This window comes from Rossellomorea marisflavi, assembly GCF_001274775.1.
Classification (GTDB): domain Bacteria; phylum Bacillota; class Bacilli; order Bacillales; family Bacillaceae_B; genus Rossellomorea; species Rossellomorea marisflavi.
In genome coordinates this window covers 803,444-860,706 of record NZ_LGUE01000001.1, presented here as the reverse complement: position 1 = coordinate 860,706, position 57,263 = coordinate 803,444, and the positions used below count along the sequence as shown (strand labels likewise).

The window sequence follows — 57,263 nt, the reverse complement described above, 5'->3', positions numbered from 1 at the left end:
ACGGGTTGTAGTTTGATCATGGCTGCCTCCGGAATCTTGGTTGTTTTATCAAGTTTCCCCAGCAGGAAAGAAACGATTCCTTTAAACCATAAAAACGCGAGTGATAAGATTCTGACTTGTCTTTTCATATCGAAGTGCTTACAGGCGCATGAACAACAAAAAGGACCAGCTCTAAGGCTGATCCTTGGTCATTATTGTGCTTTCACTTCGTCAGAACTTTTCCCATTAAGGAAGTCCTGAAGCGCTTTTGAATTCGTTTCGAAATTGACCTCCATCACATTCCCGACTCCGCTATAATCCGCGAACGTATAAGTGCCTTCGAGAGGAAGCGTGAGTTTGTCGATTTCCTTGTCGCTGCCCATCACCACATCTTTGACAATCGAAATCTGATCCATTTTGGACATATTCGTCTGGATATATGGCTGTACAGAACCCGCAAGTTTAGGAAGCTTGGTCACTCCCCCTATGGAAAGGACTTCATCCTTCAGTGCTGAAATGACTTCCTGCTGACGCTCCACCCGTCCGAAATCCGATTTGGCATCATAGCGGAACCTGGCATAGCCCAACAGCTCCTTGCCATTCAATTTCTGGACGCCAGGTTCAAGTGACACACCGATGTTTTTGGACATGGCATGCTCGACATTCATCTCGATCCCATCCGGTGCAAGGATATCAACCGATTTCTCAAATCCTTTGAAATCTGCAACCATATAATATTGAACGTCGATTCCGAAGTTTTCTTTGATGGTCTGTCGGAGAAGTTCCGGTCCTCCAAGATAGAACGCCGTATTCAGCTTGTACCCCTTATACCCAGGTATCTGTACGTACATATCCCTCATCAGGGACACGATTTTTGTTTCATTGGTTTTCGGATCGACTTGAGCGATCATCATGGAATCAGTGCGGGACTTTTCTTCACCCCTGCTGTCAACGCCGAGCAATAGGATATTGATCCGGCCATTCTCGTCTTTTACGCCATTGAACTCGTAATTCTCGTCTATTTGATCTCCGCCGGCCGCTTTATACCCACTGTAGAACTGTACAGCTGAGTATCCAACGACGGCTAGGATGATGATCAGTAAAAATAATATGATCTTTCTTCCGCGTTTTTTCTTCTTCGTTTTGCGATTGATTCGCGAATCCATTTCCTCACCTACTTTTGTGACTTTCAATTACAGATGCTGGATGTCTGAATGATAATATAGGAGATTCAAATCTACAATCCTTAGTTAATGGATACTCTAGCAGATTTCCCCACCAAAATGTTCAGTCGAACTCCTATTCTATCATAAAGAATTGGAAAAGTAAGTATGATATTAGTACTTTTTCTTCAGGAATTCATACCCTTCCAGCTTTCATTCTCTGTTTTGAAAGCCCGCACGTTGGTTGTGTACAACTTGTGACAGAGGGCAGAAGGCTCATGATTTTCTTTTGAAGAAACCATACACAAAATGAGCGATGGTCAGATTGAGGATGGCGGATAGACAAAACATCGCAAAAGAAGGGCGGCTTTCGATGGATTGCATGATCAACGGACAGAGTAAGCCGTAAACGCACAAGAAAACTACTGCCGCCCCTTCCGCTCTCCATTTGCTGAAGATACCCCCAAACAGCCATACGGCTCCCAATAAAAAGGCGATATGTGTGAACGATGAAGGCACAGGACCATTCATAGCCAGGAGACTCATACCTGCGACGATTGCGACCAGGACCCCTCTGTATGTACCAAGGAAGGAAGCGGCAAGGAGTGGCGGCAGACTGATGAGGGTCAAATGAATATTGATAAGGTGGATATCCATTAGTCCTGCAGGAATTGCCAGCAGCATAAAGAAAATAAAGATGGCATGCTTATTCATACGTAGTCCCTCCAGTCAAATAGCGTGTCGACCACAGCAAATTCCATTCACTTCTCTTCCCCTCTTTTTTGGTTTTTATAGTTTTGGACTGCCTGCCTGGTCACCTCATGGACCCCCCGGCCAATGAGTTTCCCGATTTTCGTTACAGGGCCTGCGAACGGATCCTTCTCCCCGTTTTGAGTAGAAGCGATGAGGATGCTGTCCGTCGGTGTCCCCGTTGCGCTTCCACCTGTACGCGGATCCGTTATCCCTTCATCAAGGAGCGCTTTGACTTTTGCTTCCGTGGATGTTACCAACGCTTCAATAAATGCTTCATCCGTCAGATTCCCTTCAATGAAAACCCACAGGTTGATGGTACCTGGAGCCTGGTCGGACGGGTGGAGATAGCTTGTCGAAACATCAATGGCGTTACCCGTACCTGCCGTGACGACGACGAACACCGCCTTATCCCCATCTTCGTATCGTCCATGGGCTGCCAGTGACAGGTCCAATGCCGTCATCATGCCGACGGTTCGTGACGGTTCGAGATCATGTTCTTGAATGAACCTGCGCATGTCCCCTGCATAATCCACATGGTCATAGGTCGGTGAGACCCTCCGATTGACAAAATCGGCATACCAACCGATGCCTGCCCCGCTCACTCCTGAAGACATGCATTTCAAGTGGGCCGGGGCTGCATAATGAATCACATTTTCTCCTATGGAGAGATGATGCGCATCCATCTTGGCATGGGCAGTTGCTTCTGCCTCGGGGATGATCATCATTTGAGGTTTGGCCACACTCGGGTGGGCTTGCTTTTGCACCTTTGTGTGGTATACGGATTCGATGTTTTCTTCTTTGAGCACTTCTTCAGGAAGATGGATGGTTTTCGTTTTACCGTCTTCAAGCAATAAAAGCCGGTCGCAGTATAGACTGGCCAGATTAAGATCGTGGAAGATGGAGATCACCGTCAGACCATCTTCAAGGGTTTGCTTTTTAATGAGGTCGAGCAGGGATTTCTGATAGGATAGATCAAGATGATTGGTGGGCTCATCCAGGAGCAATAATTTTGGCTCCTGGGCAAGGGCTTGTGCAAGGAAGACCCGCTGCCTTTCCCCTCCAGAGAGCTCATGAAGGTATTTGTCCTTGAACACCCCAACCCCTGTCTGATCCATGACGCGTTCCACCACTTCTTCGTCATATTCGGAAACCGTCTTGAGGAAGCCTTTTTGATGGGCATACCGGCCAAGCATGACGGTTTCCTTCACCTGGTAAGAAAAAGTGTCTCCCGAAAGCTGGGGAAGGACGGCTACTATGCGGGCAAGCTCCTTGGCGTTGTATGCATCTATGGATTTTCCGGCAATCTCGATTTTCCCGTCCAGCAACGGAAGAAGACCCGTCATGGCTTTCAATAGCGTCGTCTTACCGCTGCCATTGGGGCCGAGTATACCAAAGAATTCCGATTCCCCGATGGAGAAGCTGATATCGTCGACGACCTTTCTTCCTTCATATCCGACCGATACGCGGTCTGCCTCCATCATATGGACGCCCTCCTTTTCTTCAGAAGAATATAAGCAAATATCGGGGCCCCCACCAGAGAAGTGATGACTCCGATCGGCAGCTCAGTCGGGGCGATGATGGTCCTCGATACAAGATCAGCCAGCACGAGGAAACCTCCACCCGTAAGGACGGATAATGGCAGGAGATGAACATGATCATGACCGACGATCCTGCGAAGGAAATGAGGCACCACCAACCCGACAAACCCGATCGTACCGGAAACGGCTACAGCCGCCCCTGTTAGTATGCTTCCGGAGATGAGGATCAAGAGCTTCCTTTTTTGGACCGATATCCCGATGTAGCGTGCCTGATCCTCCCCGAAACTCATCCCGTTCAACTCTTTGGCATTGAGCAGCAGCAAAAGGACGCCGACCACGAAGAATGGCAGAACGATCCCCACATACTCCCAGCCTCTCATGGACACGCTTCCGAGCAGCCATCCGATGATTTGTCTCAATTCCTCCCCTGTGAGAGCAATCATAAGGGAGATGAAAGACCCCAGGAACGAACTGAAGATGATGCCGGTGAGGATGATGGTCTCCACCTTCATCGTCCTTTCGACCTTTTGAGCAAACCACAGGACGATAAAAATGGTCGCGATGGAAAACAGGATGCTTAGAAATGGAAGGGTGAATGGGCCGATGAACGGGATTGTCAAATGGAAGAATAGCGTGACCACTGCCCCCACTGATGCACCGGAAGAAACGCCCAGCGTGTATGGATCGGCCAGGGGATTCCGCAAGAGACCTTGAAAAGAAGCTCCCGCAATAGCAAGGGAGCTTCCTACAATCATGGCCAACAGGACTCTTGGAAGCCTGATGGAATATACGATATTAATGAACATCTGATCTACCTCTGGAGGAACATCTCTGCCAGTCATTTTCGCCCCGATGATCTGGATGATATCCAAGAACGGGACGCGGATAGTACCGACCGAGATGGCGACCAATACAGAAATGATAAGGAATGCAAATGACGCAGCGTAACTGATCCAAATTTTATTCGTTGAATAGCTCCGGATAGACCGCTTTGGCAATTTCCTCTACTCCTTCTACGATCCTTGGACCTGAACGGGTCACAAGATCGGTGTTCACATCATGCACTTCTTTATCCTTGACGGCTTGTACGTCCTTCCATGCGCTGCGGTCTAGGACTTGTTGGACGGCTTGCTCACCGTAAGTCGTGATGATGACGTCAGGATTTTTTGCGAGTACGTCTTCTTCACTCACTTTGATCCAGCCTTCTTGATCTCCCATTACATTATCGGCATTGATGGTCGCAAGCATTTCATCCACGAAGGTATTCTTCCCGGTGGAATAGATTTCAGGCTCTCCGGACACTTCCACATATACGCTTTTTTTCTCTTTTACAGAAGCGGTTTTTTCTTTAATGGAGTCGATCCCGTCTTTCATGTCTGAAACGACCTTTTCCGCCTCTACATTCTTTCCGACAAGCTTCCCGATATTCTCGATTGTTGTATAAACTTTATCAAAGCTCGACGCATCACGCACAACATATACAGGAATACCAGAATCCCTGATTTGATCAAGACCGGCTTTGGCTGATACAGCCGTGGATTCATGGGCAAGGACCAGGTCCGGTTTCATCCCTACGATCTTCTCGACGTTGAATTCCATTCCGCCGATCTTCTCGATATCTGCCGCTTCCTCAGGATAGTTATCAAAATCGGTCACTCCGACGACGCTGTCCCCAAGTCCCAATTCAAAAAGGATTTCCGTATTACTTGGGATCAGGGTGACAATCTTTTCAGGTGCTTTCTCAAGGGTGATATCATCCCCGAGTGCATCCTCTACCGTGACGGGTTTGGATGCTGATTCACTGCTTTTTTCAGAGGGTTTTTCCTCTGCTTTGTTATCTGTCGTTCCACATGCTGTCAATAATCCAAGCGCTAGGAACAGGGCTAATACGATCTTGATTGAATGTTTCAATCGTTTCTCCTCCTTATTCGTTCCAGGCGAAAGAAAAACATCCCTGCAACAGGGATGTTAGTGTAAAATGCATCAAGCACCGTACACCCTTCTATCCGCGTAGACGGTGTGATCAGAACATGGGCAGGTCTCCTGGCTCATGAATATGCGCTCCCTCGCCTTCCCATTTCTCAGAAACAGTGGCGTTGAAGGAGCAAACCCATTTACAGTGGCGGGACCGCGCCGGAGTTGAACCGGCTTCCCTATTATGAGGCGTCGAGCGCCTCACCCATGATCGTTATGTAAGATTATCCACTCAGAATTATACACAAGTTTACAAGGATAGTGAATCTTTTTTCACATCCAGCATGTCGAATGCCGTCTTCGAAGGGCTTTGAGAATCCATTCATGATATAATGGACCATATTGAGAGATTCATCGGCCCAGCGCGTCAACATGATAAGGAGTTTTTTTATGTCAATTCGATATGCATTGCTCGGTTTATTGGCCAAGCAACCTCAGACGGGCTATGACCTGTTCCATACATTCAAAACACAGCAAATCTACTATTGGAGCTCTACCCACTCCCAGGTTTACAAGGAACTCGGGAAGATGGAAGAAGAACATCTGACCACTCATGATATCGTCTATCAGGAAGGCAGCCCCAATAAGAAGGTATACACGATCACCCCTGATGGAGAACGCCACCTGATCGAATGGATGATCCATACCAAGAGCAAACCAGCCAAGATCAAGGATGAGTTCCTGATCAAGACTTCTGCCTTTCACGTTATTTCAAAAGAAGAAGCCATCTCTCTCCTTCATCGGATGAAGGCGCACAACGAAATGGTGGTCACCGGGACCGGGCAGTGGAAGGAACAGACGTTTCAAGGCAAAAAGCCCGGGTATGAGCAGGTTGGAGAATATTTGACTGCGGAGTATGGAATCAGGTACGCGCAAATGTATGTCGATTGGTGTGACTGGGCGATAAAGGAGATTCAATCTCTTCCTGAAAATACGGAATCTTGACAACTACTATGAATTGGAGGACGAATTGATGGGTGCACATACACATTTGGCAACATTCGCAGGCGGATGCTTCTGGTGCATGGTGAAGCCTTTTGATGAGCTGCCGGGTATACACGGAATCGTTTCCGGCTACACGGGAGGGCACATCAAGGACCCGGCTTATAAAGAAGTGAAAGAAGGAAACAGCGGTCACTATGAAGCGGTTCAGATCACATATGATCCCGAGCTCTTCCCTTACGAACGGCTGCTGGAGTTATATTGGCCACAAATCGATCCAACGGATGATGGCGGCCAATTCCAGGACCGTGGTGATCAATACCGCACGGCCATCTTTTATCATGATGAAGATCAGCGGATTGCAGCAGAAGCCACAAAAAAAGAGATCGAAGAAAGCGGCCGGTTTAAACAACCCATCGTGACGGCGATTCTCCCTGCTTCCACTTTTTATCCTGCTGAAGACTATCACCAGGACTTCTATAAAACAAATCCGGATGAATACAAGAAAGACCGTTCCAAGTCCGGGAGGGACGAATTCATCGAGGAAAACTGGAAAGAATGATCACAAAAAGGCCGCGTGGGTGTAAACATCCACGCGGCCTTTTATTATCCAGTGGCTCTTCCATCTTTCGCTTGTTCCTCGAGGATCAGCTCTGCCGTCAGTTGTCCTGACAAAGAAACCATCGGGACCCCTCCACCTGGATGGGTCGATCCCCCCACAAAATATACATTGGACAAGATCCGGCTTTTATTCGGAACCTTGAAGCCTCCATTCAATTTCCGATCCGTCACCGTTCCATAGATCGAACCGCCATTCGACCCATAAAGCTTCTGAATATCATTCGGTGTAAAGGTGTATTCAAACTCGATGTGTTCCCTGAGCCCTTCCACACCCATGCGCTCCAGCTTGTTCAGGATCACTTCCCTGTATGCTTCTTCATGCCGGCTCCAGTCTTCTCCTTTTTTCAATGGAGGCACATGTGTGAGGATGAATAGATTCTCTTTTCCCGCAGGTGCCTGAGAAGGATCCGTTTTTGATGAGATCCCGATATAGACCGTGGGATCATCCGCCATTTTCTTTTCTTCGAAGATCTGATGAAATTCTTTCTTCGGGTCTTCACTGAAGAAGAAGTTATGATGAGAGAGATGGTCATACGTCTTGTCTACGCCAAGGAGCATCACCAGGCCAGATACGGATGGTGCATACTTGCTCAGCTGCTCCACTTCCGTTTTCGCTTCAGGCAGCTCACCGAGAAGTGACTGATAGGCTGGGATCGCCTCGAGATTGGAGATGACGAGTTCTGCAGGAACCACCTCACCAAGCTTCGTTCGTACACCCTCTGCGCGGCTACCCGTCGTCACGATATCCTCCACCTCACAACGAAGCCTCACGTCGACACCAAGCTCACCGAGGAGTTTCTCCATCGCTTCTGCGATTTTATACATCCCGCCTTTGACGTAATGCACACCGATCCCCAATTGAACGTGAGTCAATTGGGACATGATCGCAGGGGATTGATACGGAGATGACCCTACATACATGATCAAGAAATTGAACAGCTGCCTCAGATGTTTATCCTTGATGAACTTGCGGGTGGCGGCATCCATCGACTTCATGGGATCCATCTGGAGAAGTTCCTTCACCCCGTGCATCATCCGCAGATCCTGAAGACCGCTGATGCTTTTTTTGTAGAAGCTTTTCATCGTCAACTCATACATCTTACTGCCATAGGAGAGGTATTGAAACAGCTGCTCGGCATCTTCAGGGGACTGCTTTTTGATCTCAGCAAGCAGGGTGGGCAGATCCGCTGACAAATCGATGACCTTCCCATCTTCAAAAAATGTCCTCCAGCCCGGATCGACCCTGACGATTTCAATATAATCATGCACATCACGATCCGCATGGGCAAACACCTTTTCCAAGACCCACGGCATGGTGAGGATCGATGGACCCGTGTCAAAGGTGAATCCTTTCCCATTCCGCTGGTTGAGTTTCCCACCAAGCCTCTCCCCTTTCTCCAAGATGGTCACCGCATGTCCTTCCGCCGCCAATCTGATGGCCGCAGACATCCCTGCAATACCTCCACCGACAATGACTACTTTCCTCTTCATACTTCTTCCTCCTTCAATATCAGGTTTATCCGCTACCCATTCTAGCCAGTTTTCACAGAATCTAATCGACTAAAGGTATGGAGACGAGCGTTCATGACTAAAATGGCAGTAAAAATGACTGATAGAGGTGTATGAAATGATACTTTGGATCACTGCCATTCTTCTGACGTTCGTCTTATTCCCAAAGGTTCACCGATTGAAGAAGGAAATTCATGTCCAAAAAGCATTTCTTGTAAAAAAATGTTCTGTCATCATACCTGCACGGAATGAGGAACACACCATAAGCAGGCTTCTTGAAAGCCTCTCGACACAACTGGCCACCCCCTTTGAAGTGATCGTCGTAAATGATGGATCAACGGACAGGACGAAAGAGGTGGCAAGTTCTTATGGGGTACAGATCGTAGATGCCCCCCCTCCACCTGAAGGGTGGGCAGGTAAAACGTGGGCGTGTTGGAACGGGGCAAAGGTCGCGCGTGGAGATACCCTGATATTCTTGGATAGCGATACATGGCTCGGGAGTTCGGGACTTCTCAAACTTTGTGAGGCATATGAAGAACAACATTCCTCCGGCATCCTCACGATCCAGCCTTATCACGTAATGAAGCACAGTCATGAACCGTTCTCCCTTTTCTTCCAGCTCATCATCATGGCCTCTGTTCATTTCCTGGGCAGGGCTCGTGGCGGCTACGGTCAGTGCATGATCTGTTCAAGGGAAAGCTATGAACGACTAGGTGGTCATGAAGACATGAGACAGGAGGTGGTCGAGCATTACTCGTTCGCCAAGAAGGCTTCAGGAAGCGGAGAGAGGGTGCGTGCGCTGAGTGGTAAAGGAGCGGTCAACATGAGGATGTATGAAGGCGGGATCAAGGAGCTGATTGCAGGTTGGTCCAAAAGCTTCGCTTCCGGAGCGAAATCGGGACAACCACTTGCGACGATAGTCACATGCGTGTGGATCGGCACCATGGTGTCCCTGCTTGCCCAAGGTTTCGACCGGGTGATGGAAGCCCCTTATGTTTATATAGGAGGATATGGAATCCTCGCTTTGCAGCTATATTTGATTGCCAGGATGATCGGAAACTTTTCATTATTGGATACTCTTCTATTTCCGGTGCATCTACTATTCTTCCTCCTTGTGTTCACCCACTCATTCCTGCAGACGTTTCTGAAGAGGAAGGTTAAATGGAAAGGACGGTATATTGTCCTTGATAAAGGGAAGGACGAAAAAATGAAATGATCCTTTACTATATCTTGGCGTGGGTGGGCATCCACCTCTTGTCGGCTTATGGCTGTTCACGCCTGAAGGAGAGGACCCTCCTTCGCCTTACACTTATATTCAAACCGAGGGATTTCGAAGGAGCCGGGTGGTTCAAGGTCTTGGCGGTGCGGAGGTGGAAAAGCTGGTTCCCTGATGCAGGGGGATGGTTCCGTAACGGGATCTCAAAGAAAGAAATCGGCCTCAACTGTCATGGCGGCAGGACTCGCTTCCTCGCCGAATTGAACCGGGCAGAGCTGTGCCATTGGCTCCAGCTTATCCCCTCCCCATTTTTCATCCTGTTCGGCGGAGGGGGGGTCGGCTGGTGGATGGGGGCATACGGGATCGCATTCAACCTGCCTCTGATCCTGATTCAACGGTATAATCGAAAGAGGCTATTGGGGATCATGCGGGGTGATGAACCGATCATGCATAGTTCCCTTGGAGTTGTGCACCTTAAGCATAAGGACCGGGGAAGTCCTCCACCATGAAACGCCATCAATCGCTCGACCTCCCCGGTTCTTTCTCCCTCTCCATGAAGTGAAATACCTCCGTCGCCGGAAATCTTCCGACGATTTTTTTTATGCGGAGCGTTTCTCCCTTCAGCCACTTTGAAAAATCGATGGCCACACCCCGGGATCCGCTCCCCAAGCCCACTACGGCCGATAGGTTTCTGCAGTCGAATGCTACCGTATGGATTGTCCCGTTCCACTGCTCATAGTCTTTTTTAAAGATCCTGCTCTCTTCATGATGAAAGCTTTCGAATCCCCCTATTAGAGTAATGGGACCTTCCATCATGTCATTCAAATGCCCCAACCGCTCTTTGGACTCAGAGATGTGAAAACGGTTCTCCGCCAGAAGATCAGGGGATTGAAAATGATTGGCACAGACAAGACTGAAATCGGATTGATAGGATTGCACACCTCTCGGGCTTGCTTCCACAACTGCCGATTTCCCCCTTCGATCATGGATGGAATAATTGAAGCTTTGACGGTGGGGAAGTTCCCTGAGGAGTGAGACCGCTTCTTCCGTTGTGGCGCATGTATCAAGGACCATTCTCGCTAATGTCGTACATATGAGGCCTTTCCCTGGATTCACGCGATTGACGAAATGAAAGCCCAGGGCGAGACCTTCTTCATTCAGGCCGTCGATACGGCCGATCCCCCTGCCCGAAAATCCGATGCTCGAATAGGCTCCTTCTGTTTGAGTCAAGAGCAACCTCCCTTCATAGGTTTTCGGATGAAAATCATAGTTGCGGACATAGATCCCGTCTTTTGCCAGTGCCGAACATCCGGATACGGGCCAGTCTGCCTGATATCCTGAATACTCATGGACCGTTTCTTCCAATGACCAACCGATTCCTTCGGCAAACCCGTTGATTTCCTCCCACAAAGAAGGATCATACTGCATGTAGAGATTCCTCACCTCAGACAGTTCTGTCGCATAGGAATTCCGGGACTTCTTCCTTCTCTCCAGATGGAAAGCGTAAAGGGGGGATTCTTTCAATTGATTCCCAAGGTCCACTCCCACTGCATAGGGCGTCCCTCTTGAACCAATGACACTTGCTTTGACCAATTGCATACAGGTCGCCTTCCTTTCATATGGGCTTCACCAGTCTCAGGAAATGCAGGATCCATTCGTTGAACCCCCTACGGACGTCAATGTAAAAAAAGGAGCGGGGAATTTGCCGCTCCTTTTCCGTCAATCTTTTTTCAAATAGGTCCAGCCATCTTCCTGATAGATCTTGCCTTCTTTCATCATCATGCCCAGTGCCCGCTTAAATGATGCCTTACTCATATTGAAACGATCCTTGATCTCATCAGGAAGGCTTTTATCCCAATAAGGCATGGAGCCGTTACGTTCAAGGAGGTATTCGAAGATGATCTCGGCATCATCAGACATCTTATCCTGCTTTAATGGAAGGAAAGATACATTGAGGGAACCATCTTCTTTCACATCGATGACCCTCCCTTCGACCATTTGACCGAGGCGCGGTTCTTCGCGACGCTCATTTTCATGGACGAAGCAGCGATAGCCCTGCTCCGACAAGAAGAATGTGCCCACTCGTAAGAGGCGGTAAACCCTTCCCTGGATGCTGGCCTTGTTCATTTCGGAAGACGCTCTTCTAGCCACCTGTTCAATGATGTTCTCCGTTGCCAGACGGCCATATAGCCTGTCCTGCTTATCGCGGTTCAGGGTCATGAACAGCTGATCTCCCGGTTCCGGCCACAGTGAAAAGAATTTCGGTAGATCGTCACCTGAAACCAGGATATCCTTTGGAAGACCGATATTGACGAATACACCGAGATCCTCATGCTTATCCACTACTTCTGCCCAACCGTAATATCCCACCTGGATTTTAGGAATACGCATCGTCGCAGCCAGTCTTACTTCTTTATCATGATAAAGGAACACAGTTACCGCATCCCCTTCTTGAAGTTCTTCGGTCATTTCAGAGTGGTGAAGCAGCACTCGATTTTCACCATCGGTTAAAAAGAATCCGTATGGCATTTCCTGGTCGGCTGTCAGCTCCGCTACCACGCCCGGTTTTAATGAAGACATTGTATTTCCTCCTGCCGTTAACAAGTATTAAATAATCGTATTCCCTAAATATAGCCTGTTTCCTATCTTATGTATAGGGCGAGCGACCATTTAGGAATAAAGAATCAATTTAGAAAAGAGTGAAAAAAAGAACATTTAACACATATATTGACCCATTTCGAATGATTTTGATATGATTCATCTATTCTGATTATAATAAAATACATGAACCCTTGTATAAGTTCAAGAATATGGCTTGAACGTTTCTACCAGCTACCCTAAATGGCTTGTCTACAAGAAGATGAATGTTTTCATATACATTCCTTTTGTAGAGTAAACTCTGGTCTGGGGCCGGGGTTTTTTTATTGTTCTCATCCTAGGAGGGTTATTATGAAAGCATTCTTCAAATTTGAAGAACGTGGTACAAACTACCGTAAAGAAACATTGGCAGGCATTACAACCTTCCTATCCATGGCATATATTCTGGTTGTCAATCCGATTATATTAAGCCAGACAGGCATGGACAAAGGTGCCCTTTTCACCGCTACTGCGCTCTCTGCCATCGTGGGTTCGCTCCTGATCGGACTGTTGGCTAACTTCCCTGTTGGGATTGCACCAAGTATGGGGCTCAACTCCTTCTTCACGTTTTCTGTCTGTATCGGAATGGGTGTCCCTTGGGAAACAGCACTGACCGGTGTCTTCATTGCCGGCATCATCTTCATGATCCTGAGCTTGATGAAAATACGCGAAAAAATCATCAACGTCATCCCATCCGATCTGAAATTCGCTATTGCCGGGGGTATCGGATTCTTCGTTGCCTTCATCGGTTTTAAAAATGCCGGGCTGATCCAGGCGAATGCAGATACCATTGTGTCTATAGGAAACCTCGGGGCACCGGGAGCACTGCTCGCTGTCTTTGGCTTTATCGTCACTTTGATGCTCCTTGTGAAAGGCATCAAGGGAGGGATTTTCTACGGGATGGTGATCACGACCATCCTCGGCATGATTGTCGGACAAATCGACGTGCCTCATTCCGTCGTTGGAGCGGTACCGAGTCTTTCACCTACCTTCGGCGTCGTGTTCAGTCACCTCGGCGATATCTTCTCACTGAAGATCTTCGCCGTCATCTTCACCTTCCTATTCGTGGCGTTCTTCGACACAGCCGGTGCTTTGATTGCCGTCGCAAGTCAAGCAGGTTTGATGAAGGACAACCAGATACCGAATGCCGGACGCGCCCTGCTGGCTGATTCCGCCTCTGGTGTTGCCGGATCCATCTTCGGGACTTCCACAACGGCATCTTTTGTAGAATCATCTGCAGGAGTTGCTGTAGGAGGGAGAACGGGCTTCACTTCCGTGATCATTGCTCTTGGATTTGCAGTTGCCCTGTTCTTCTCGCCGATCCTCTCGGTGATCACACCAGAAGTGACTGCGCCCGCCCTCATCATTGTCGGTGCCTTGATGGCAACGGAAGTCCGACACATCAACTGGGGCAAGCTCGAAATCTTCATCCCGTCCTTCCTAACCATTATCATGATGCCACTCACTTCAAGCGTCGCGACAGGTATTGCTGCAGGATTCGTCCTGTATCCCTTCGCCATGATCGCATCGAAAAAGGCCAGGGAAGTTCATCCGATCATGTATGTACTGGCGGCACTGTTCATCTTATTCTTCGCCGTCTCATGAATAAAGAAAGAGGACCGGAATCTCATCCGGTCCTCTTTCTTTTATTAGTTGCGATTCGGGAATACGCTTCGGATCATGCCACTGATTTCTTCTCCGAGGCCTTCGATCGGCTGACCGTTCTTCACCTTGCCGGAATAATCCTTCATGCGGTCAACGAATGCAGGGTTGGTTGAAATGTAGACGTTATGGATGCTTCCATTTGTTTCCTTCACTTGCTTCGTGATCTTGTCTTCAAGGTCCTTGCTCAATTTTCCATTATCAAGGACTGCCGCTACATAGGCATTATGGTCGGTCGCCATGACATAGGAGCTCTTTACGTTATCAAGGTTGGCAACTTTATTGGCCGCCTCCTCAGAGATGGAGTAGTTCCCATCATTCATCATTCCATCATTCATTTGATTGTTGTTATAGTCACGTTCGGCCTGGTTGTCATAGTTCACGTTTTGAAGGTTGTCATTCATACCTTCTTTATCTGTGCCGTTTTTTGAAGCACATCCAGCTGCTGCTGCGGAGATCATCAAGATCGATGCTCCCGTAAGGATCAATTTTTTCATTTTTCTTTCCTCCTAGTTCGTATTCCTCCTTACTATCCCCGATCGTGAACATCCTATTCATACAAAAAGCGATCCTGGGTTTATGGCCCAGGATCGCTTTCATTTCATCCATTTGATCGTTTATACTGATACCTTTTCCATTGAAATCGAATGAAGCAACCGATGCAGAAGCCCAGCAATGCCACGGCAGCCGATACGAATACCAGAGCGGTGAACACGACCGAAGCGACCGACCACCCTGCAAGGGAGGATGTGTAGCCCGCAGCCAGACAAATCACTGCAATCGTACTGTTGAACCTTTGTTGGTCTGCGTCCTCCTGAATATAGCTGGAGGCATCTTTTCTTAAAAACGCCCTGCCCGCTTTTACGATCGGATTGAACCCTAAAAAGGCACCACAGGCATTGGCTGCCAATGGGACCAGAAGGAAATGCTCCACCTGAAAGAACCAGAAGCTGAGAACAAAAAGGATGATGCTCCACTGATTCAACTGGACAAGAGGTTTGGGAATCGTTTTCGGTTTCATATACAAATCCGACCTTTCCGATTTGTTTTGTTACTTATCATACATCGTGGCTAAAGAAATAGCAAAACTTTTATTCCATCTCTCAACTCACTCATCCCTTGGCAAATCACTTGGGAGTAAAACTGCATGAATGGCCAAAAGAGCCGACTTCCCTATCTTTTTGAGTCTTATGCATGGTATAATCTTTTAGATTGAGTATTAGGAGGGTTTCATACATGATCCAAGTATCAGATGTAAGTTTGCGTTTCGGCGACCGAAAATTATTCGAGGACGTCAATATAAAATTCACACCGGGGAACTGTTACGGCTTGATCGGTGCAAACGGTGCCGGCAAGTCCACATTCTTAAAAATATTATCAGGAGAGATCGAATCCCAAACCGGCCATGTTTCCATGGGGTCAGGTGAGCGACTCGCTGTCTTGAAACAGAATCACTTTGAATATGAAGAACATGAAGTCCTGAAAGTAGTCATCATGGGACATAGCCGCCTTTATGAAGTAATGCAGGAAAAAGACGCCATTTATATGAAAGAGGACTTCTCTGATGAAGATGGCATGAAAGCAGCGGAACTTGAAGGTGAGTTTGCAGAATTGAATGGGTGGGAAGCCGAGTCAGAAGCCGCGATCCTCCTAAAGGGTCTTGGAATCGGTGAAAACCTCCATACAAAGCTGATGTCGGAGCTTACCGGTGGAGAAAAAGTAAAAGTACTCCTTGCACAGGCACTATTCGGCAAACCCGATGTCCTGCTTCTTGATGAGCCGACGAATAACCTTGACCTTCAAGCAATCCAGTGGCTCGAAGACTTCTTGATCAATTTCGAGAACACCGTCATCGTCGTATCCCATGACCGTCACTTCCTGAATAAAGTATGTACGCATATTGCGGACCTTGATTTCAGCAAGATCCAGATTTATGTGGGGAACTATGACTTCTGGTATGAGTCCAGCCAGCTCGCTCTAAAGATGGCACAGGATCAAAATAAGAAAAAAGAAGAGAAAATCAAAGAGCTCCAGGCTTTCGTTGCGCGTTTCAGTGCCAACGCATCCAAGTCGAAACAGGCGACTTCCCGTAAAAAATCCCTTGAGAAAATCAGCCTTGATGATATCAAGCCAAGCTCAAGGCGCTACCCTTACGTTCACTTCCAAACCGGACGTGAAATCGGAAATGACGTCCTTCGCGTAGAAGGCCTCAGCAAAACGATTGATGGCGTGAAGGTACTGAACAATGTCAGCTTCATCATGAACAAGGAAGATAAGATTGCCCTTGTCGGTAAGAATGAAATTGCCAAAACAACCCTTTTCAAAATCCTCGCTGGAGAGATGGAGCCGGATAGCGGTTCTTTCAAATGGGGTGTCACAACGAGTCAGGCATACTTCCCGAACGATAACTCGAAGTACTTCCAAGGTAGCGAACAGACCCTTGTCGACTGGCTTCGTCAATATTCACCAGATGATGAGAGCGAAACGTTCCTGCGCGGATTCCTTGGCCGCATGCTCTTCTCCGGAGAAGAAGTATTGAAAAAACCGAGCGTGCTTTCCGGAGGGGAAAAAGTACGCTGTATGCTGTCGAAGATGATGCTCAGCTCATCGAACGTGCTTATGCTCGATGAACCGACGAATCACTTGGACCTTGAATCCATCACTGCCCTCAATAATGGGTTGATCAATTTCAAAGGCGCCATGATTTTCGCTTCCCATGACCATCAGTTCGTCCAAACGATCGCAAACCGCATCATTGAACTTACCGATGAGGGACTAATCGACAAAGAATCTTCTTATGATGAATTCCTTGAAATGAGAGCGGCACAAAAAGCCTGATAAAATAAAAGCCTCGCCGGAAGCATCAAGTTTCCGGCGAGGCTTTTTTCATGTCTTTTTTGCAAGGAATGCTTTGATCTGGAAATAACTGATTTCATCAGGTAGGAGCTCTTTGATAGGCTTGAGTTTATCCGAGCCTGCCTCTTTCACTGCCCCCCTGATCAACCCTTCCTCCTCTTCTGAAAACAAGCGCGTCCAATCCTTTCCTACCCCTTCTTCGTAGGCACGGGCGATATGATTCTCAATCGTCGTCGAACTCATACCTCTACGTGATGCAATCTGCTTTGGGTCGTATCCTTCCATGAACAGCTGATAGCTCACGATATGTGAAGGCCCCTCTTCTTCCATCCATTCTCCGGGCTCTTCCTCCATGACTGCCCTCTCCTCAAAGTCTGCAATTCCTTTCAGGAACGCATCTCCATATTTAACGAGCTTATTCTGTCCCACTCCGCTCACATCGAGGAATTCATCCCTTGATTTAGGGCGCTTATCGCTCATGTCATGAAGCGTCTTGTCCGAGAAGATGACAAATGGCGGAACCCCAGCTCCTTCTGCCAATTCTTTCCGGATTTGACGTAGTGATTCGAAGAGGGGATCTTCCTTCTGGATGACCCTGACCGTGGTCTTTTGAATCTTCCTTGAAATCGACCGCTGCCCCAACAGGACCTCTTTTCCCTTTGAAGACACTTTAAGGATGGGGTAGCTCCCCCCTTCTACCGCAATCACCCCTTCGGCGATCAGATACTCAATGAAAAGGGAGACATCTTTTTGCGATTGGTCTTTCATGAGTCCGTATGTGGAAAGCTGATCAAAACGCCAATCTTTGATTTTTTTATTCTTTGATCCGGTCAGGACCCCGGCAATCAGGGAGGTACCGAATCGCTCATTCATCCTGAGCATACAGGACAGGACCATCTGAGCTCTGACCGTCACATCTTCCTGTTCACGATCATCAAGGCAGTTGCTGCATTTCCCGCATCTTGCATCACCCTCCTCTCCGAAGTAGGTGAGGATATACTGTTGGAGGCATGATTCAGTGTGGGCAAAATCAATCATCTCCCTGAGCTTTTGCATTTCGTTCATCTGCATGTCGGGTGAAATATTCTGCTCGATGATGTATCGCTGAGTCTGAATATCCTGAGGAGCGAATAGGAGTATGCATTCACTATCGACTCCATCACGACCTGCCCGTCCGGCTTCCTGATAATAGCCTTCCATATTCTTCGGCAGTTGATAGTGGATCACATACCGCACATTCGATTTATTGATGCCCATTCCGAAGGCATTCGTGGCCACCATGATGGAAATCGAGTCGTTCAGGAATGCATCCTGCTGCTCTTCACGGAGACTATCGGACAAACCACCGTGGTATTTGCCGACCGCGATCCCCTTCCGCTCGAGAAGCTGATGCAAAGCTTCGACTTCCTTTCTTGTGGCACAGTAAATGATCCCTGAGTGATCCCTGTTCTTTTTAACATAGTTTTCAACCCATTTTTTTCGATTTTCCCCTTTGACGACTTGGAAGAACAGGTTATCCCGTTCAAATCCCGTCAATACCATATTCTCATCACGAATGTGAAGGTGATGTAGGATATCCTGCTGAACTTGTGGGGTTGCCGTTGCCGTCAAAGCGAGGATAACAGGATTTGTCGGGAGTTGGGTCACAGCCGAGGAGATGTTCATGTAGCTCGGCCTGAAATCGTGTCCCCATTGGGAGAGGCAGTGGGCTTCATCCACCGCTACCAGGGGGATGGGCAAGGTTTGGAGGAATCGAAGGAAACTCCTTGATTCCAATCGCTCTGGTGCGATATAAAGGAGCTTATATTCACCTGCTGACAAGCCAGCCATCGTTTCATCCGTTTCTCTTGCTGTAAGTGTACTGTTTATGTAAGTAGCTGGTATCCCTTGTTGGATAAGGGCATCTACCTGATCCTTCATCAAGGATATCAGCGGTGAAATGACGACGGTCACTCCATCCAGGAGCAGAGACGGGACCTGGTAACAAAGGGACTTCCCTCCTCCAGTCGGCATGATTCCGACGGTGTCTTTTCCGGCTAAAACGTGTCGGACAATTTCATCCTGTCCGGTTCTGAATGAATCATAGCCGAAATACTCTTTTAAAACATTCGTTGCTTGCTGCAAACCTTCGACCTCCTGTCATGATTGTGTTCCCCTAATTGTAAAACAGATTTTCCTATCTGCCAATAAACAGTCCACAGTAAAAATGAACAAGGCGGTCACGGATTTCCGTGATACCGCCTCTCATTCAAAACCACTTGATTTCTTTGGAATCCTTTTTATCTTCGTTCGGTGCCGTCCCTTTCCAGAATTGCTCCCATACGGTACGACGCGTTTCTTCAGGCTTTTTTGTCTCATTCTCTTTTTTCACAGCCACCGTGCTCCCTCCTTGAAGTCAGAATACAATACAGTGTATTCACCTACCCGGAAAAGCGTTTAGCATTTGGGCGGGCAAAAGAAAAAAGAACCGACATTTGTCGGTTCCGATCAGGAAGTCTTCAAGGTAGGGTGGGGATTATCCACAACCTGCAGAACCTTGGTTGACTGTACCATGTCTTCTTTACATAATGGACACTTAGGTGTGTCTTCGCTTTTGAAATTATCTCTCATCCAGCCTTTACAATCTTCAGCGGAACAAGCCCAAATTTTTGTTTCTTCCGTTTTAATTTCTTCCTCAACTTGATTTCTACGACCAAAAGCCATTGAATGTCCTCCTTTAAGATAAGTAGGATTTTCCCGCTAAGCTTTCTAACATGGAAAAAATAAAACTGCTGTAGATGGTAAGGGTTGATGAATATATGCTCTAGGTTCACTTCTATTGTACCATACTTTTACTTTTAAATATAGTGAACACTGCTTCTCCCCCCTAGTATGGATGAAACCCAAGGAAAATATGCAAGATCTCCTCCCTCATTTTATGATGCTATCCAGGGTAATATGCCGATCTCCGGGCAGGATAAAGGGTAAATGAGTGTTGTCAGGGTGATGTGAATCATGTTCAGGAGTAAACAACAGAAACCTTTCGGCAGCGTCCTTTCAGACGCTTTGAATGGGCGAATACAAACCAGCAGCGATCTCGTGTTAAGGCATGTGGTGAAAAGCTCTCAAGCTTTCACCATCGCGTATTTGGAAGACCTTATCGATTCAGAGGCTCTGCATAGTCACATACTGAGGCCGCTTGAAGACTGGCCTGACCCTTTGTCAGACGAAGAAGTCCGTAACGTGATTTCCATCGGTGGGCTTTCAACCACAGAGTCCATCGATGACGCAGTCAGTCACCTTCTCAACGGTGCGGCCATCGTCTTCCAAGAAGAATCAAAATATGCAACGATAGCAGATATCAGTGATCCGGGTACAAGGAGCCTGGAGAAGGCTGAAACCGAATCACTCGTTTTCGGTCCGAAGATTTCATTTACCGAGTCGATATCGCAAAACCTCAATCTGGTCCGGGCCAATGTAAATGACCCCAACTTATGCGTGGAAACCTTCGAAGTCGGCGACCGGCTGAAACGCAAGGTGCAGATGGTCTATATCAGGGACCTTGCCGATGAAGAGAATGTAAATACCTTCCGTCAGCGCATCCGGGACATTGAAGTGGACAGCATTTTGGACTCAACGGTCCTGACCCAGATGATCGAGGATAATTCTTATACGTTTTTCCCACAGTTCCTTACAACGGAACTCCCTGACCGGGTGAGTGTTTCACTTCTGCATGGTAAGGTAGGTGTCCTGGTGGACAGGAGTCCGACGGTCATCATCGGCCCATCCACTTTCCTGAGTTTTTTTGAATCCACTGAAGATATCTATCTACGTTGGAACATGGGGACATTCCTCCGCATTGTCCGTTTCATAGCCATCTTTTTCTCGATCCTGCTTACCCCTGCGTACGTGGCCGTCATTACGTATCATTACGAGGTGATTCCATCCGCACTGCTTGTCTCGCTCGGCCAATCGCGCTCGAACGTCCCCTTCCCTCCCGTCTTTGAAGCGCTGCTATTGGAATTCATCATTGAGTTACTAAGGGAGGCAGGAGCAAGGTTGCCGACCAAAGTGGGTCAGACGATGGGTATCGTCGGAGGGATCGTGATCGGGCAGGCTTCTGTTGAAGCGGGATTTACAAGCAATATCCTGATTATCATCATCGCCATCAGCGCCTTGGGCTCTTTTACCGCTCCAAGCTATGCCATCGGGACGGCTGTCAGGGTGATCCGGTTTCCACTGATCGTCATGGCTGGTCTATACGGAGGGCTGGGGATGATGTTTTGTTTCTGCTTCCTACTCATCCACCTATTAAGGCTTACCACACTGGGACGGCCTTATTTATCACCAGCTTATCCGTTCAGGTACCAGGATCTGAAATACAGTCTCTTCCGTCTCCCCTATCAGTTCCTATCCAAACGACCGGTCACCAATCACCCTAGTGATACAGGACGGATCCCGGAAGAGAAAATCAAACATAAAAAATGAATGCACAACATGAGAGTGGGAAAGGAAGGTCATCATGACAGTCAATCTGAATCCCAAGCCGAAATCGATGATCAATGCCTTTTTGGTCATGTTCATCATCCATACAGCCCAGACCGGCGTAGGTATTGCCGGCCTCCCCCGTGTCGTCTTCATGGAGGCAAGCAGGGATGCTTGGATTTGTGTTTTCCTATCGGGTCTTACTATCAGCCTGGTGCTTTTCGTCATGGTCGCCATCATGAAGTCGTATGACTCGGCTGATCTTTATGGGATCCATAAGGATGTCTATGGAAAATGGCTGAGTGTCTTTTTCAATTGCATTTATATCGTCTACCTTCTCTGTGTGACCTTCATCATCATGATGAATTACATTGAAATGGTCCAAGCCTGGATTTTCCCAAAGATCCAGCCTTGGCTCGTAATGGGCCTCCTCCTTATTCTATTGGCCTATGGTGTGAGCGGAGGCTTCAGGGTTGTAGCGGGGATCTGCTTCCTCGGCTTCATATTTGCCTTTTGGCTCGTGTTCATGATCTACACCCCCGTCAAATTCATGAGCTTTGACCATTTGCTCCCGGTCATGACGGCTTCAACGGATGAACTGATGAAAGGGATTTATAAAAGCAGCTTTTCCATGGTAGGTTTCGAGCTCCTTTTTGTCTATTATCCTTATATCAAAGAGAAGCAGAAAGTCTTGAAATATGCCTTGATCGGTTCAGGTTATACCACGATCCTATTCACGGTACTGACCGTCGTTTCGATCGGTTTCTTCTCTCATGAGACACTGATGAAAACGATTTGGCCCGTCCTTTCCATGTTCAAAATCCTCAGGATCCCGAACTTGGAGCGCTTTGAATTCATCGCCGTGTCCTTTTGGATGCTCATCATCCTTCCAAATATATGCGTTTACTTTTGGAGTGCGGTAAGGGGTATGAAACGGACTTTCAACCTCTCACATAAGAAGACGATCCTGATCTTTTCACTTATGATTTGGGGTGTTTCCATCTTCCTGGAGAGTAGGACCCTCATTAACACGATTACCGACCGGATCGCTACGGGAAGTTTCATTCTTTCATTTGTCTATCCTTTCATCCTTTTGATCCTGGTAAAGTTCAGGACTAAACTGATCAAGAGGAGGAATGACTCTTGAAAATTCTTTGTATTCTTTTCTCAAGCATGCTCTTGCTTACAGGATGCTTAGAAACCAAATATCTTGAAAAATTGGGGCTCATCACGGCTGTCGGTTATGATAAAGCAGATGATGATAAAATCAAAGGCACCACCGTTCTTTATCAATTCAACCCATCAATGGATGAAGTAGAGAAAACATTGACCACGACCGCACGGACATCCAAGGGAGTCAGGCTCTCTCAAAACCTGGATACCGATCATAAACTCGTATCCGGACAGCTCAGGGTCGCGGTCTACGGAAGGGATATCGCGGAAGAAGGAATCGCTCACCTTGTGGATACACTCGAAAGGGATTCCTCCATTGGCAATATGGTGTACCTGGCTGTGGCGGAATCGACTGCTGAAGAAATTTTAACGTTCCCCTTGAAAGAAGAACCTTCCAATACAGGGACGTATCTTTATAATCTCATCCAGCAGAATGTAGAAGGGGATGCGATCATCGCTCCGACTCTGCAGGAATTCGTTACAGACTACGGAAGCGTAGGTAAGGATGCAATCCTGCCTATGCTGTCGATCACGAATGGAGACCTGGGAGTGGAGGGATTTGCTCTATTCGATCAAGATCGCTATGTCCAAAGCGTCGGGAAGGAGAAATTTTTCTATATACGCTCTCTTATTGAGAATAATGAAGTCGGCAGTGTGGAATTGGGTGTGCCATTAGAAGCCTTCAAGGATCATCTATCCAAATGGGACCGAGAAGATCAATCGGAGGAGAATCTGTTCATCACCCTTGACAGCATACGGTCTTCCTTCAAGATCCGGTTGCCCGACCGGGATGAGCCGGATTTCCACATAACCCTCAAGGTCAAATCACGCTTACTGGAAATGTCGGAGGAGCTTCAACTTGGCAACCCGAAAATCATCAAACTGCTTGAAAGGAGTATTAACAAAAAGATGGAAGAGTCCATAGAAGAGATCCTTTCTTTTCTGCAGGAAAATCATACGGATCCCGTCGGTTTCGGGATGAAATATATGAGCGTTAGGGGACATCAGGATCTGACCCGTAAACAATGGACAGACATTTACAAAAAAGCAACCTTCCATGTGAACGTCGAAAATGAAATCGTCCGTACCGGCGTGATCAATTAAAAGGGCCGACACTGGTCGGCCCCTACTGATTGGTTATATAGTCACGGAGATCCTCGGTCAGTTCATTGGATGGCAGATGTTCCGCCGGCTTCCCGTCTTTGAACAGGATCAGACCGATGAATAGCTGAAGATCATCATCACAGGCCTCGCAGAATTCAATTTCTTCCGGATTCCAAAAGGCAATTGAATGAATATGTTTGGCTTTCATATTCGGATATAGGGATCGGTGATGGTGGATCTGTTCCTTATATTTTTCAATGGCCTCGACGTCATTGTCGAAGGTCCATTCTTCCACGATATCACGTTCCCAATTTTCAAAGAACCACCATGGTTCAGCATCGCTTTTCGTTTTGACCACTTTCCAATTCGATTCCATATTCCCACTCCTTCTCCCCAAATTGTACAAAAAAACAAGGAAAATGCAAACATTTCAATTCTATCCCCTGGCCGGAGACAAGTTCTCGTCCTGCGATGCATAGTTATAGGACAAGAACACTACAGGGGTGAACGCATGAAATTTTATTCCATTTCCAAAAGAAGATTCCTGATCACAGGGTTGCTGATGGTGGTGATATTGACTGCAGCCAGTCTATGGTATTTATCGAATCGGAATGACTATCCGACCGTTTCCCTCCCAGGTGGCAAAGCCCAAGTGTTTCAACTGGTAACTGGGGAATTCTCCTCAGAACTCCCCGGTGGGAAGAAGATCGAAGCTTACCGATGGGACCCCGGGACCATCGTCGTTGAAAGCGGAAAAGAAGTTGAACTACGGATCCTAGGAGTGAACGGGCATGAGCATCCCTTTCATATTGAGGGAACGAATGTGACCGGAGTGGTTAAAAAAGGGGAAGAAACAGTGGTGCACTATACCTTTGCCGATCCAGGGACCTATAAACTCGTATGCGACCTGCATGAGACAATGGAGCAGAACGGTCCCATGATTGCTTACATTGTCGTTCAATGAGGAGGATTCCCCCGTGGGTGCCTCACTCCGGTGTTTCCGTACAGAGGTTGGTGAATGCGTGGAGGCGGTCCTTTGAAGGATAATGGCTGACAAGATCCAATAGATAATCATGGATTTTTCCCTGCAGAAGAAGTATACTCTAACTTGTATGACCTCTTAATAAAGGAGCCAACCTCCATTGTCTATTCTTTTTATGCAGGAGTTCATTGATTTTTATCTGAGCCCGATCCACTTCAGCATCCTGCTGTTATTCATCCTGATCCTGTTCCTGAATCAATTCCCTTCTCCGTTCAAGCTTTATTCCCACTCACCCTATAAACGGATCGATGGGGTACAAAGGGTCGCGGAAGTACAGACAGACCAGAATGATACGGTCGGCACCAGATTGATCAAAATGATGAAATTCCTCTTTTATCATGCAGAAAGTGATGAACCGTCCTCCATGGATTGTCTATCCATTTAACAATCCAATTACTCAAGGAGGAACACATCATTGAAGAAATTAACGATATCATTACTTGTACTCATAACCGCCATCACACTCGGGGGATGTCAGAGCGCTACGACTGACGGGGCATTCTTCCATGATTATTTCGTCAATCCCTTTGCCTACCTGATTCACGAGATCGGCACATTCCTAGGTGGAAACTTTGGACTGGCTCTCATCGTAATCACGATTCTTATTCGTTTGATCTTGCTTCCATTCATGCTGCGCACCTATAAAAATCAGCAGGAAATGAAAGTGAAGATGGACGTGATGAAGCCTGAAATGACGGCTATCCAGAAAAAGATCAAAGAAACGAAGAATAAGGAAGAGCAGCAGAAACTGCAGCAGGAAATGATGCAGTTATACCAAAAGCATGGCGTCAATCCACTGAACATGGGCTGCCTCCCTTTAATCATCCAGACACCGATTCTTATCGGTCTGTATTATGCCATACGCTCTTCTACAGAAATTGCCGATCACTCATTTCTATGGTTCAATCTCGGAGAACCGAATATCGCCATGGCCGTCATCGCCGGAATTGTCTACCTTGTTCAGTCGAGGGTGACCCTGATCGGCATGACTCCTGAGCAGCAGAAGCAGATGAAGATCCTTGGTCTTCTCTCACCTGTCATGATCTTCATATTCTCATTGAATGCGCCATCGGCCCTTCCCCTCTACTGGGCAGCAGGTGGAGCCTTCCTGATCGTCCAGACGCTTATCGGGAAAAAGCTTTACGCACCAAAGGCCGTTGAGAAAGAATCAGAACCTGCAAAGTAATAAATTTTTGTCATAGTAAAACCCGAAACCCTTTTCCTTATATCTGGAAAAGGGTTTCGGGTTTTTATTTTGTTTCATGAGCCTTTAAAATGTTTCTAGCGGTTGATTGGAGTGCAAGACGAAGAATCCTGCGGCAAGAGTAGCTGAATTGATACCCAGCAGGCTTGCCGAGGAGGCTCACAGGCTACCCGCGGAAAGCGAAGTCTTACATGGTAATCATAAACGGTATAAAGAACCTGCTCTGAAAGTGTCCGTCACGAAATGGTATCTTATTATTTTTTCTAACCCTCGTTTTTTCTTAAGGAGGGGCTATTGAGCATTTCTTCTCCTCATAAAGGTAGTACCTGCAATGACCATGATGATGAGATAAAGATAAAATGGCAGCATGATATATCCTTTTTCAGGGGAGCCATTGTGAACGGTTCCCGGTCCATTTGTTGCAAGGGCATGATCCTGTTGCAGATCTGAGGAGGCGTCGATCCGTTCCAATTTCGTGGACGTGATCTCGTCCCCGTCTCTGTTAAACAGTGTCAGAAGCCCGTCCGCGCTCATTTTCTCGCTGATACGGCCATTGATTGGCTGGGTATAATGAAAGTCACTTGTAAGTCTGAAACGCTTCCCATCGAATGTGAACACCGTATCCTTCGGGATGTACTCCGAAGTGAATCTGTCCAGTCCGTAATCGAGAAGTTTCTTCGTATCATCGTATATGGCCGGTTTAGATTGAGCCTTCATCGTCACGACGACAAGAGAAACGTCATCTTTTTCAGCCGTTGTTACGAGGGTATGCCTGGATTCATCAACAAATCCGTTCTTTCCACCGGTCACCTCAGGGTAAGGAAGCTCTCCCTTCACCATTTTGTGGGCATTGTACAAGGTGGTATCCCAGCTTTCTGAAGACCAATCCATAGATTGGATGCCGAAAAGACTTCTGAATGTATCATTCTGCATGGCATAGCGTGTGATTTCTGCCATATCTTTGGCTGTCGTATAGTGATTTTTGTCGAATAATCCATGGGCGTTTGTAAAGTGGGTGTGCTCCACTCCTGCCTTTTCCTTCAAGAACGTATTCAGTTTGTCGACAAATTCATCCTCCGATCCTGCGACATGCTCCGCAATGGCCACTGCGGCGTCATTCCCGGAATTGATGAGAAGTCCTTCGAGCAGCTGTTCCATGCTCATCTTTTCCCCTTCTTCCAAGTACACGGTCGATCCATCAGTGCTGGCTGCCTTTCGGCTGATCGTCACCTCTTCATCGAGGGCACTGTGCTCGATTGCATAGATGGCTGTGGCGATTTTGGTGATGCTAGCCGGGTACATTTTCTTCTCGGCATCTTTGGAATAAAGGAGGCTGTCTGTATTCGTATCCAAAACTACAGCGGTCTCGCTGTAGACATTTGTTGGTTTTTTTGCGGGTGCCTCTTCGGCAGTCGCTGTCGTTGCAGAACATAAGCCGAATAATAAAGCGGCTGCTGCGATTCGTTTCATCATGTCCACTCACCTGTCATTTCAATGTTTACACCTCAATCATTCTATCAAAAAATTGAAGTGCTTAAACACTATTCCCAGTGATTTGTTAAGAAATTGAAAGAATATTGTCAGATAATGACATATTTTGCGGTCGCAAGGGTTACGGATTTCCAATTTCACTGCGATTGTTCTACAATAGAGACAGCAGATGAAACCTTTTTTATCACCGGAACGTATAGACAGTCAGCATATTTTTTAAGGGGTAGATGAGATGAATACATTTCTACAAGTCTTGACGAGATCAGGAATCGGGTGGGGTGCGGGAGCAGCCGGATTCTTCACCTATCTACTGGCATTCGACCTGGGATTTTTCATATCCGTCCCGGCAGCCGTCGGTACCAGCTTTCTCGCCTTCTATTCCACGAAGCAGATCCAGAAGCAAGTGTGGCTTAAGAAGAACGGTATCACCCGCAGGGAATATCTCTTCATCACCAGGAACCTAAAAGAAGCTAAACTTAAAATAAACAGATTGCAAAGGCAGCAGCTCAAGGTTAGATCACTTGGGGCCTTCAGGCAGATCCTTGAGTTGAATCGATTGAGCAAGAGGATCTACCAGCTTGCCAAACGGGAGCCCCGGCGGTTCTTCAAGGCAGAGTCGTTCTTCTACTACCACCTTGATTCCGTTGTTGAAATCACTGAAAAGTATACGTTTCTTGCGTCCCAACCAGGGAAAGACAAGGAAGCATTCAGATCCCTTCAACAGACGAAGACGACACTTGATGAACTCTCCCTTTCACTCGAGCAGGATCTGCGCAAGGTACTGGCCGATGACATGGACACCCTTCACTTTGAGTTGGATTTTGCCAAAAAAAGATTGGAAGAACAAAAAACGATAAAATGATGACGACTGGAGGAATCCCCCATGGAACAACGCAAAGAATACTCGGAACTTGATCAGCTATTATCAAACCCCTTCGATGAGGGTCTCTCCCCGCAGCCTCAGAAGGCAAACGGCCTCATGGAGCGCCTGCCAGAAGAGCAGCAGCAAAAGGCGAAGCAGCTCGCAGAACAGATCGATTACAAAGATTATGAAGCCATCCTGAAGTACGGGACGGCCGCCCAATCCCAGCTCTCAAATTTTTCGAACTCGATGCTTGATCACGTTCAAAAACGGGATATCGGACCGATCGGGGACGTGCTCGGGGACCTCATGAAGAAACTGGAGCTCATGAACCCCGATGAATTGAATTCAAAGCAAAAAGGGGTCTTCAAACGGTTGTTCCGTAAAGTCTCATCATCCATCCAGGAAGTCCTTTCCAAGTATCAGAAGATCGGATCTCAAATCGACAGGATCTCGGTCAGACTCGAGCATTCTAAAAAGACCCTGATGGACGACAATCGCCTCCTTGAGACGCTGTATGAAAAAAATAAAGACTACTTCCACGCCCTCAATATGTATATTGCAGCGGCCGAATATAAACGGGATGAGATTCAAGGGACCCTCCTTCCGACACTCAGGAAAAAGGCAGAAGAAAGCGGCGACGAGCTCTTATACCAGGAAGTCAATGACACCACCCAGTTTCTTGACCGATTGGAAAAGCGGATCCACGACCTTAAGCTGAGCCGGCAGATGACGATTCAATCCGCTCCTCAGATCCGCCTTATCCAGAACACCAATCAGGCACTTGCTGAGAAAATCCAGGCATCGGTCCTCACGGCCATCCCGCTATGGAAGAATCAGATTGCCATCGCCCTTACCCTGCTGAATCAGCAAAAAGCCGTCACAGCTCAGAAACAGGTATCGCAGACAACCAATGATCTCCTTCTGAAGAACTCAGAGATGTTGAAAGTCAACAGCATCGAAACAGCAAAAGAAAATGAGCGAGGCATCATCGATATCGAGACGTTGAAGAAAACGCAGGAAAATCTTATCACAACAATCGAAGAGACCTTGGCCATACAGGCAGAGGGGCGACAAAAGCGCCAGCAGGCCGAGCAGGAAATGGTTACGATGGAGCAGGAACTGAAGCAAAAACTCATCGAAATCAGAAAATAATCAAGCAAAAAAACCGAGCGATCATAGGATCGCTCGGTTTTTTCATATGGAATATATCTGTTTACGGTGCGTCCGACCTCTAAAAATCGTCACCTTAACCCAGACACACGGTTAAATGCTGCTGATCAACAGTTTCCTCAGAAGTGGGAAAAGCACATCAGGAAGCTCTGATACATCCGACACCAGGATACTGTAGTTCCCATATATGTTCTGAATCGTTTTCCGTTGACCTTCGTCAATCTCTCCGTTGGCGAGGAAAACATTGATGACTTCGATTCCTTTTTTGCGGGCATCAAGAACGGCCTCATGGGTATCGACGATGCCATTTTGCTCGTAATCCATGGCAGCCGGCTCTCCGTCTGAGAAGACCAAAAGGAACTTTTGCTTCTCTCCTCTTTGCAGGATCCGATCTGTCATCAATCTGATGGCGAATCCGTCCCTATTGTCCTCTTCAGGATGAAGCTGCATGATTTCTGGACCACTGGACGGCTTCAGGGATGACTGGAATTCAAGGACCGGTTTAAGATAGTTGGGCTGAGAATGGGAAGTAGCGGTATTGGTATCTTCCCAGAACCCTACCACTTCGTGAGGCACCCTGACCCCTTTCAACGATTCGTGGAATAATGTGATTCCAAGCTTTGTCTCCTCCATTTTATCAAACATGGATCCAGAACAATCCACCAGAAGGGAGAACACGGCGTCCAGCTCGGTGGAAGGATCATGTTTTTTGTAGAACAATCTGGGCACATCATCTGTAAGGAGCCTCAGGAGTTTTTTATTCAACCTGCCGAAGTGGAGATCCGTTCTCGGCTGGATCCTTTTATGCTCCAGAGTCTTTTCGATCATCTTCTGGAGCTTTTTCTTATAGGTGAATACCGCTGCCTTATTCACACCATACGCTGCCTTGTCTTCTGAAGATGGTACATCTGGAGCAAGAAAGACCGCTTCTGCATAACGATTTTCCTTTCCATACGGGTGATCTCCCATGCCACGCTCTTCATGCTCTTGATCGACCGCTTTAGGAGTCTCGTAGATCTCACGGTCGGTTTGTTTGGATGTACCCTGTACCATGGCCATGGCCTGGTCCCCGTCTTCTCCTTCCCGTACACCTTCTCCCATGAGATCGGAGGAACTTCCCTGATCCAAATCGAATTGCAGGAATGATTCCCCTTTCTCTTCGGATTCCCGATGCCAGGTGCGGAACTCCTCATCCATGATCTCCTCTTCCCCTGTACTCTCCTCCTCAAGAACATCATCGTTCGCAAGGGGATCCTGGCGTTTCAGATCATCAAACGTTTGGTCCGCCTCATCATCATATACATCTTCCGGGAGATGGAAGTATTCATTCAGCATATCCTTCTTCAATACGTCTTCACATACCTCGACCATTTCCATACACACCTTCACAACGTCGGAGGTGGATTTTGTTTCGTATAGAAGGGATAGCTGCCGCTCTAGGAAGGGCATCATGAGATCGATCTCCTCCGAAATGGCCGCCGCTTCCTCCAAGGGTGATTGTGCATGAAGGAGCAAAAACAGCTGGTTGAACAACGCATCTGTAAATACGCTTTTCGTCAAATTCACTTTTAGCTGCGCATCAAAAAATTGCCGATAGATCCTTCTCCTCACACTGAATGATGCCTTCGTACCAGGACGCTCCGATTTGCAGATTTCCTCGAGCCTTACTTCTTCCCCAATTACAAAGAGCTGTTTGGCGAAACGCTTCACAGGTGACCGGTCGATTGCTCGTAGATAGCGTTCCACCGTTTTCCTTTCTGTGTGTTCAAGATTCCCGATCGTGCGAAGATACACATCGCTTTTCAACCCATAGGTCTCGTCCCTTTTATCCCGGTGATCCCAAAAATGACTGACATAGACGACTTCATTTTTCGGATCCAGATAGGAAAATGGACCATATTTCAAGGACATTTCACCATTCTTTGAGAGGGTTTTCGCCAGGTCGGCCATCTCCATGAAGAGAAAGGAATCGATGCGCTCATCATTGAATTGTATAAATCGATGCATGATTAACCCCTCATTCGAATAGTGTATCGGCAATGTTTTCAATTGCCGCTTTTTCCCTTTCATCTTCCAATTTATCTATGATCCCCCGTCGGATGGCACGCTTTGCCGGCAGGTGCACTGCGAGGTCACACGCATCAAGGAGGGCACGGATGGAAGCCGCTTCTTCTGAGACCTGTCCGTTCCTCACTTGCACCATCAAGTCTGAAGCGAGCTGGACGAACCGGTCCACCACTTTAGGATCTGTAAGGGAACTTTGAGCGGCTATGACCGCTTTTAATGTATCTCCTTCAATATATGGCACGTCAACCACCACAAACCGGTTTTTCAAGGCTTCATTCATCGGGACGGTCCCGACATACCCTTCATTGATGGCAGCAATGACGCCGAAACTTGGTTCTGCCTTGATGACTTCACCTGTGAAAGGATTTGTTATGCTTCTCCTGTAATCAAGGACTCCGTTCAGGATTGGAAGTGTTTCGGGCTTAGCCATATTGATCTCATCGATATAGAGGAGGTGTCCTTTTTTCATCGCCTGGATGACTGGGCCTTCAATGAATTCGATTACGCTCTTGCCGTCCTTCTCTGCAATCGTCTTATAGCCAAGGAGAGCCTCTGCATCGAGGTCAACGGAACAGTTGATGCTGTGCATCGGTTGGGAGAGCATGGACGATAGCGTATCGGAGAGCTTTGTCTTCCCCGATCCGGTCGGCCCCTTCAATAGAAGATTCTTACCCAGGGTCAGTGAGATCAGGCAGTCCTCGATAATAAAATCCTCACTTGAGGTATAACCCCCTTCCCTGACCAATGACTGGTCCTTTTCATGATGGAAGGCTTCCTTCCGTTCTTCGATCAAGCGGGAAATTTCATCTGGTAGTTGTGTTACGTTCACAGTTGTCATCCTTTCTGATTATCCATGAAACTATTGTATCGAAATGAAACAAGCACTGCAAAAGGAAGATGCTTTAAAGTGGCAAATCATACCTGGTGAAGGTGCGTTGAATGGTCATGCCCGCTTTTTTATAAAGCAGGGCCGCATGGGTCGGGCTATCACTGTCGACCAACAAGGCCGCATGAGTCATGCCCGCACGGTGTAACCCGTCAAAAGACTGCCGCAACAGCTGGAGTCCCAGTCCCATTCTTCGGTATTCCCTTTTCATGCCCAAATGGGTTATTTCCCCTACCTTCGTTTCACCATCGGCACGTGAAAGGACAAATCCGATCACTTTTTCCTTATCGATCATGAGAAGCCACCGATCGGTTGAGTCCCCTGGGATGAAAAACCGCTGATTGAATTCTTCCCAAGTGGTAGGATGATAATCATAATGATCCGCAAATATCTCTTCATAGGCTTCATAGAGTGCACAATCGTCGGTTTCGAGAATAAATGGACGGACGAGGTATGGACTGACCGGTACAGCTGTTTCAGTAAGTTCAGTGCTCATCTGATGCCAGTGTCTTTGAATGGAGAATCCCGCTTTTTCAAAAGCAATCCGTTCTTCAGGGGTATTGGCAGAAATGACGATGCTTTTCTCCCTGATACCCTCAGCTTTCCAGCGCTTTCCCGATTCGATCAGAGATTTGACCAGCTCTTCTATATAGCCTTCTGTACCCTCATCTTTCACGGTCAACACCAACGATGGGAGACGATGATCCCGATGGGTGAGAAACGATACCCCCCTTAGCACACCACGAACCCATAAACCGACTTTATCCTCTCTTTCCGTTTTGACTACTAAGTCCCTGATCATCTTCAAACTTGTTTGCACAGTTCCATATACGGTTTGTTCATATTCATGGAACAAACTGATCACCTCAGAAAGATCATCTGCCTTTATTGACCGTTTGACTCTGCTCATCCCTTCACCTCCACATAAAAAAACTGATGCTTTCATAAATTGAAAAGCATCAGCTTTGATCCTTACAGTACTTCAAAGTACTCTTTATAAAATCCACCCATTTTTCCACTTTCGTCGATGACGAAGTAGTAATCTTCGGATTCATTTTTCAAATCGTATACTTTCCCTGGAATCAATACGTTTTCCACTGTATATTTCGCTGCATCTGTATGTACGCATTTCACTTTTCTTCCTGTTTCATTTTCGGTCCATGTATGATGGATCATTGCTGAATCCCCTTCCTGAGCTTGACTATGTTACTAGTATAGTCTTATCTTCATGTGAGTTCAATACTCCATGATGAAACCTTGCCGTCCGCTTAACACATCCTGATAAAACGATGCCGCTGATGCGAACAAACCATTTTCTTTGATTGGATATGGATAGACGGAAACCCCCAATGGAAAATGCTGTGGATGAGGATCATAATGCTCCAGCAACACGAAATTTATATATCTCAGGCAGGATCCCGGTCCACCGCATGAACCTGATTAAGCATGACACGAATCCGTTTTTCATCCATTCCGAGTCCCAAGAGCTGATCTTGCAGTTTACGATGATATCCCTCACTCACATAAGGGTGGCTCCCTCTCAGTATTTCAAGGGCGTAGTGTTCCGGCGGCAGGGTTTCAGGTGATTTCCGTTTTACGATGAATGTCAAGACGTCCTTATACACCCTTCCGTCGATCGTCACATCAAGGAAAGCAGGTCGATACCATCCGGGGAGCACACCTTCCCTTTCGAAAAGATAATCGACTGCTTCTTGATTGACCCGATAGACCACGCCTTCCATGACCTCTCCAGGAACTTCCGTGATATCCCCCCTGCCTCCATCATCCACGACGAAAGAGTAATCCATTCGGAAATCTTGTACGATTCCAGCCCCGAGACAGTCCTGAAAGTGGATATGGACCCCTGCTTTTTTGAAACGGTCCTGATCCATGCAGGACCCGTAGGCGAAGTACAGGGTTTCAGACGGTCTGTTTTCGAGGAAGGTCTTCACTTTCCAGTCACCCGAAGGAATCAATGAACCCTGTATGTCTTCAGATGTTGCAGCAAATACGGTAGCCTTATGGCTTCCATGATCGGTGACTACCGTCGCTTCCGTCTGGATTGCCTTGGCCGGGATCACTTCTTTCGTTCTTTCGAGCTGGTCGATCACGGAAGGATCGATCTCATACAATTCACCGTATACCTTCTCATTCCCATCGGTCATGACAGGCTGCCCGTCTACTGGCTCAATGAGCACCCCGTCCACGTAAGCTTGAAGTGAAATGGTTCGGGGGTTTTGTAAAAGCGAATGATGTCGTTCATGCTTTCTTAAATTCCCATAAACGAATATAAGCATATATGGTCCCTCCACTGGTTTAATTCAATGTACTCTGCTCATTCATCATATCATAGAAAAAGGACATTGGATTCCTATAACAGAAGCCAATGTCCACCCTTTTAATAGTAAGCGATTACATTTTATTGGTTTGGGAAATCGCCTTTTCACCCATTTCCCGCAAACGGAATTTCTGGATCTTCCCTGACGCGGTCATAGGATACGAATCGATGAATTCTATGAATTTCGGTACTTTGAACCGAGAGATCTTTCCTTTGCAAAAATCCCTGATTTCCTCTGATGTACACACTTGACCAGGCTTGAGGATCACCCATGCAATCACTTCTTCTCCAAATGTTTCATCCGGAACCCCGGTGACTTGTACGTCCAACACCTTTGGATGGGAATATAAAAATTCTTCAATTTCCCTTGGATAAATATTCTCACCGCCCCTGATGATCATATCTTTGAGCCTTCCCGTGATCCTGCAATATCCCTCTTCATCCATGACGGCCAAATCTCCCGTATGGAGCCATCCTTGCTCATCTATGGCCAGGGAGGTCGCCTGTTCATTTTTGTAATATCCCTTCATGACATGATACCCCCGAGTGCACAGTTCTCCCTGTTGACCCGGACCCAGTAATTTTCCTGTAGCAGGATCGATGACCTTCACTTCGACATCGGGTAGGGCACGCCCGACCGTTTCCACCTTCACATTCAAAGGATCATCCGTCCGGGTCTGTGTGATGACCGGGGAAGATTCCGTCTGACCATAAGCGATGGTGATTTCTTTAGCGCCCATTCGCTCCATGACCCCTTTCATCACTTCCACGGGACAATTGCTTCCTGCCATGATACCGGTCCTGAGCGTTGATAGATCATATTCGTGGAAATCAGGGAGATTCAATTCAGCGATGAACATCGTCGGTACCCCGTGTAACCCTGTACAACGTTCAGATTCAACGGTGCGGAGGACTTCGGCAGGACTGAATTCTTGAACGGGGACCATGGCTGCCCCTACGGAAACACATGCCATCGTTCCAAGTACACAACCGAAGCAGTGAAAAAACGGAACCGGAATACATAGGCGGTCCATTTCAGTCAGATCCATGCACCTTGCGATATTATATCCATTATTCACAATGTTGGAGTGCGTAAGCATGACTCCTTTGGGAAATCCCGTAGTACCAGATGTATACTGCATATTGATCACATCATCAGGTTGGCACTCAGCCATCCGTACGTTCAGCTCTTCGTCAACCTCCCCTTCGCCGAGCTTCATGATATCGTCCCAGGAATACGTCCCTGGATAACGCTGATCGCCGAGAACGATGACATTCTTTAATTTTGGGAGAGCTGCGCTTTCCAGATGACCCGGCATCGCTTCCTTAAGCTCCGGACAGATATCATAGAGCATGTCAATATAAGAGGTTGTTCGGTAACCTTCCATCAATATGATGGAGCCGCTATCCGATTGCTCAAGCAGATACTTCAATTCTTCCCTCTGATAATTGGTATTCACCGTGACCAGGACTGCTCCCATTTTCCCTGTGGAAAACTGGCTGATGAGCCACTCAGGAGTGTTGGTTGCCCAGATGGCCATATGATCTCCTTTGTTGATGCCAAGCTTCATGAATCCTTTCGCTGCTTGACGGCAAAGTTCATCAAAGCGGGAGTACGTCCATCGCAACCCCCGATCTGCATACAGCACCGCATCCCGATCGGGGAAAAGCGCCGCTTTTTCTTCAAGAAGCGTCCCGATTGTTTTTGTTAAAACCGCCACATACAACCCCTCCCAAATATGTAAATACAGCTCTTACGTGAGTAATATTATCATAAAAATTAGAATTTTCAAATAAAAAAGGTGTAATCGCAGCTTTTTCAGGAAATGTTTACACATGCTAACTGCTGGCTCCAAGGCCCCTCCCTTACCCTTGATTCAACCCTTCTAAACACGTTTCAACAATTCATGTCAAAACCCGACTTAAGTTGTATTTTCAAAAAACCCCTTTTCAAAAGAAGTGAATGTATGTAGAATAAATAGAAAATATAGAACATTCTATATTTTAAACATTTCCTGGGAGGTTGCTCATGAAAATTTTAAGTAATGAACAGTTGGTCGCAGCGTATCGGAATGCTGAAAAGCAGGGGAATGATCAGGATTGGATTATGCTCCTGAAGAAAGAAATTCGAAACCGTGGACTGAGGCCTTTTAGGAAATCGTGATGAGACATTGAATGAGGAGGGTGAAGACAAATCTGTCTTCACCTTTTATTTTTGTAATGGGGACCTGCCTTTACTTCCTTTCTTCCATTGTTCTTCCTCGATGATTCCAAGCTTATGAAACAAATAAGAATAGTAGTATACCTTTTTCTTCACTTTCATCACCTCCTTTTCCCTTATGCAAAACTATTGGTTTTAATCATATTTTATTCATTAATACAAGTTTTAGTGCAAAAAAAATCCGATGCCCCACTGGGGCACCGGCAATACATTCATCAGTTCAGTCAAAAAATCAGGTTCAGCCTTCAAGCAGAAGGTCTTCAGGATTTTCAAGCAGTTCCTTCACCATGGCAAGGAAGCCTACTGCTTCTTTACCATCTATGATTCTATGATCATAGGATAGGGCAACGTACATCATTGGACGGTTTTCCACTGTATCCTTATCGATTGCCATCGGACGCAGCTGGATCTTGTGCATTCCTAGGATCCCTACTTGTGGTCCATTCAGGATCGGAGTCGAAAGAAGTGATCCGAAGACACCTCCATTGGTGATGGTGAAAGATCCACCTTGGAGATCGGCAAGGGCAAGCTTGTTTTTCCTTGCTTTGGTTGCAAGCTCCATGATTTCTCCTTCGATTTCCGCAAAGTTTTTGCGCTCACAGTCCCGGACCACTGGTACAACCAGTCCATCTTCTGTTGAGACAGCAACACCGACATCATAGAACTTTTTGAGGACGATTTCATCTCCATCGATCTCAGCATTGACATAAGGATACTTTTTAAGGGCAGCAACAACCGCTTTTGTGAAGAAGCTCATGAATCCGAGTCTTACATCGTGGTCTTCAAAGAATTTGTCCTTTTTACGCTTCCTTAGCTCCATGACAGCCGTCATATCGATTTCGTTAAATGTCGTAAGCATGGCAGCCGTTTGTTGGACTTCAACCAGCCTTTTTGCGATGGTCTGGCGGCGGCGTGACATTTTTTCGCGTTCAACCGGTTTACCATTATCAGATTTAGGCGCTTTTTTCGCTTCTGGCGCAGGCTTGGCCGGGGCAGAGGCAGGCTTATTCCCATAGGCTTCGATATCCTGCTTGCGCACCCTTCCCAGTGGATCTGTAGGGACGTCTGAAAGATCGATTCCTTTTTCCCTCGCTAGCTTGCGTGCAGCAGGAGAAGCAATCGGACGATTCTTCTTCTCGGTCGCTGCCGGCGCTTCTTTGGCAGGTTCCTGCTTTTGATCCTTCTGTTCAGGGGCTTCGGCTTTCTCTTCCGCTTTCTCCTCAGATGGGGCCGGCGCTTCCCCGCCTTCACCGACGACAGCGATGACTTGGCCTACCTCAACGGTATCTCCCTCTTCGGCTTTCAATTCTTGGATCGTTCCCGCTTCTTCAGAGATGACTTCCACGTTTACTTTATCGGTTTCCAACTCTACGATATATTCGCCTTTTTCCACGTAGTCGCCCGGCTGTTTCAGCCACTGGGCGATTGTACCTTCTGTAATGGATTCTGCTAATTCTGGAACTTTGATTTCTGCCACTGTGATGTCCTCCTCTTTCTTATCGGGTTAACGCTTCGTTCAGGATACGTGATTGTTCTTTTTTGTGTACGGTCGCTTCGCCTTCAGAAGGGCTTGATCGCCTTCTCCTGCCGACATAATGTACGCTTACTCCCTCTGGTGCAAGCTCTCTCAGGCGCGGTTCTGCAAATGACCATGCACCCATATTTTTCGGTTCTTCCTGAATCCAGACAATCTCTTTCAGGTTCGGGTATCTCTCAAGGATTGTTGCGATATCCTGATTAGGGAATGGATACACTTCCTCCACTCGAAGGATATGTAGCCAATCCAGTCCTTCCATTTCACCAAGTTTTTCTTCAAGGTCGATGGTGATTTTTCCACTTCCGAGGATGATGCGTTCCACGGCTTCATGATTTTCACCCGTACCCTTTTGTTCGAGGACGGAATGGAACTCGCCTCCTGCCAATTCTTCTGCCGTTACGGATGCATGTTGATTCCGCAGCAGGCTCTTCGGGGTCATGACCACGAGCGGCCTTACCTCTTCTTTCTGCAAGATTGCAGCCTGCCTTCTCAACAGGTGGAAGTACTGACCTGAAGTCGAACAGTTGGCAACAGTCCAGTTGTACTCACCGCCAAGCTGCAGGAAGCGTTCCATCCGTGCGCTGGAATGCTCCGGTCCCTGCCCTTCGTAGGCATGAGGGAGAAGCAGGACCAGTCCTGATTTTTGTCCCCATTTAGCACGGCCTGCCGAGATGAACTGATCGAACATCACCTGCGCCATGTTGGAGAAGTCGCCGAACTGTGCTTCCCAAAGAACCAGGGTTTCAGGGGCAAATACGTTATAACCATATTCATATCCGACAACGGCCGTTTCAGTAAGAGGGCTGTTGTGAACAACGAATGAAGCATGTGTATCTTTCAGATTATGAAGGGGGATATACTCTTTACCGGACTGTTCATCATGCAGGACAAGATGACGCTGGGCGAACGTTCCCCTTTCGGAATCCTGACCGGTAAGTCGAATCGGAGTCCCATCCTTCAGGATGCTTGCAAAAGCAAGGGTCTCTGCATGGGCCCAATCGATCTTCCCTTTCCCTTCAAACGCAAGTCCCCTACGCTGAAGGATTTTCCCCAGTTTCTTGAAGACATTGAATCCTTCCGGCCACTGAAGCATTTCATCGTTCAAGCCCTTCAAGATATCAGGGTCGACTGACGTCTTGATATCAGGCAGGCCATTTGCAACGAATTCAGGAGGAGCGAGGATCGTATCTGGATCATCATCTTTTGCCGGGACCTTGTCATAAGCGGCCTTCAGCATATCTTCGATTTCTTTATCCATTGCAGCGATTTCGTCTTTATTCACAATTCCTTCAGATAGTAACTTTTCCGCGAAAAGTTCCTTTACATTCGGATGTTTGTGAATGATCTTATACATCAATGGATTCGTGACCATCGGTTCATCCATCTCATTGTGTCCGAAGCGGCGGTACCCGATCAGGTCGATGACGAAATCCTTTCCGAACGTCTTACGGTATTCATACGCTAGGACCGCTGCCGTCAGGCATGCTTCAGGGTCATCTGCATTCACATGGACGATCGGCACCTCGAACCCTTTTGCCGTATCGGATGCGTATTTCGTCGACCTTGAATCCCTGCTTTCGGTTGTAAATCCAATCATATTGTTGGCGATCAAATGAATCGATCCGCCTGTACCATAGCCGCGAAGCCTGCTCATGTTCAGCGTTTCGGCTACGACTCCCTGACCAGGGAATGCAGCATCACCGTGGATCATGATGGCATACGATGTTTCCGGGGATTGTTCCGGATATCCCTTATCCTCCCTCGTTTCCTGTGCTGCCCTTGTGTATCCGGCAACGATCGGACTCACCACTTCAAGGTGACTCGGGTTATTGGCAAGTGTCACCCTCGCGCGGGCCGTCGGAAGCTGGCGGGGTGATATCTCACGGTCTGCACCGAGGTGATATTTGACATCCCCCGTCCATCCGAACGTAATCCCAATAGATCCTTCTGATGGAATGAGGTCTTTACTCGGGGCGTGCTGGAACTCCGCGAAGATCATTTCATACGGTTTGCCGACCACATGGGCAAGGACATTCAGGCGACCACGGTGGGCCATGCCGATATTGACCGTCTTGGCACCGGCCTCAACGGAGTGGCGTACCATCTCGTCGAGGAGGGGAACCATCGTATCAAGACCTTCGATCGAGAAGCGCTTCTGACCTACGAATGTGCGATGAATGAACTTTTCGAAGCCATCCACTTCGGCAAGCCTCCTTAAAAGGAGCAGCTTCTGGTCTTTCGTCAATTTCGGGAAGAACTGACCTGACTCGATTTTCTCACGCAGCCAATTCTTTTCTTCTAGCTCGTGCACATGCGCGTATTCATAGGCAAGTTTTTTCGTATATACCTTTTTCAGATGTTTGATGGCCAGCAGTCCGTCCGTGACATGTTCCGGTGCGTCAGGACATAGGAAATCAACCGGTATCTTCTTGAGATCCTCTTCGGTCAAGTCGAATGCGGAAAGATCAATTCTTCTCGTATCCTTCTCCCGGTCATTAAGAGGATTGATATCGGCTGCCAAATGGCCATATGTACGGATGTTGTCGGCCAGTTTGACGGCCGCCACCATCTTGCTCAGTTCTGTCGGCTGTGCCGGCAGGGAAAACGAAGCGTCGGCTGATTGGGCATCTGCCAAGACTTGTGCGTCTTCAGCTTTCGGTGGGCCCCATTGATCAAAAAGTTCTTTCAGCTCGGGATCTACTGCATCGGGATCCTGCAGATATTCTTCATACACTTCGATCACATAGCCAAGATTGGGTCCATAAAACGATTCCCATGGTCCACCCTGATTGGTCGATTGCTTTTTCATCGTGAAAAACCTCCAACTGATTTGCCACTTAGTATTATTTGGATATCATGTATTCATCCCAATTCATATTATGGAAGAATAGTAAAATTTGTTCGTATAAAACGCTTACAAGGATATTTTATCACTGTAAAGGACTATTATAAAGCCCTTAAATCAAATTTCTCAAAATTTTTACTCTACAGTTCTTAAGGTGTGGAATTTCTTTGAGAAGGCCATCTCCCCTTTATTCCCATAATGTCATTCAGTTGATGCGTCAATTAACCCATTATTCTGAAATAATTTTATGTGAAGCGCTTTCTATTCTTGCTCATCATGCATGAGGTGATAGACTTTTTTCATAAACCATCTTACTACTCTTCCTAAAAAAAACCAAACAATTTTTACTGAATTTCAGCATTTTTTGAGTTTGTCAGTCTGCGAACCTTCCGCCCATCGATGAATAGAATGTCTTAAGTGAATGATCCAAGAAATGAGGTGCGACGATGTTTCCATGGAACGTATTCCCTTTTATGAAAGGGATGAAACAGAATATGAATCCTCAGGAAGTGGACTCATACGTACAGGACATGATGAAAAAGATGTTTCCCGGTGGGTTCGAGAGCATGATGAATGCCAACAGCACCATGGGAGGGGCCCCACCCCAGCAGACGCCCCATCAAAGCAGCGAACAGAATGGAAGCGTCCCTGCACATGTGTTTGAATCCTTCGAGGATGTGTATGTCCGTTTTGAATTAAAAGATGAAGGGCTGATGAAAAAGGTAAAGATTTATCACACCTCCAATCAGGCCATCATAGAAAACATCCCCTCCGACGGGGACCGCCAAGTCATGACACTTCCTTGTCTCGTGAAGAAAAAAGGGGCCTCTGCACACTTTCGTGACGGCATCCTGGAGGTGAAAATCCCTAAAAGCACAGATATGCAGTTTACAGAAATAGACGTCTCAGATCGATACTGAGACGTCTAGGATCAGGCTTTATCCAACTTAATACGGATGATGGTACCCGTCGGCTTATTGAGGTCGGCTTCAATGATCCCCCCGTAGTTTTGAATAAGCTTGGAAGCAATGGCAAGTCCCAAGCCATATCCACCCTTCTCACGGCTCCTGGCTTTGTCCACCCTGTAGAAGCGGTCAAAGATCTTCGGCAGATCGGTTTCCGGAATGCCTATTCCTTCATCCTTGACCTCGATGACGACTCGGTCCCCTTCATCATCCAGGACCATTTCAATCACAGAGCCCCTATCTGAATACTTTACGGCATTATCGAATATGATCGTCAGTACCTGTTCAAGATGCCGAGGCTGCATGACAGCCTCCGTGGGGCCGGACAGGCCATCATTCAGTCTGAATGTGTAATCTGTATGAAGGAACTCGAAGTCTCCGAGCACCTTGCCGGCCACCTTACGGACATCCGCACGCACGTTGTTCAGATCCTGCTTTTCACGATCTGCCCTTGATAATTCAAGAAGTTCCCCCACCAGGCGCTTGATCCTCTCCAGCTCTTCCAGTGAGACTTCCAGGGATTCCTCCAGGATGGTCGGATCTTTTTTCCCCCAGCGATTAAGGAGGGAAAGGTGGCCTTCAAGCACCTGGATCGGTGTCCTCAGCTCATGGGAGGCATCCTCTACAAACTGTTGCTGTTGCTGGAACGATTTTTCAATCTGACTCATCATGGAGTTGAAAATATAAGATAATTCCGAGATTTCGTCAGCAGAATCTCCGATATCCACCCTCTCATGAAAGCCCTTCCTTTCGATAGATCGCATGGTTTCAGATAGGTTATTCAACGGCTTGACGAATTTTCCGGCCATGATATACCCGATGAGCGCGCTGATCAGGAGTGCAACGATCCCGATGATGGACATCATCCAGAATAGATTTCTCATGACGGTTTCATACCGGTTAAGCGGCTGGATGATTTCAACATATCCATTGAATTCACTGGAACGGATCGGAGACCTTCCGATCAGCATCTTCTTGTTTTCAGACTCGATGAGATGGACGGATTTGCCTCTGACCGGCTCGAATGGGACATAGAATGATGTATCACTTTCCCCGCGGATCTCGAGGACCTGGTTCCCCTCTGTATCAAGGATCCTGATCGTTTGATCCTTTTCAGCAATCTGCTTCATAAGATCCTGGCTGTCAAAGATGTCCTGTTTCTGGATATTCGGCCCACGCTGTTTGAAGAAGACGGTGATTTCGTCCAGCACGCGGCCGAAACTGCTCTCTTCTTCATTAATGAGCCATTTATCAATGGCATGATATTGAAAGAAACTGAATAAAAAAAAGGCTAAAAAGATAGCAGAACCAGCCGCCAATGCCCATTTAACCTTTAAAGACGTATGTTTGAACCGATAAACCAGTTTATTCATGATCTCATCACGTAACCGGTGCCCCGTACCGTCTGGATGTAACTGTCATCCCCGGGACCATCAATCTTATTCCGTAAGTACCGGACATAGACGTCTACGACATTTGTTTCGACTTCCGTATCATATCCCCATACCTTGTTCAGGAGCACTTCCCTCGTCAAGACGATATTCTGATTCTCCATGAACGCAAGGAGAAGATCGTACTCCCTCTTCGTGACTTCAATTTCCCTATCGCCTTTCAGCACCTGCCTGGATTCCTTTTTTACAACAAGATCACGATAGGAGAAGCTCGTTTGATGGGAGAGCTGAGCTTCATTTTCGGACCGGCGGAACACCGCCCTCAACCTGGCCAGGAGTTCTTCGATGGCGAAAGGTTTGATGATATAATCATCCGCGCCGCTGTCAAGTCCCGATACCCGGTCCATCACACTGTCACGAGCCGTGATCATGAGGATCGGGGTCGCCTTGACCTGACGGATCCTGCGGCATACTTCCAAACCGCTCAGACTCGGGAGCATAAGATCAAGGAGGATGATATCCCATTCCTGATTCAATGCAAGGTCCAACCCTTCGCGGCCATCATAGGCCTGCCCGATCTCGTAGCCTTCATATGTCAATTCAAGTTCGATGAATCGGGACAGATTTTTTTCATCTTCTATTACTAATATTCGTTTCACACCATCACCTGCTCTGCTGCCTTATATTCCTTATTTTAGTCTATTTTTATCAAAAATAAAATCTTGAATGGCATGAATGATTTCTACACCTTGATACGCAAAGAGTGAAATGGCTGTAAGACTGAAGAATAATACAGGTATAAATCGTATCCACATGATTTTTACCTCCTTTGATTTACCAACATTATCTCCCCTCAAGATTAAATTTCCATGAGAATGAGATGAATTTTCTTTAACATAGCAAGAAAGATTTTCGAGATTAGGTTCGGTTTACATAATATTATTATATAACATCTATGTTAGTTGTCCGTTCTACAGTGGTACAGTACATATATGGTTCATATATACAATACATAAGGGGGGGCTGATCATGATCTGGTTGATTGCATGCGTGCTTTTTTCCATAGTGGTATTCGAGGAGGGAGTGAATTTCTTATTACGGCGGAAAGTGTTTGGAAGGACCCGTGTTGACTCAGGCAGGCACAAACAGGTACTGGAGGGTTTCAGTGCAGTGTTCCGGCTGAAAAGACAAAAAAAGAAGACAAAAGCTTCAGCATGACTTTTGTCTTCAAAGGAAAGAAATTAGAATGGGTCTTATAACATAAAGATTTTACCATACGAACCTGATTCATATGTTTGGGAGTGAAATCCTTATTCATAAGCAAGATTCATTGTAATCCTAAAAAAAGTGAATACAATTAAAGAAAGATTAAAATTCAATGAGAATTTCTTTTTTATCGTTAAAATGCTAAAAAGAAATGGCTGATCGGGAGAGGATGATTTGATGATTGATATGAACTGCGATTTGGGAGAGGGCTTTGGTCGGTTCTCGGTTGGTGACGATAAGGCCATCATGGCATTTGTGACATCGGTCAATATCGCCTGCGGTTTTCACGCAGGGGATCCGGTGGTGATGAGGAAAACCGTGGATCTTGCGGCAGAGTCCGGTGTTTCTGTCGGGGCACACCCCGGGTACCCCGATCTTCAGGGGTTTGGAAGGCGGGCCATGAACATGGATCCTGAAGAAGTATATGCCATGGTTCAATATCAGATCGGATCGCTCACTGCCTTCACGACTGCCAAGGGCATCCGGCTGAACCACGTGAAGCCTCACGGTGCACTGTACAACACGGCCGCACAAAACCCCCTTATTGCGAAGGCGATCGCCGACGCGGTCCATTCCTTGGACCCTGACCTGATTCTTTATGGACTGTCCGGTAGTGAGCTGACAAGAGCAGGGGAAAACGCCGGCTTGAAGGTCTATCATGAAGTATTTGCCGATCGCTCGTATGAAGAAGATGGTACACTGTCACCGCGGCATCTTTCCGGAGCCGTCCTCACCGGAGCTGAGGCGCTGGATCAGGTGAGGCAGATCATACAGAGTGGGCATGTACATACGAGACTGGGAGCATGCATCCCCCTCAAAGCCGATACCATCTGTGTACATGGTGATCACCCGTCCGCCATCCGTCTAGCGGCAGAGGTCCGGGAAATTCTACATACTCTATCACCCTATTCGAATAAAGACAGGAGAGATTCTTATGAAAATCATTCAGATCCAGACCACTAAAAGAGACGAAATGATCGATATCACCCGGGAGGTCCAGAACCTTGTGGATCAGACAGATGTGAGTACGGGTGCCGTTGTCGTTCAATCCCTCCATACGACTGCCGGCATCACCGTGAATGAAAATGCCGATCCCGACGTGAAGACCGATTTCCTGAGGAGACTCGATGAAGTGTTCCCTTGGGATCATCAGTCCGACCTGCACGGCGAAGGAAATACGGCCGCACATTTGAAAACATCCACCACAGGACATTCCCAGACCATTCTTATACACGAAGGCGAACTCCTCCTCGGTACCTGGCAAGGGATTTATTTCTGTGAGTTTGACGGCCCCAGGATGCGATCATTTGCCGTTTCCATTTTGTAAAGAGCTATCCTTGATATGAAAAAGAAAATCCGGACATCCGACCTTGCTGTGATCGGCGCAGGGCGGATGTCCGGATTCTTTAAAGGTGGTTCATACCGATCCTTGGTGTCATGACAAAAAACGGTCCCTGACTTCCTTAGAAGGGATGCTGCATTGATCTTTTTGTCCAAACCATTTGTACCTTCTCTTGGCAAATTGCTTATAAGCAACGTCCCGAATACGACGGGGAATGATCCTTGCAAACTTACCCAATGAATAAGGGAAGCGCAGCCTACTTGAGATTCTGATGACAGCATCGGATTCAAGGAACGCGCGTCCATCTTCGATGAGGACGATGCTATCCACTTCCTCGTGAACACCATGTCGAATCAACAGTTCTTTCCCCTTTTCACTTTGAAGGGAAGCGAACTGAAAAACCTTCTTTTTGTCGTGGCGGATGATGAACTGGACTGATCGGTCACAAAAGTTGCAGACTCCGTCGAATAATATGATGGCCATTTTCATCCCCCTCTTTCTATCTGCTCATGCACCGGGACTGGACAGATGATCGATCACATTATACCCGTTCACTTGCCATGAGTCTTCGGAATAGTGAAGATTATTGATGCACCCGTTGAAAAGCTTCACCTCTTGCTGCTCGTCCAGATGGAATAGCTTCAGGATGGCCGCAATGACGCCTCCATGGGAAACCAATAAGATTCTTTTATCTGGATAGCGCTGCAGGATTGCAGCTAGGCCTGCCATGATCCGGTTGGTAAGGTCCTTCTCTGTTTCCATACCGGGAAAGTCAAACCCTTCATAGGAAGCTCTTCTTTCTTCCCTCGTCAGTCCTTCCCCTTCACCGAATCCACGTTCCATGAACTCGTCCATGACCTCCATGGGTAGGCCCATCTTTTCGTTAATGATCTCTCCCGTTTCCCTGGCGCGATCCAAGGATGTCGTGATCAATACATCCCAATCCCCTCCGGAAAGATGATCCCTGCACTCACTGGCCTGTTTTCTCCCTGCTTCATTAAGGGGGATGTTGGTCTGTCCCTGAAGCCTCCCCGCTTTATTCCAATCGGTTTGACCGTGTCTGATCAAGCAAATCTGTGTCATATGAATGTACCCCCTGTCAGGTGTTTTCATCCAGTGTACTACAAAGCGGCGGTCAATGGGGACCAATAGGTTTCGAAACCGCATACAAGGGAAAAGGATGGCAAGGGAGGGGATTTTATGAAACCTGAAACCATCATTCCGAAAGATGCCGGTGATGAAATCACGGAAGTCCTGGTCGACGGCCTGCAGCGTGATCTTACAGAAGACGAACGTGAGTTGGTTGATCGGTGGACCTCGAGCTTTGATAAACCGGAGAGGGCTACCATCATCAATATGCTGAAGGAGCTCCTCAATAAGCACAAACGCCATGATTGATCGATAAAAAATGCCGACCCTCTCCATTGATAGGGCCGGCATTTTTTATCGGTCATGTGTGAGGTCCAGCAGACGATCGATGTCAATCCGGTAGATCGGTCGAGTCAGTTCTTCTTCTCCAAGGTCCACGGTATTTTCAAGCAGTTCATCTATATTCATCATGCAACCTCCTACGCTGTTGCTATTCCCGTTTTGTTCGTCATATAATCATTCGAATGGCGCAGCTTTTTTATGTGGGTCTTTTTGACGGGAACGATTGAATGAACAGAACAAGTGTGTTACGTTTAACGTGAATCATCGGTTGTTTGATGATCCGAGGAGGCCAATGATGAAACGATTCTCCATGCTTCATGTCCCTGAAGACAGGAATACCGGCCGTCCATCCATCATGATCCATATCCTTCCGACCACCGGTAATTATATAGCGGTCGGGCAATCATCCGGTTATTTCGGTAAAGCTTTTGGTCGTTATGAAAAGCTTACCGCATACCATGCTTACCTGGATATCATCTCTAGATAATGAGATAGACGTATAAAAGACGGCGCTTTCAAGCGCCGTCTTTTTGATTATTCTTCTTTTCCAGGAAGTCTGCCACCATCCTCCTGTGACTAGCTACCATATGATCAGGCAGATTTTTCGAAGAAATGAATTCCAGCTTCGTTCCTTCAGAACGCTGCAGTTTCAGTTGTCCCTCAAACTCTTCAGAATGAAAGCAAATTGTAACGGAATAGAACTGGTCGCCATTTTCCGCTTCTATGTACTGATCTTGACCGGAATAGACGTTCACGAGCTTAAGGCGCCCCACTTCCAGATTCGTTTCTTCCTTCACTTCCCTCCTGCCCGTTTCCTCAGCGGATTCCCCGAGTTCCATCAGACCTCCGGGAAGACCCCATTTCCCAGGGGGAAAGGTGCGCCTTTGCAGGAGGATCCTCCCCTGCCCGTCGGTCAAAATGACCGTGGAACCGACGAGATTGACCGGTCTTGAACCAATCAGTGATCTCAGTTCTTCAATATAGCCCATGTAGACCCCCACCTTTAAGGTGATTGTACCGGATCCCCCTTCACCTGTCATCATTTCCTTCTGATTTTTAAGAGTTCGCCTTCTTCCACGGTGATCTTCACCTTTTCACCCACCCGGTAATCCAAGTACCGATCACAGTCGACTTCATAAGTTGTTTCATTGCTGAAGGTGATGGAGCAACGGTGACCGGAAACGTCGATTTCACGCCCCGACTTCACGCCCTGAGCCGTATTTTCATCTATGGGATAAAACTTTTCTTCAATGGTGAGCCATCCATTATGAGCGCCATTCATCCATTTCATGACTCCAAGTCCGATCAAAAGAAAGACCAGTATGCCTAAGACGATGAGTTTCAAACCGATTTTACCCACGTTCCCCCTCCTAGATATAACTCTAAAAGGTATATGCAGGGAAAAGGACATTCATGAAAAAGGATTCCTCTTTACAAGGTGAAAAAAATAAGATATGGTTTAACTACCGACCGTTAGTTAGTTGATGCAAGGAGGTATTTCGTTGAAGTTCGATAATAAGAAAAAAATAAAACAAACTGCCTTGGATTTATTCGGCCAAAAAGGTTATGAAGAAACCTCTCTGAGTGATATTGCAGCTGTGGTTGGAATAAAAAAACCTTCTATATACAATCACTTTTCAAGCAAAGAGGAGATTTTCACTGATGTCATAGAAGATCTCATCAAATCTGAAATCTCTTCTTATCACAAGCTGCATGAGATTGAACATCCAGGCTCAGCCATCGAACAAGTGCGCAGGGTCTTTGACTCTTTCTGCCACCGCCTGTTGACGACGAAGGAGGCGCGGTTGTGGAAACGGGTAAGCTTCTACCCCCCAGACCCATTCAAGGAATTCATCAGCAAAAAGTTCTATGAACTTGAAGTCGAATATAGCCGCCTGCTCCGCTCCATTCACGCTAGCGGAAAAAGGAACGGATACTTCATGCACATCGATGTAGACCAGTTTACTGCGTCATTCTTGTGTCTAATCGACGGGGTATTCCTCGAACATCATTATTATACGGAAGAAATCTTCAAAGAACGGATCGAGTCGATCTGGAAGGTCTATGAACTAGGATTGACCAACAACAAAGGAGTGTAGAACATCATGGGTTGGATTTATGTCATCATCGGAGGGATCCTGGAAATCGGATGGGCGACCGGGCTCTCATTATCAGAAGGATTTACAAAGCCGGTGCCGAGTATCATCACGGCCATCCTGATCCTGATCAGCTTTTATTTCTTTTCAAATTCAATGAAGCTTCTCCCCATCGGGACTGCTTATGCGGTTTTCACAGGGATAGGTGCTGCAGGTACGGCCATTGTCGGCATGTTCATCCTCGGTGATGGGGTCAGCACACTGAAGATTCTCTTTGTCGCCCTGCTCATATTCGGGATCATCGGGCTGAAGATGAGTGATAAGGAAGAACAGGAAAAAAGGGGTGCTCAGTAATGGCATGGCTCGCACTGATTGCTGCAGGATTCTGCGAAGTGGTCATGGTTTCGTTTATGAAGCTGTCGGAGGGATTCAAAAGGATCATCCCGACAGCTGTCTGCTTCATTGCAGGAGCACTGAGCTTCTATCTCCTGTCTGTCGCCCTGCTGGAGATACCCGTCAGTACAGGGTACGGGATCTGGACAGGAATCGGATCCGCCGGTGCCGTTGTGATGGGAATGGTCTTTTTTAAAGAGGCAAAGGACATCAAGCGTATTGCGTTCATCCTTTGTATTGTTGGAAGCATCATCGGGTTGAAGATGGTTTCTTGACCGATTGAAACGCAGATTGGAGATAACAAAACCCATGGCACTATGCTTGTCATTCAATCAGTGCCATGGTCGGTTTGATAAATATTTTAATGTGGATGAAACAAAAAGCGGGGATTCCATTTTCTATAAAGAATGCCGAATCCCCCTCCGTTTTTTCTTCTTTCAAAAATAGGATGATCCATTCTCGTTTCCGCATCCATAATGTGGGGAGTCAGTTAATGATTCCGGTACCGACGATTTTCAATTCTACATTCGAATGAAACGTGATATTCGGGTATTCTTCCTTCCAATCCATTTTCTCCCACACTTTTGGTTTAAATGCAATCAATTCTCTTCCCAACCCAAAAATATCTGAATTTGCTACTTGAACTTTTTTTACAGTATTCTCAAGTCTTTTGGTCATATTTTTAGAGATGATTTTATTGAGTCTTTTTACTTCCTTTTCATTGAATAAATGATTTGGGGGATATTCTACAATATTAATGTTGGATTTCAAGGTTAGGTTCACGTGAATATTCCCGGGTTCCGCTTTTATAATTTCAACGTTGGCTTTTGGCTTAAGAACATTGAAAGTGATATAATTCTGAATGTTCGGTTCTTTTCCAGATGACACCTTGGTTACAAATCGTGCTACCTTAGATTTCTGATTCATCATAATCAACATCAGGGTCGATTCTGTATAATTCAGTTCTCCCGTCATCCTTCTTTGATCAAACAGAGCGGTTCCATCCAATAGAATTTCTTGATTGACGTTTTTGAATAAGGGGAGCATAAAATCCCTTCCCTCATCGAACATGATGGTGCAAATCGTCTGCAGATTGGCTTTTGGAATTTCGGTGGTGGACTCTGCGGATGAGATGGACTCAATTATATACTCAGAAATCAACACATTGTTTTCCATCAACGGCATGAGATAGGTCCCTGCATCTCCTTTGGTGACCGCAATCTTTGATGAAACAGAGCTATTCGGATCTCGATAAAAAATGTCCAGGAAATCATAGATATCCTCTTTCGCAAGCGTCTCACCAAGAAGAAAAATACGATTCTTTGACGGTTCGAAATTGTCGGATACTTTTTTATCTAGATGGATTCGTACATCCCTTATTGTATGACCGGTCGCCATGACCTCCAGGTTCGTGGGTACCCCCTCCTTGAAATCACGTATGACTGCAGTGCCTCTTATTTTATCTTTATCTTCTGTCAGGTCAAATGCAGATGAATAGACCAACCTGCTTTTTTTAAGTAGACGTTGATCCCAGCATCCCGTTACGAAAACCTGTGCGACAACAAGTATGAGGAGAATAAGCTTCTTCATCTTCAATTTGATACACCGCTTTCTTTTTTCCTAAGGAGAGAAACCATCAACATCGTCAGGGGTACACAACAAACTAGTGCGTATGAAATTCTCATGACGATATGATTAAACGTATCGATCTCATCGATTTTGTACCATACCGCAATCGAAAACGAAATGGACGCATACATAAACAAAATCCAAGTGGCTTTCTTTTTTGAGACTTTCTTCTTGAACAGGGCCCGTGTTCCTTCTATCGAAAGGAAGAGGTAGCTCGTCAAGGATGTTACGACATTGACAATCCAAAGGGACAGGAATACAAGATCGATCCTTTCGACGATTTGAAGATTGAGCGACTTGACAAAATATAAAACCGGCTCAGGAACGATGGCGATTTCAACCGGGCTGAAAACGATGGTACTGACAATCATCATAATCATATAGATGATTGTCACGATCCAGTTAGCCAAGGTAGCGGACTTCAACACAGCTTTTGATCCAAGCTCATGAAAGTGGTGATATAGAATCAAGAGGAGTTCAAAACCAAGCATGGAGAAATACGCTTCCTTTGCACCAGCGATCCATGGTAACCCGAAATGAGCCCCAACCGGAAACAAATACCGGTAGTCAATCGGATATGTCCCCATCACCACGAATGAAATAATCAAGAGGAATACAATCAACATGGACACCAGTACATAGACATTACTGATTGTATCCACATGCTCTTTGGCCAGGTAGATGGCTGTCAAAATCAAAAGCAACATGAGGATCCATTTAGGTGTATAGATAAGCATCCAGGTTTTGATCACCTTGGTCGAATACATTAATATCAGTGCCGTGACCAGTACACCATAGGTGATATATGCCATATTAATTGCCGTTCCGACATATTTTCCCGTTATCACTTTTGAATACTCAAAGAGAGACTGCTTAGGAAATCTTTTGGATAGAAACCAGAGATACGTAATGATCACCTGGACGATTAAACCTGCAATCAGAACAGAAATCCAACCATCCTGTTTGGACTGCAAAAATACATTATAGGGCAACCCAAGGATCCCTACGCCAATTTGAGTCTGAATAATGAAAAAGACAAGCTGTGTTTGGGTCCGTTTGTTACGATTCATCATGATTTTTCCATTCCCTGGATTTGGATGACTTCCAATAATATTGGGGCTTCACATCTTTCGGCCGAGTCCTCATCATCCAAATTGGAACTCTTATCAGAGTATCCTTCAAGGCTTTCACATCAAGAGGTGCGATAGGATATAAATAAGGCTGGCCCAAGGAAGTCAATGTGGCCATATGAATGAGAATGACGACTAACCCAATGATGATACCGAAAAAACCAAAAAGTGATGCAAGTACCATAAGCGGGAACCCTAAAATCCTGATCGAAGTGCTCAACTCATTCGACGGGATGACAAACGATGAGATAGCTGTGATGGCGACGACGATCACCATTGTATTGGATACAAAGTGCGCTTCCACCACGGCCGTTCCGATGACGAGACCACCGACGACACCGATGGTTTGCGCTACAGGATTCGGTAATCGGATGGCCGCTTCCCTCAACAATTCTAAAGTGAACTGCATGATTGCAGCTTCAATGAGTGGGGGAAAAGGTAGATATTCCAGAGAGTTCTTGATCGAGAAAATAATTTCAACGGGAATAATTTCATAATTATATGATATGACAGCAATATAAGTGGCTGGCAGGCAGAGCGTGGTAAGATAGCTGATTAGTCTGATCAACCTAAGAAAAGACCCGGTCGTGGTCCTCGTATTATAGTCCTCAGATGTTTGGAAAAAGCTAAAGAATGATACTGGAAAAATCAACGCTGTAGGACTACCCTCCATCAATAATAGAACTCTTCCCTCCATCAAGTTGGCAACCGCCCGATCTGGTCTTTCCGTATTAAGGAACTGTGGGAAAGGTGAAATCGTGCTATCCTCAAGAAACTCTTCAAAGTGTCCAGGTGACTGTATGGAGTCGACATCGATATAACTGATCCTTCTTTCTATTTCTTCTACAAGCGCTGGATTCGTCAATTCAGATAGAAAGATCAGGGCGTATTTCGTCCTTGAAGTCTCACCCGCATTCGCATATCTCACTGTTAACTTTTCGTTTGTTATCCTTTGCCTGACAAACTGCACGTTCTCGGTGATTTCTTCACTGAATCCCTGATGGGATCCCCTGATGACTTTTTCATTAGTCGGTTCCACCCTGTGTGCTGACTGATTCTTCGGAAGGGCGATGAGCGTCATGGTCTCCCGGCCTTCTTCCAGTAAGGCGCAGCGTCCGTCCACTAATCCATCTAGCAGAACCTGAAGATCTTCCGTCTCCTTTATCCCCCCGCTGTTTACAATATTCTTAATCTCTCCTCTGGGCATCTCTTGAATCGGTTTGATGACAACTTCTTGTAGACTCTTGACCTCTATGATGGAATCTATGTAGATTAATTTAAGCACTCGTTCATTAAATACCAGATCCCTGATGAATAAATCATCTGTCTGAAATAACCCTTCCTTAATAAAGGAGACCTTTTCATCCAGGCTCCTCTCTTTGACCTTCATTTCTTCGCCAAGAGGTCGTAATTTTCGTATCGGTCTCTTTGAACTCTTTTCCTTCATATAGGACACCCTCTTCGTGAAGAAATTCATATTTCTAGCTTTCTCTATGTTGCGGCCTCTTATGCGAGATGTCATCGATTCCTTTGTTTGTTTAATGAAGCTGTTGGTTCATCCAAAGTACGATAAAAAAGTAGGTGGCATGAACAACTTAAAGTATGTACGACATCCTTCTTTTTGGTATACTGTATCCAATACATACCTATCTCAGGAGTGAAACAGTTGACCAAGAAGAAATTTTATACGTGGACCCTGCAAATCTTAATTATCCTCACCATCATTTTCGTCTCAACGAAGATCTCGTTCCTGTTCCAACCGATCGCTGTGTTTGTCTCGACCTTGTTCTTCCCCATCGTGATTTCAGGATTCCTTTATTTCCTCCTGAATCCCGTCGTGAATCTATTGGAGAAGGCACGGCTGCCACGTACAATCGCCATAATCGTACTCTATGCCGCCATTGTCGGGATACTGGTCCTCATCATTGGCAATGTGGCCCCGATCATCTACAAGCAGATCACGGCCCTGTTCAATGAGCTGCCGAATTACGCGGACCAAACCAAGCAGTTCGTCGAGTATCTATCGGAAACGAAGCAGTTCAAATGGGTGATGTCCCAGGACTATGTGTCCATCAAAGACATTGAAAATCAGCTCATGGGCATTGCCAATTCCCTTCCGAATAATATTACATCGGGCATCAAGAGCATCGTGAGCATCGTGACGAATATTACGGTCTTGATTGTGACTGTACCGTTTCTCCTGTTCTTCATGTTCAAGGACGGTTACAAGCTGCCGGACGCCATCGCGAAATTCATGCCGGCAAGCTACCGTGAAGAGGGAGTCAAGACGCTTAAAGAGACTGGAGGCACATTGGCTGCCTATATCCAAGGTCAGCTGACGGTTGCATCATTCGTGGGTACCCTGACCTTCATCGGGTATCTCATCATCGGTCTTCCTTACGCTCTGGTCATGGCGTTGATCGGGGCAGCAACCAACATCATCCCGTTCCTCGGGCCATTCCTCGGGGCAGCACCTGCTGTGATCATCGGCCTCTTTGATTCCCCGACGAAAGCAGTACTCGTCATCGTCGTGGTGGTCATAGCCCAGCAGATCGAGGGGAATTTCCTGTCTCCCCTCATCTTGGGGAAACGCCTGGATACCCATCCGGCAACGATCATCATCCTGTTGCTGGTAGCAGGGAACCTTGCGGGAATCGTCGGTATGATCCTTGCTGTACCGTTCTACGCTGTAATGAAAACGATCGTATTGAACCTGATGAAGATCATCAGACTTCGGAGCTCAACGATCAAAGAATAAAGAAAAGGCCCTGCAGACGATGCAGGGCCTTTTTGATCATAAGATTTTATACATCACGTAATGGGGACCGATTTCAGGGATATGAAATTCATTCCCGACTTTTTGAAGTCCAAGCTTCTCATAATAGGGCACAGCCGTCGTCCTGGCATTGCACCACCATGCCCCCGCATCCTTATCCTTCATGGCCGATTCTGCAAAGGCTATGAGCTTGCTGCCGATCCCCTTTCCTCTTTCGGGCTCCCGTGTAGCCATCCCGCGGAGTCTGTATTGGGTCTGTTGTGACAGTGACTTTTCCTGTTCTTGATAAAATGATCCGATGCACACCAGTCGATCTTGAAGGTAGACGCCAATATGGAATGTTCGTTCATCTTCGTCGCCTTCATATACGCATGCTTCAGGAGGCTGTCCCGGCCTCAATACTTCATGCCTCAATCCATACGTTTCTTCTGCAGGGATTTCCTTTATGATCATGGCTTGACCCCCTTTGGAAGCTCTCCTAATAAATAATCACAGTCCAGCTTTTTCTCGGATATGACCTTATCCTTTATGTCTACCCTATAGGCGGTAGCGTGTGGTCGAGAAGTGAGGACTCTCGTCAATTTCCCGTCCACAAAATGAAGTGCAGCTCCGTCATCAGCCCCATACCCCTCAGGGATCAATCCCTGCTTGATAAACGAATGGAATGCCGGTCTTCTCTCTGTTTCTCCGTCATAGTGGGGGGAATGGCTTCCCTCGATGAATCCGAGGCCATGAACGATATCGAGTTCGTCTCCAAATGAGTCCGTTACACCGCTGTCGAACCAGCAGATCGAACCGGCACTCAGGCCCGACATAATGATTCCGTCTTCGTATCCTTTTCTCAAGATCTTGTCCACGCCCCATTCCCTCCAAAGGGCGAGCATGCTTTTGGTATTGCCTCCCCCAACGTAGACGATATCATTGTCAAGGATGAAACGTTCCAGGTCCCTTGCAGGAAGCTTGAAAAGGGATAAGTGAGAAGGAATGCACGGAAGAGAATTGAATGCATCGTAAAAGCGCTTGATGTATCCTTCCGCATCCCCGCTAGCTGTAGGGAGAAACAGGATTTTTGGTAATGCTTTTTTTGATTGATCCAGTATGTATTGATCCAGCGCCAGGTTATCGGGTTCCATTGAGAACCCTCCGCCGCCCATAGCGATGATTTGCTTCATGATGACACGCCTCCTTTGCTTACTCGTATTCGACATTCCCCTCCCTATTTCCTTTAAATGAACGCCGGACTGACTTCTATCAAAAAGGAACCTGCCGTCATGGCAGGTTCCCCTGTAAGGGTTAATCAGCCTTTTTTGGGCTTGGTTTTAGAGATTTCCAATCTGGATTTCCCCATCAGATAAACGAACACAACGGCAATTCCAAGTGGAATGAGTGCATATGCGAACGTATGGGTGATGGAGTCAGACATGGCCTGAGTGATTTTGCTGAGAACCTCATCAGGTATCTTATCCCGCATTTCAGCTGAGAATAAGCTGCTTGAATCACCAGAAGCCATCCCACCTGATTTACCAAACGCATCCTCCAGATTTGATGCAAAGAATTTTGATTGCATCGCACCAAACAGCGTGATTC

62 protein-coding genes and 2 riboswitches (2 of these 64 running past the window's edge) are annotated in these 57,263 nt (G+C 46.8%); of the genes, 25 read left to right on the top strand and 37 right to left on the bottom strand.

The window, feature by feature from the left end; genetic code table 11:
• From AF331_RS04380 to AF331_RS04355, 6 genes are all read right to left on the bottom strand, one after another.
• A protein-coding gene (locus AF331_RS04380) for an endospore germination permease (RefSeq protein ID WP_160316483.1) crosses the window boundary here: on the bottom strand, positions 1-20 show its beginning. The gene continues 1,087 nt to the left of window position 1, outside the view; the window shows 20 of its 1,107 coding nt (coding positions 1-20); its start codon is at positions 18-20; its stop codon lies beyond the left edge, outside the window.
• 171 nt (positions 21-191) lie between these two features.
• Positions 192-1,145 (bottom strand): LCP family protein, encoded by a 954-nt coding sequence (locus AF331_RS04375; protein WP_053426931.1) that lies wholly within the window; start codon positions 1,143-1,145, stop codon positions 192-194.
• A gap of 273 nt (positions 1,146-1,418) precedes the next feature.
• Positions 1,419-1,856, bottom strand: a complete 438-nt coding sequence (locus tag AF331_RS04370; protein WP_053426930.1) for a hypothetical protein — start codon at positions 1,854-1,856, stop codon at positions 1,419-1,421.
• A gap of 47 nt (positions 1,857-1,903) precedes the next feature.
• Positions 1,904-3,376: an adenosylcobinamide amidohydrolase gene (locus AF331_RS04365; protein WP_053426929.1), complete on the bottom strand. Its 1,473-nt coding sequence runs from the start codon at positions 3,374-3,376 to the stop codon at positions 1,904-1,906.
• Positions 3,373-4,431 (bottom strand): FecCD family ABC transporter permease, encoded by a 1,059-nt coding sequence (locus AF331_RS04360; RefSeq protein ID WP_053426928.1) that lies wholly within the window; start codon positions 4,429-4,431, stop codon positions 3,373-3,375. Before AF331_RS04360 ends, AF331_RS04365 begins: the two co-directional genes overlap by 4 nt.
• Positions 4,394-5,344 carry an ABC transporter substrate-binding protein gene (locus tag AF331_RS04355; RefSeq protein WP_053426927.1) on the bottom strand — a complete coding sequence of 317 codons (951 nt, stop codon included), beginning with the start codon at positions 5,342-5,344 and terminating at the stop codon, positions 4,394-4,396. Before AF331_RS04355 ends, AF331_RS04360 begins: the two co-directional genes overlap by 38 nt.
• 105 nt (positions 5,345-5,449) lie before the next feature.
• Positions 5,450-5,631: riboswitch (cobalamin riboswitch) on the bottom strand.
• Between the two features lie 166 nt (positions 5,632-5,797).
• On the opposite strand from AF331_RS04355, the gene AF331_RS04350 reads away from it, so the two are divergent.
• Positions 5,798-6,352, top strand: a complete 555-nt coding sequence (locus AF331_RS04350) for a PadR family transcriptional regulator (protein WP_053426926.1) — start codon at positions 5,798-5,800, stop codon at positions 6,350-6,352.
• Positions 6,353-6,380: 28 nt separating this feature from the next.
• On the top strand, positions 6,381-6,911 hold the full coding sequence (gene msrA, locus AF331_RS04345; RefSeq protein ID WP_053426925.1) for a peptide-methionine (S)-S-oxide reductase MsrA: 531 nt from the start codon (positions 6,381-6,383) through the stop codon (positions 6,909-6,911).
• 44 nt (positions 6,912-6,955) lie between these two features.
• On the opposite strand, the gene AF331_RS04340 is transcribed toward msrA, so the two are convergent.
• Complete coding sequence (locus tag AF331_RS04340; RefSeq protein WP_053426924.1) at positions 6,956-8,461, bottom strand: phytoene desaturase family protein; 1,506 nt, start codon at positions 8,459-8,461, stop codon at positions 6,956-6,958.
• Between the two features lie 136 nt (positions 8,462-8,597).
• Between AF331_RS04340 and AF331_RS04335 the strand changes: the two genes are divergently transcribed.
• Together AF331_RS04335 and AF331_RS04330 are read left to right on the top strand one after the other, a co-directional pair.
• On the top strand, positions 8,598-9,695 hold the full coding sequence (locus AF331_RS04335; RefSeq protein ID WP_053426923.1) for a glycosyltransferase family 2 protein: 1,098 nt from the start codon (positions 8,598-8,600) through the stop codon (positions 9,693-9,695).
• Positions 9,692-10,204 (top strand): glycosyl-4,4'-diaponeurosporenoate acyltransferase CrtO family protein, encoded by a 513-nt coding sequence (locus AF331_RS04330; RefSeq protein ID WP_053426922.1) that lies wholly within the window; start codon positions 9,692-9,694, stop codon positions 10,202-10,204. The genes AF331_RS04335 and AF331_RS04330 overlap by 4 nt, the downstream gene beginning before the upstream one ends.
• Positions 10,205-10,211: 7 nt before the next feature.
• Here the strand turns inward: AF331_RS04330 and AF331_RS04325 are convergent, their stop codons facing one another.
• On the bottom strand, positions 10,212-11,294 hold the full coding sequence (locus tag AF331_RS04325) for a C45 family autoproteolytic acyltransferase/hydolase (protein ID WP_053426921.1): 1,083 nt from the start codon (positions 11,292-11,294) through the stop codon (positions 10,212-10,214).
• A 120-nt stretch (positions 11,295-11,414) separates the two neighbouring features.
• Positions 11,415-12,275, bottom strand: a complete 861-nt coding sequence (locus AF331_RS04320; RefSeq protein WP_053426920.1) for a CvfB family protein — start codon at positions 12,273-12,275, stop codon at positions 11,415-11,417.
• A gap of 192 nt (positions 12,276-12,467) precedes the next feature.
• Positions 12,468-12,568: riboswitch (purine riboswitch) on the top strand.
• A gap of 76 nt (positions 12,569-12,644) precedes the next feature.
• Here AF331_RS04320 and AF331_RS04315 point away from each other — a divergent pair.
• On the top strand, positions 12,645-13,937 hold the full coding sequence (locus AF331_RS04315; protein ID WP_053426919.1) for an NCS2 family permease: 1,293 nt from the start codon (positions 12,645-12,647) through the stop codon (positions 13,935-13,937).
• A 44-nt stretch (positions 13,938-13,981) separates the two neighbouring features.
• On the opposite strand, the gene AF331_RS04310 is transcribed toward AF331_RS04315, so the two are convergent.
• The gene (locus tag AF331_RS04310; RefSeq protein ID WP_053426918.1) at positions 13,982-14,491 is read right to left on the bottom strand and encodes a YhcN/YlaJ family sporulation lipoprotein; all 510 of its coding nucleotides are present in this window, start codon (positions 14,489-14,491) and stop codon (positions 13,982-13,984) included.
• A 104-nt stretch (positions 14,492-14,595) separates the two neighbouring features.
• On the bottom strand, positions 14,596-15,015 hold the full coding sequence (locus tag AF331_RS04305) for a DUF4395 domain-containing protein (protein ID WP_053426917.1): 420 nt from the start codon (positions 15,013-15,015) through the stop codon (positions 14,596-14,598).
• A 215-nt stretch (positions 15,016-15,230) separates the two neighbouring features.
• Between AF331_RS04305 and AF331_RS04300 the strand changes: the two genes are divergently transcribed.
• Positions 15,231-16,832, top strand: a complete 1,602-nt coding sequence (locus AF331_RS04300) for an ABC-F family ATP-binding cassette domain-containing protein (protein WP_053426916.1) — start codon at positions 15,231-15,233, stop codon at positions 16,830-16,832.
• A gap of 48 nt (positions 16,833-16,880) precedes the next feature.
• Here the strand turns inward: AF331_RS04300 and recQ are convergent, their stop codons facing one another.
• The 3 genes from recQ to AF331_RS04290 all read right to left on the bottom strand — a co-directional run bounded on the left by recQ (position 16,881) and on the right by AF331_RS04290 (position 19,553).
• Entirely contained in the window at positions 16,881-18,974 is a 2,094-nt protein-coding gene (gene recQ, locus AF331_RS04295; RefSeq protein WP_053426915.1) for a DNA helicase RecQ, read from the bottom strand.
• 124 nt (positions 18,975-19,098) lie between these two features.
• Entirely contained in the window at positions 19,099-19,227 is a 129-nt protein-coding gene (locus AF331_RS23005) for a hypothetical protein (protein ID WP_258523399.1), read from the bottom strand.
• A 110-nt stretch (positions 19,228-19,337) separates the two neighbouring features.
• Positions 19,338-19,553 carry a cold-inducible protein YdjO-related protein gene (locus AF331_RS04290; protein ID WP_048003775.1) on the bottom strand — a complete coding sequence of 72 codons (216 nt, stop codon included), beginning with the start codon at positions 19,551-19,553 and terminating at the stop codon, positions 19,338-19,340.
• Positions 19,554-19,844: 291 nt separating this feature from the next.
• Here AF331_RS04290 and AF331_RS04285 point away from each other — a divergent pair, with 291 nt between their 5' ends.
• Genes AF331_RS04285 through AF331_RS04275 form a run of 3 tightly spaced genes read left to right on the top strand, consistent with a single transcriptional unit; the run spans position 19,845 to position 23,591 of the window.
• Positions 19,845-21,317, top strand: a complete 1,473-nt coding sequence (locus AF331_RS04285) for a spore germination protein (protein WP_053426914.1) — start codon at positions 19,845-19,847, stop codon at positions 21,315-21,317.
• A gap of 34 nt (positions 21,318-21,351) precedes the next feature.
• Complete coding sequence (locus AF331_RS04280) at positions 21,352-22,461, top strand: GerAB/ArcD/ProY family transporter (RefSeq protein WP_053426913.1); 1,110 nt, start codon at positions 21,352-21,354, stop codon at positions 22,459-22,461.
• Positions 22,458-23,591, top strand: coding sequence for a Ger(x)C family spore germination protein (locus AF331_RS04275; RefSeq protein ID WP_053426912.1), 1,134 nt, complete (start codon positions 22,458-22,460; stop codon positions 23,589-23,591). Before AF331_RS04280 ends, AF331_RS04275 begins: the two co-directional genes overlap by 4 nt.
• 22 nt (positions 23,592-23,613) lie before the next feature.
• On the opposite strand, the gene AF331_RS04270 is transcribed toward AF331_RS04275, so the two are convergent.
• The gene (locus tag AF331_RS04270) at positions 23,614-23,967 is read right to left on the bottom strand and encodes a DUF1033 family protein (protein WP_053426911.1); all 354 of its coding nucleotides are present in this window, start codon (positions 23,965-23,967) and stop codon (positions 23,614-23,616) included.
• A 135-nt stretch (positions 23,968-24,102) separates the two neighbouring features.
• Between AF331_RS04270 and AF331_RS04265 the strand changes: the two genes are divergently transcribed.
• From AF331_RS04265 to yidC, 3 genes are all read left to right on the top strand, one after another.
• The gene (locus AF331_RS04265) at positions 24,103-24,555 is read left to right on the top strand and encodes a cupredoxin domain-containing protein (RefSeq protein ID WP_053426910.1); all 453 of its coding nucleotides are present in this window, start codon (positions 24,103-24,105) and stop codon (positions 24,553-24,555) included.
• Positions 24,556-24,733: 178 nt separating this feature from the next.
• On the top strand, positions 24,734-25,018 hold the full coding sequence (locus tag AF331_RS04260) for a hypothetical protein (RefSeq protein ID WP_148984335.1): 285 nt from the start codon (positions 24,734-24,736) through the stop codon (positions 25,016-25,018).
• 30 nt (positions 25,019-25,048) lie between these two features.
• On the top strand, positions 25,049-25,819 hold the full coding sequence (gene yidC, locus AF331_RS04255; RefSeq protein WP_053426908.1) for a membrane protein insertase YidC: 771 nt from the start codon (positions 25,049-25,051) through the stop codon (positions 25,817-25,819).
• Between the two features lie 309 nt (positions 25,820-26,128).
• On the opposite strand, the gene AF331_RS04250 is transcribed toward yidC, so the two are convergent.
• Complete coding sequence (locus AF331_RS04250) at positions 26,129-27,307, bottom strand: D-alanyl-D-alanine carboxypeptidase family protein (RefSeq protein WP_082346855.1); 1,179 nt, start codon at positions 27,305-27,307, stop codon at positions 26,129-26,131.
• A gap of 253 nt (positions 27,308-27,560) precedes the next feature.
• Here AF331_RS04250 and AF331_RS04245 point away from each other — a divergent pair, with 253 nt between their 5' ends.
• Both AF331_RS04245 and AF331_RS04240 read left to right on the top strand, forming a co-directional pair.
• Complete coding sequence (locus AF331_RS04245) at positions 27,561-28,190, top strand: 5-bromo-4-chloroindolyl phosphate hydrolysis family protein (protein WP_053426906.1); 630 nt, start codon at positions 27,561-27,563, stop codon at positions 28,188-28,190.
• A 21-nt stretch (positions 28,191-28,211) separates the two neighbouring features.
• Positions 28,212-29,345: a toxic anion resistance protein gene (locus tag AF331_RS04240; protein ID WP_053426905.1), complete on the top strand. Its 1,134-nt coding sequence runs from the start codon at positions 28,212-28,214 to the stop codon at positions 29,343-29,345.
• A 111-nt stretch (positions 29,346-29,456) separates the two neighbouring features.
• On the opposite strand, the gene AF331_RS04235 is transcribed toward AF331_RS04240, so the two are convergent.
• The 6 genes from AF331_RS04235 to AF331_RS04210 form a co-directional block, all read right to left on the bottom strand.
• Positions 29,457-31,370 carry a vWA domain-containing protein gene (locus AF331_RS04235; RefSeq protein ID WP_053426904.1) on the bottom strand — a complete coding sequence of 638 codons (1,914 nt, stop codon included), beginning with the start codon at positions 31,368-31,370 and terminating at the stop codon, positions 29,457-29,459.
• A 10-nt stretch (positions 31,371-31,380) separates the two neighbouring features.
• Positions 31,381-32,268 carry an ATP-binding protein gene (locus tag AF331_RS04230; protein WP_053426903.1) on the bottom strand — a complete coding sequence of 296 codons (888 nt, stop codon included), beginning with the start codon at positions 32,266-32,268 and terminating at the stop codon, positions 31,381-31,383.
• Positions 32,269-32,332: 64 nt separating this feature from the next.
• Positions 32,333-33,226, bottom strand: coding sequence for a GNAT family N-acetyltransferase (locus AF331_RS04225; RefSeq protein ID WP_053426902.1), 894 nt, complete (start codon positions 33,224-33,226; stop codon positions 32,333-32,335).
• Positions 33,227-33,288: 62 nt separating this feature from the next.
• Entirely contained in the window at positions 33,289-33,492 is a 204-nt protein-coding gene (locus tag AF331_RS04220) for a DUF6501 family protein (protein WP_053426901.1), read from the bottom strand.
• A 230-nt stretch (positions 33,493-33,722) separates the two neighbouring features.
• On the bottom strand, positions 33,723-34,613 hold the full coding sequence (locus AF331_RS04215; protein WP_053426900.1) for a gamma-glutamylcyclotransferase: 891 nt from the start codon (positions 34,611-34,613) through the stop codon (positions 33,723-33,725).
• A gap of 115 nt (positions 34,614-34,728) precedes the next feature.
• Positions 34,729-36,375, bottom strand: coding sequence for an AMP-binding protein (locus tag AF331_RS04210; protein ID WP_053426899.1), 1,647 nt, complete (start codon positions 36,373-36,375; stop codon positions 34,729-34,731).
• A 308-nt stretch (positions 36,376-36,683) separates the two neighbouring features.
• Here AF331_RS04210 and sda point away from each other — a divergent pair, with 308 nt between their 5' ends.
• On the top strand, positions 36,684-36,818 hold the full coding sequence (gene sda, locus AF331_RS04205) for a sporulation histidine kinase inhibitor Sda (protein ID WP_048003790.1): 135 nt from the start codon (positions 36,684-36,686) through the stop codon (positions 36,816-36,818).
• Positions 36,819-37,113: 295 nt separating this feature from the next.
• Here sda and odhB read toward each other — a convergent pair whose 3' ends face one another.
• Positions 37,114-38,352, bottom strand: coding sequence for a 2-oxoglutarate dehydrogenase complex dihydrolipoyllysine-residue succinyltransferase (gene odhB / locus AF331_RS04200; protein ID WP_053426898.1), 1,239 nt, complete (start codon positions 38,350-38,352; stop codon positions 37,114-37,116).
• A gap of 19 nt (positions 38,353-38,371) precedes the next feature.
• On the bottom strand, positions 38,372-41,221 hold the full coding sequence (locus tag AF331_RS04195; RefSeq protein ID WP_053426897.1) for a 2-oxoglutarate dehydrogenase E1 component: 2,850 nt from the start codon (positions 41,219-41,221) through the stop codon (positions 38,372-38,374).
• A 482-nt stretch (positions 41,222-41,703) separates the two neighbouring features.
• Between AF331_RS04195 and AF331_RS04190 the strand changes: the two genes are divergently transcribed.
• The gene (locus AF331_RS04190) at positions 41,704-42,177 is read left to right on the top strand and encodes an Hsp20/alpha crystallin family protein (protein WP_053426896.1); all 474 of its coding nucleotides are present in this window, start codon (positions 41,704-41,706) and stop codon (positions 42,175-42,177) included.
• 11 nt (positions 42,178-42,188) lie between these two features.
• Here AF331_RS04190 and AF331_RS04185 read toward each other — a convergent pair whose 3' ends face one another.
• From AF331_RS04185 to AF331_RS23000, 3 genes are read right to left on the bottom strand one after another with little or no spacing between them, the layout of a single operon-like run.
• A complete protein-coding gene (locus tag AF331_RS04185) occupies positions 42,189-43,595 on the bottom strand; it encodes a HAMP domain-containing sensor histidine kinase (protein WP_235576309.1) in 1,407 nt (468 codons plus the stop codon).
• Entirely contained in the window at positions 43,592-44,272 is a 681-nt protein-coding gene (locus AF331_RS04180) for a response regulator transcription factor (RefSeq protein ID WP_053426895.1), read from the bottom strand. Before AF331_RS04180 ends, AF331_RS04185 begins: the two co-directional genes overlap by 4 nt.
• Before the next feature lie 30 nt (positions 44,273-44,302).
• Positions 44,303-44,428, bottom strand: coding sequence for a hypothetical protein (locus AF331_RS23000; RefSeq protein ID WP_258523402.1), 126 nt, complete (start codon positions 44,426-44,428; stop codon positions 44,303-44,305).
• A gap of 214 nt (positions 44,429-44,642) precedes the next feature.
• Between AF331_RS23000 and AF331_RS04175 the strand changes: the two genes are divergently transcribed.
• The 3 genes from AF331_RS04175 (at position 44,643) to AF331_RS04165 (ending at position 46,206) form a co-directional block, all read left to right on the top strand.
• Positions 44,643-44,831 carry a hypothetical protein gene (locus AF331_RS04175; RefSeq protein WP_053426894.1) on the top strand — a complete coding sequence of 63 codons (189 nt, stop codon included), beginning with the start codon at positions 44,643-44,645 and terminating at the stop codon, positions 44,829-44,831.
• 225 nt (positions 44,832-45,056) lie between these two features.
• Positions 45,057-45,842, top strand: a complete 786-nt coding sequence (locus tag AF331_RS04170) for a 5-oxoprolinase subunit PxpA (RefSeq protein WP_053426893.1) — start codon at positions 45,057-45,059, stop codon at positions 45,840-45,842.
• On the top strand, positions 45,814-46,206 hold the full coding sequence (locus AF331_RS04165; RefSeq protein WP_053426892.1) for a secondary thiamine-phosphate synthase enzyme YjbQ: 393 nt from the start codon (positions 45,814-45,816) through the stop codon (positions 46,204-46,206). The genes AF331_RS04170 and AF331_RS04165 overlap by 29 nt, the downstream gene beginning before the upstream one ends.
• 108 nt (positions 46,207-46,314) lie before the next feature.
• On the opposite strand, the gene AF331_RS04160 is transcribed toward AF331_RS04165, so the two are convergent.
• Entirely contained in the window at positions 46,315-46,704 is a 390-nt protein-coding gene (locus tag AF331_RS04160; protein WP_327205383.1) for a thiol-disulfide oxidoreductase DCC family protein, read from the bottom strand.
• Between the two features lie 24 nt (positions 46,705-46,728).
• Positions 46,729-47,304, bottom strand: a complete 576-nt coding sequence (locus AF331_RS04155; protein WP_053426890.1) for a histidine phosphatase family protein — start codon at positions 47,302-47,304, stop codon at positions 46,729-46,731.
• 117 nt (positions 47,305-47,421) lie between these two features.
• Between AF331_RS04155 and AF331_RS04150 the strand changes: the two genes are divergently transcribed.
• Entirely contained in the window at positions 47,422-47,619 is a 198-nt protein-coding gene (locus AF331_RS04150; RefSeq protein ID WP_053426889.1) for a hypothetical protein, read from the top strand.
• Between the two features lie 328 nt (positions 47,620-47,947).
• Positions 47,948-48,139: a hypothetical protein gene (locus AF331_RS04145; RefSeq protein ID WP_053426888.1), complete on the top strand. Its 192-nt coding sequence runs from the start codon at positions 47,948-47,950 to the stop codon at positions 48,137-48,139.
• 28 nt (positions 48,140-48,167) lie between these two features.
• Here the strand turns inward: AF331_RS04145 and AF331_RS04140 are convergent, their stop codons facing one another.
• The gene (locus AF331_RS04140) at positions 48,168-48,692 is read right to left on the bottom strand and encodes an NUDIX hydrolase (RefSeq protein WP_235576308.1); all 525 of its coding nucleotides are present in this window, start codon (positions 48,690-48,692) and stop codon (positions 48,168-48,170) included.
• Positions 48,692-49,012 (bottom strand): hypothetical protein, encoded by a 321-nt coding sequence (locus AF331_RS04135; RefSeq protein WP_053426887.1) that lies wholly within the window; start codon positions 49,010-49,012, stop codon positions 48,692-48,694. Before AF331_RS04135 ends, AF331_RS04140 begins: the two co-directional genes overlap by 1 nt.
• Before the next feature lie 142 nt (positions 49,013-49,154).
• On the opposite strand from AF331_RS04135, the gene AF331_RS04130 reads away from it, so the two are divergent.
• From AF331_RS04130 to AF331_RS04120, 3 genes are read left to right on the top strand one after another with little or no spacing between them, the layout of a single operon-like run.
• Entirely contained in the window at positions 49,155-49,751 is a 597-nt protein-coding gene (locus AF331_RS04130; RefSeq protein ID WP_053426886.1) for a TetR/AcrR family transcriptional regulator, read from the top strand.
• A 6-nt stretch (positions 49,752-49,757) separates the two neighbouring features.
• The gene (locus AF331_RS04125; RefSeq protein WP_053426885.1) at positions 49,758-50,102 is read left to right on the top strand and encodes a DMT family transporter; all 345 of its coding nucleotides are present in this window, start codon (positions 49,758-49,760) and stop codon (positions 50,100-50,102) included.
• Positions 50,102-50,416, top strand: a complete 315-nt coding sequence (locus AF331_RS04120; protein WP_053426884.1) for a DMT family transporter — start codon at positions 50,102-50,104, stop codon at positions 50,414-50,416. Before AF331_RS04125 ends, AF331_RS04120 begins: the two co-directional genes overlap by 1 nt.
• A gap of 211 nt (positions 50,417-50,627) precedes the next feature.
• On the opposite strand, the gene AF331_RS04115 is transcribed toward AF331_RS04120, so the two are convergent.
• From AF331_RS04115 to AF331_RS04105, 3 genes are read right to left on the bottom strand one after another with little or no spacing between them, the layout of a single operon-like run.
• Entirely contained in the window at positions 50,628-51,731 is a 1,104-nt protein-coding gene (locus tag AF331_RS04115; RefSeq protein WP_053426883.1) for a Ger(x)C family spore germination protein, read from the bottom strand.
• A gap of 2 nt (positions 51,732-51,733) precedes the next feature.
• Entirely contained in the window at positions 51,734-52,843 is a 1,110-nt protein-coding gene (locus AF331_RS04110; RefSeq protein WP_053426882.1) for a GerAB/ArcD/ProY family transporter, read from the bottom strand.
• On the bottom strand, positions 52,830-54,290 hold the full coding sequence (locus tag AF331_RS04105; protein ID WP_160316482.1) for a spore germination protein: 1,461 nt from the start codon (positions 54,288-54,290) through the stop codon (positions 52,830-52,832). The genes AF331_RS04110 and AF331_RS04105 overlap by 14 nt, the downstream gene beginning before the upstream one ends.
• 276 nt (positions 54,291-54,566) lie before the next feature.
• Between AF331_RS04105 and AF331_RS04100 the strand changes: the two genes are divergently transcribed.
• Positions 54,567-55,658, top strand: coding sequence for an AI-2E family transporter (locus AF331_RS04100; protein ID WP_053426880.1), 1,092 nt, complete (start codon positions 54,567-54,569; stop codon positions 55,656-55,658).
• A 36-nt stretch (positions 55,659-55,694) separates the two neighbouring features.
• On the opposite strand, the gene AF331_RS04095 is transcribed toward AF331_RS04100, so the two are convergent.
• The 3 genes from AF331_RS04095 to AF331_RS04085 form a co-directional block, all read right to left on the bottom strand.
• On the bottom strand, positions 55,695-56,129 hold the full coding sequence (locus AF331_RS04095; protein ID WP_053426879.1) for a GNAT family N-acetyltransferase: 435 nt from the start codon (positions 56,127-56,129) through the stop codon (positions 55,695-55,697).
• Positions 56,126-56,848: a Type 1 glutamine amidotransferase-like domain-containing protein gene (locus AF331_RS04090; RefSeq protein ID WP_053426878.1), complete on the bottom strand. Its 723-nt coding sequence runs from the start codon at positions 56,846-56,848 to the stop codon at positions 56,126-56,128. Before AF331_RS04090 ends, AF331_RS04095 begins: the two co-directional genes overlap by 4 nt.
• Positions 56,849-56,973: 125 nt before the next feature.
• On the bottom strand, positions 56,974-57,263 hold the end of the coding sequence (locus AF331_RS04085; protein WP_053426877.1) for an MDR family MFS transporter. It continues 1,216 nt past the right edge of the window; the window shows 290 of its 1,506 coding nt (coding positions 1,217-1,506); its start codon lies off the right edge, out of view; its stop codon occupies positions 56,974-56,976.

Coding starts and splice junctions, on each gene's coding strand:
- AF331_RS04105 (WP_160316482.1), bottom strand. CDS start 54,290: ATGAAGGTCAAAGAGAGGAGCCTGGATGAAAAGGTCTCCTTTATTAAG.
- AF331_RS04305 (WP_053426917.1), bottom strand. CDS start 15,015: ATGAAACCGAAAACGATTCCCAAACCTCTTGTCCAGTTGAATCAGTGG.
- AF331_RS04375 (WP_053426931.1), bottom strand. CDS start 1,145: ATGGATTCGCGAATCAATCGCAAAACGAAGAAGAAAAAACGCGGAAGA.
- AF331_RS04185 (WP_235576309.1), bottom strand. CDS start 43,595: ATGAATAAACTGGTTTATCGGTTCAAACATACGTCTTTAAAGGTTAAA.
- AF331_RS04365 (WP_053426929.1), bottom strand. CDS start 3,376: ATGATGGAGGCAGACCGCGTATCGGTCGGATATGAAGGAAGAAAGGTC.
- AF331_RS04285 (WP_053426914.1), top strand. CDS start 19,845: ATGTTCAGGAGTAAACAACAGAAACCTTTCGGCAGCGTCCTTTCAGAC.
- AF331_RS04225 (WP_053426902.1), bottom strand. CDS start 33,226: ATGAGCAGAGTCAAACGGTCAATAAAGGCAGATGATCTTTCTGAGGTG.
- AF331_RS04140 (WP_235576308.1), bottom strand. CDS start 48,692: ATGACAGGTGAAGGGGGATCCGGTACAATCACCTTAAAGGTGGGGGTC.
- AF331_RS04170 (WP_053426893.1), top strand. CDS start 45,057: ATGATTGATATGAACTGCGATTTGGGAGAGGGCTTTGGTCGGTTCTCG.
- AF331_RS04115 (WP_053426883.1), bottom strand. CDS start 51,731: ATGAAGAAGCTTATTCTCCTCATACTTGTTGTCGCACAGGTTTTCGTA.
- AF331_RS04150 (WP_053426889.1), top strand. CDS start 47,422: ATGAAACCTGAAACCATCATTCCGAAAGATGCCGGTGATGAAATCACG.
- AF331_RS04230 (WP_053426903.1), bottom strand. CDS start 32,268: ATGACAACTGTGAACGTAACACAACTACCAGATGAAATTTCCCGCTTG.
- AF331_RS04190 (WP_053426896.1), top strand. CDS start 41,704: ATGTTTCCATGGAACGTATTCCCTTTTATGAAAGGGATGAAACAGAAT.
- AF331_RS04235 (WP_053426904.1), bottom strand. CDS start 31,370: ATGCATCGATTTATACAATTCAATGATGAGCGCATCGATTCCTTTCTC.
- AF331_RS04110 (WP_053426882.1), bottom strand. CDS start 52,843: ATGATGAATCGTAACAAACGGACCCAAACACAGCTTGTCTTTTTCATT.
- AF331_RS04290 (WP_048003775.1), bottom strand. CDS start 19,553: ATGGCTTTTGGTCGTAGAAATCAAGTTGAGGAAGAAATTAAAACGGAA.
- AF331_RS04280 (WP_053426913.1), top strand. CDS start 21,352: ATGACAGTCAATCTGAATCCCAAGCCGAAATCGATGATCAATGCCTTT.
- msrA (WP_053426925.1), top strand. CDS start 6,381: ATGGGTGCACATACACATTTGGCAACATTCGCAGGCGGATGCTTCTGG.
- AF331_RS04335 (WP_053426923.1), top strand. CDS start 8,598: ATGATACTTTGGATCACTGCCATTCTTCTGACGTTCGTCTTATTCCCA.
- AF331_RS04370 (WP_053426930.1), bottom strand. CDS start 1,856: ATGAATAAGCATGCCATCTTTATTTTCTTTATGCTGCTGGCAATTCCT.
- AF331_RS04250 (WP_082346855.1), bottom strand. CDS start 27,307: ATGAAACGAATCGCAGCAGCCGCTTTATTATTCGGCTTATGTTCTGCA.
- AF331_RS04340 (WP_053426924.1), bottom strand. CDS start 8,461: ATGAAGAGGAAAGTAGTCATTGTCGGTGGAGGTATTGCAGGGATGTCT.
- AF331_RS04165 (WP_053426892.1), top strand. CDS start 45,814: ATGAAAATCATTCAGATCCAGACCACTAAAAGAGACGAAATGATCGAT.
- AF331_RS04330 (WP_053426922.1), top strand. CDS start 9,692: ATGATCCTTTACTATATCTTGGCGTGGGTGGGCATCCACCTCTTGTCG.
- AF331_RS04270 (WP_053426911.1), bottom strand. CDS start 23,967: ATGGAATCGAATTGGAAAGTGGTCAAAACGAAAAGCGATGCTGAACCA.
- AF331_RS04120 (WP_053426884.1), top strand. CDS start 50,102: ATGGCATGGCTCGCACTGATTGCTGCAGGATTCTGCGAAGTGGTCATG.
- AF331_RS04195 (WP_053426897.1), bottom strand. CDS start 41,221: ATGAAAAAGCAATCGACCAATCAGGGTGGACCATGGGAATCGTTTTAT.
- AF331_RS04175 (WP_053426894.1), top strand. CDS start 44,643: ATGATCTGGTTGATTGCATGCGTGCTTTTTTCCATAGTGGTATTCGAG.
- AF331_RS04155 (WP_053426890.1), bottom strand. CDS start 47,304: ATGACACAGATTTGCTTGATCAGACACGGTCAAACCGATTGGAATAAA.
- AF331_RS04350 (WP_053426926.1), top strand. CDS start 5,798: ATGTCAATTCGATATGCATTGCTCGGTTTATTGGCCAAGCAACCTCAG.
- AF331_RS04300 (WP_053426916.1), top strand. CDS start 15,231: ATGATCCAAGTATCAGATGTAAGTTTGCGTTTCGGCGACCGAAAATTA.
- AF331_RS04315 (WP_053426919.1), top strand. CDS start 12,645: ATGAAAGCATTCTTCAAATTTGAAGAACGTGGTACAAACTACCGTAAA.
- AF331_RS23000 (WP_258523402.1), bottom strand. CDS start 44,428: ATGTGGATACGATTTATACCTGTATTATTCTTCAGTCTTACAGCCATT.
- AF331_RS04090 (WP_053426878.1), bottom strand. CDS start 56,848: ATGAAGCAAATCATCGCTATGGGCGGCGGAGGGTTCTCAATGGAACCC.
- AF331_RS04310 (WP_053426918.1), bottom strand. CDS start 14,491: ATGAAAAAATTGATCCTTACGGGAGCATCGATCTTGATGATCTCCGCA.
- AF331_RS04160 (WP_327205383.1), bottom strand. CDS start 46,704: ATGGCCATCATATTATTCGACGGAGTCTGCAACTTTTGTGACCGATCA.
- AF331_RS04215 (WP_053426900.1), bottom strand. CDS start 34,613: ATGCTTATATTCGTTTATGGGAATTTAAGAAAGCATGAACGACATCAT.
- AF331_RS04245 (WP_053426906.1), top strand. CDS start 27,561: ATGAATACATTTCTACAAGTCTTGACGAGATCAGGAATCGGGTGGGGT.
- AF331_RS04220 (WP_053426901.1), bottom strand. CDS start 33,492: ATGATCCATCATACATGGACCGAAAATGAAACAGGAAGAAAAGTGAAA.
- AF331_RS04325 (WP_053426921.1), bottom strand. CDS start 11,294: ATGCAATTGGTCAAAGCAAGTGTCATTGGTTCAAGAGGGACGCCCTAT.
- sda (WP_048003790.1), top strand. CDS start 36,684: ATGAAAATTTTAAGTAATGAACAGTTGGTCGCAGCGTATCGGAATGCT.
- AF331_RS04125 (WP_053426885.1), top strand. CDS start 49,758: ATGGGTTGGATTTATGTCATCATCGGAGGGATCCTGGAAATCGGATGG.
- AF331_RS04320 (WP_053426920.1), bottom strand. CDS start 12,275: ATGTCTTCATTAAAACCGGGCGTGGTAGCGGAGCTGACAGCCGACCAG.
- AF331_RS04265 (WP_053426910.1), top strand. CDS start 24,103: ATGAAATTTTATTCCATTTCCAAAAGAAGATTCCTGATCACAGGGTTG.
- AF331_RS04095 (WP_053426879.1), bottom strand. CDS start 56,129: ATGATCATAAAGGAAATCCCTGCAGAAGAAACGTATGGATTGAGGCAT.
- AF331_RS04145 (WP_053426888.1), top strand. CDS start 47,948: ATGAAACGATTCTCCATGCTTCATGTCCCTGAAGACAGGAATACCGGC.
- AF331_RS04240 (WP_053426905.1), top strand. CDS start 28,212: ATGGAACAACGCAAAGAATACTCGGAACTTGATCAGCTATTATCAAAC.